This window comes from Marinomonas dokdonensis (genome assembly GCF_052747885.1).
In genome coordinates this window covers 171,450-229,120 of record NZ_JBRAND010000005.1, presented here as the reverse complement: position 1 = coordinate 229,120, position 57,671 = coordinate 171,450, and the positions used below count along the sequence as shown (strand labels likewise).

Annotated in this window: 49 protein-coding genes and 1 other RNA gene (2 of these 50 cut by a window edge); 26 read left to right on the top strand and 24 right to left on the bottom strand. The window is 45.5% G+C overall.

Annotated features, from left to right (window positions below; translation table 11 throughout):
* Both ACUM5Y_RS13905 and ACUM5Y_RS13900 read right to left on the bottom strand, forming a co-directional pair.
* Positions 1-145 carry the start of a response regulator gene (locus ACUM5Y_RS13905; protein WP_445977483.1) on the bottom strand. The gene continues 845 nt to the left of window position 1, outside the view, so only the first 145 of its 990 coding nucleotides appear in the window; the start codon lies at positions 143-145; its stop codon lies beyond the left edge, outside the window.
* Positions 142-3,513: a PAS domain S-box protein gene (locus ACUM5Y_RS13900; RefSeq protein WP_445977482.1), complete on the bottom strand. Its 3,372-nt coding sequence runs from the start codon at positions 3,511-3,513 to the stop codon at positions 142-144. Before ACUM5Y_RS13900 ends, ACUM5Y_RS13905 begins: the two co-directional genes overlap by 4 nt.
* Positions 3,514-3,791: 278 nt before the next feature.
* Between ACUM5Y_RS13900 and xylB the strand changes: the two genes are divergently transcribed.
* The gene (gene xylB, locus ACUM5Y_RS13895; RefSeq protein ID WP_445977481.1) at positions 3,792-5,282 is read left to right on the top strand and encodes a xylulokinase; all 1,491 of its coding nucleotides are present in this window, start codon (positions 3,792-3,794) and stop codon (positions 5,280-5,282) included.
* Positions 5,283-5,319: 37 nt separating this feature from the next.
* On the opposite strand, the gene ACUM5Y_RS13890 is transcribed toward xylB, so the two are convergent.
* The 6 genes from ACUM5Y_RS13890 to ACUM5Y_RS13865 all read right to left on the bottom strand — a co-directional run bounded on the left by ACUM5Y_RS13890 (position 5,320) and on the right by ACUM5Y_RS13865 (position 12,023).
* A complete protein-coding gene (locus ACUM5Y_RS13890; protein ID WP_445977480.1) occupies positions 5,320-6,219 on the bottom strand; it encodes a helix-turn-helix domain-containing protein in 900 nt (299 codons plus the stop codon).
* A gap of 136 nt (positions 6,220-6,355) precedes the next feature.
* Positions 6,356-7,786: a mannitol dehydrogenase family protein gene (locus tag ACUM5Y_RS13885; RefSeq protein ID WP_445977479.1), complete on the bottom strand. Its 1,431-nt coding sequence runs from the start codon at positions 7,784-7,786 to the stop codon at positions 6,356-6,358.
* 1 nt (position 7,787) lies between these two features.
* Positions 7,788-8,882, bottom strand: coding sequence for an ABC transporter ATP-binding protein (locus tag ACUM5Y_RS13880; RefSeq protein ID WP_445977478.1), 1,095 nt, complete (start codon positions 8,880-8,882; stop codon positions 7,788-7,790).
* A gap of 18 nt (positions 8,883-8,900) precedes the next feature.
* Positions 8,901-9,731 carry a carbohydrate ABC transporter permease gene (locus ACUM5Y_RS13875; RefSeq protein ID WP_445977477.1) on the bottom strand — a complete coding sequence of 277 codons (831 nt, stop codon included), beginning with the start codon at positions 9,729-9,731 and terminating at the stop codon, positions 8,901-8,903.
* A 10-nt stretch (positions 9,732-9,741) separates the two neighbouring features.
* Positions 9,742-10,602, bottom strand: coding sequence for a carbohydrate ABC transporter permease (locus ACUM5Y_RS13870; RefSeq protein ID WP_445977476.1), 861 nt, complete (start codon positions 10,600-10,602; stop codon positions 9,742-9,744).
* A gap of 101 nt (positions 10,603-10,703) precedes the next feature.
* On the bottom strand, positions 10,704-12,023 hold the full coding sequence (locus ACUM5Y_RS13865; RefSeq protein WP_445977475.1) for an ABC transporter substrate-binding protein: 1,320 nt from the start codon (positions 12,021-12,023) through the stop codon (positions 10,704-10,706).
* Positions 12,024-12,340: 317 nt separating this feature from the next.
* Between ACUM5Y_RS13865 and ACUM5Y_RS13860 the strand changes: the two genes are divergently transcribed.
* On the top strand, positions 12,341-12,616 hold the full coding sequence (locus ACUM5Y_RS13860; protein WP_445977474.1) for an FAD assembly factor SdhE: 276 nt from the start codon (positions 12,341-12,343) through the stop codon (positions 12,614-12,616).
* A gap of 414 nt (positions 12,617-13,030) precedes the next feature.
* On the opposite strand, the gene nadB is transcribed toward ACUM5Y_RS13860, so the two are convergent.
* Positions 13,031-14,620 (bottom strand): L-aspartate oxidase, encoded by a 1,590-nt coding sequence (gene nadB, locus ACUM5Y_RS13855; protein ID WP_445977473.1) that lies wholly within the window; start codon positions 14,618-14,620, stop codon positions 13,031-13,033.
* A gap of 226 nt (positions 14,621-14,846) precedes the next feature.
* On the opposite strand from nadB, the gene rpoE reads away from it, so the two are divergent.
* The 5 genes from rpoE to ACUM5Y_RS13830 all read left to right on the top strand — a co-directional run bounded on the left by rpoE (position 14,847) and on the right by ACUM5Y_RS13830 (position 18,943).
* Positions 14,847-15,440 carry an RNA polymerase sigma factor RpoE gene (rpoE, locus tag ACUM5Y_RS13850; protein WP_445977472.1) on the top strand — a complete coding sequence of 198 codons (594 nt, stop codon included), beginning with the start codon at positions 14,847-14,849 and terminating at the stop codon, positions 15,438-15,440.
* Positions 15,437-16,033 carry a sigma-E factor negative regulatory protein gene (locus tag ACUM5Y_RS13845; protein ID WP_445977471.1) on the top strand — a complete coding sequence of 199 codons (597 nt, stop codon included), beginning with the start codon at positions 15,437-15,439 and terminating at the stop codon, positions 16,031-16,033. Before rpoE ends, ACUM5Y_RS13845 begins: the two co-directional genes overlap by 4 nt.
* Before the next feature lie 9 nt (positions 16,034-16,042).
* Entirely contained in the window at positions 16,043-17,005 is a 963-nt protein-coding gene (locus ACUM5Y_RS13840; protein WP_445977470.1) for a MucB/RseB family sigma factor regulatory protein, read from the top strand.
* Positions 17,002-17,469, top strand: coding sequence for a SoxR reducing system RseC family protein (locus tag ACUM5Y_RS13835; protein WP_445977469.1), 468 nt, complete (start codon positions 17,002-17,004; stop codon positions 17,467-17,469). The genes ACUM5Y_RS13840 and ACUM5Y_RS13835 overlap by 4 nt, the downstream gene beginning before the upstream one ends.
* A gap of 61 nt (positions 17,470-17,530) precedes the next feature.
* Positions 17,531-18,943, top strand: coding sequence for a DegQ family serine endoprotease (locus ACUM5Y_RS13830; RefSeq protein ID WP_445977468.1), 1,413 nt, complete (start codon positions 17,531-17,533; stop codon positions 18,941-18,943).
* Positions 18,944-19,028: 85 nt separating this feature from the next.
* On the opposite strand, the gene argA is transcribed toward ACUM5Y_RS13830, so the two are convergent.
* Both argA and argE read right to left on the bottom strand, forming a co-directional pair.
* Positions 19,029-20,339, bottom strand: coding sequence for an amino-acid N-acetyltransferase (argA, locus tag ACUM5Y_RS13825; protein WP_445977467.1), 1,311 nt, complete (start codon positions 20,337-20,339; stop codon positions 19,029-19,031).
* Position 20,340: 1 nt separating this feature from the next.
* Positions 20,341-21,516 (bottom strand): acetylornithine deacetylase, encoded by a 1,176-nt coding sequence (argE, locus tag ACUM5Y_RS13820; RefSeq protein ID WP_445977466.1) that lies wholly within the window; start codon positions 21,514-21,516, stop codon positions 20,341-20,343.
* A gap of 210 nt (positions 21,517-21,726) precedes the next feature.
* On the opposite strand from argE, the gene ACUM5Y_RS13815 reads away from it, so the two are divergent.
* From ACUM5Y_RS13815 to ACUM5Y_RS13805, 3 genes are all read left to right on the top strand, one after another.
* Positions 21,727-22,692, top strand: coding sequence for a CYTH domain-containing protein (locus ACUM5Y_RS13815; protein ID WP_445977465.1), 966 nt, complete (start codon positions 21,727-21,729; stop codon positions 22,690-22,692).
* Between the two features lie 35 nt (positions 22,693-22,727).
* Positions 22,728-25,667, top strand: coding sequence for a bifunctional [glutamate--ammonia ligase]-adenylyl-L-tyrosine phosphorylase/[glutamate--ammonia-ligase] adenylyltransferase (glnE, locus tag ACUM5Y_RS13810; RefSeq protein ID WP_445977464.1), 2,940 nt, complete (start codon positions 22,728-22,730; stop codon positions 25,665-25,667).
* A gap of 63 nt (positions 25,668-25,730) precedes the next feature.
* On the top strand, positions 25,731-25,934 hold the full coding sequence (locus ACUM5Y_RS13805; protein WP_445977463.1) for a hypothetical protein: 204 nt from the start codon (positions 25,731-25,733) through the stop codon (positions 25,932-25,934).
* Between the two features lie 72 nt (positions 25,935-26,006).
* On the opposite strand, the gene sbmA is transcribed toward ACUM5Y_RS13805, so the two are convergent.
* The 3 genes from sbmA to ACUM5Y_RS13790 all read right to left on the bottom strand — a co-directional run bounded on the left by sbmA (position 26,007) and on the right by ACUM5Y_RS13790 (position 33,618).
* A complete protein-coding gene (sbmA, locus tag ACUM5Y_RS13800) occupies positions 26,007-27,293 on the bottom strand; it encodes a peptide antibiotic transporter SbmA (RefSeq protein ID WP_445977462.1) in 1,287 nt (428 codons plus the stop codon).
* A 241-nt stretch (positions 27,294-27,534) separates the two neighbouring features.
* Positions 27,535-28,749, bottom strand: a complete 1,215-nt coding sequence (locus ACUM5Y_RS13795; RefSeq protein ID WP_445977461.1) for an aspartate aminotransferase family protein — start codon at positions 28,747-28,749, stop codon at positions 27,535-27,537.
* A gap of 51 nt (positions 28,750-28,800) precedes the next feature.
* Positions 28,801-33,618, bottom strand: a complete 4,818-nt coding sequence (locus ACUM5Y_RS13790; protein ID WP_445977460.1) for an NAD-glutamate dehydrogenase — start codon at positions 33,616-33,618, stop codon at positions 28,801-28,803.
* Between the two features lie 294 nt (positions 33,619-33,912).
* Here ACUM5Y_RS13790 and ACUM5Y_RS13785 point away from each other — a divergent pair, with 294 nt between their 5' ends.
* The 5 genes from ACUM5Y_RS13785 to ACUM5Y_RS13765 all read left to right on the top strand — a co-directional run bounded on the left by ACUM5Y_RS13785 (position 33,913) and on the right by ACUM5Y_RS13765 (position 38,187).
* On the top strand, positions 33,913-34,932 hold the full coding sequence (locus ACUM5Y_RS13785) for a GlxA family transcriptional regulator (RefSeq protein WP_445977500.1): 1,020 nt from the start codon (positions 33,913-33,915) through the stop codon (positions 34,930-34,932).
* A gap of 177 nt (positions 34,933-35,109) precedes the next feature.
* On the top strand, positions 35,110-35,877 hold the full coding sequence (locus ACUM5Y_RS13780) for an ABC transporter ATP-binding protein (protein WP_445977459.1): 768 nt from the start codon (positions 35,110-35,112) through the stop codon (positions 35,875-35,877).
* Between the two features lie 73 nt (positions 35,878-35,950).
* Positions 35,951-36,706: a transporter substrate-binding domain-containing protein gene (locus ACUM5Y_RS13775; RefSeq protein WP_445977458.1), complete on the top strand. Its 756-nt coding sequence runs from the start codon at positions 35,951-35,953 to the stop codon at positions 36,704-36,706.
* A gap of 77 nt (positions 36,707-36,783) precedes the next feature.
* A complete protein-coding gene (locus tag ACUM5Y_RS13770) occupies positions 36,784-37,473 on the top strand; it encodes an ABC transporter permease (protein WP_445977457.1) in 690 nt (229 codons plus the stop codon).
* Between the two features lie 3 nt (positions 37,474-37,476).
* Positions 37,477-38,187 carry an ABC transporter permease gene (locus ACUM5Y_RS13765; RefSeq protein WP_445977456.1) on the top strand — a complete coding sequence of 237 codons (711 nt, stop codon included), beginning with the start codon at positions 37,477-37,479 and terminating at the stop codon, positions 38,185-38,187.
* Between the two features lie 87 nt (positions 38,188-38,274).
* Here ACUM5Y_RS13765 and ACUM5Y_RS13760 read toward each other — a convergent pair whose 3' ends face one another.
* The 4 genes from ACUM5Y_RS13760 to ACUM5Y_RS13745 all read right to left on the bottom strand — a co-directional run bounded on the left by ACUM5Y_RS13760 (position 38,275) and on the right by ACUM5Y_RS13745 (position 41,294).
* Positions 38,275-38,613 carry a P-II family nitrogen regulator gene (locus ACUM5Y_RS13760; RefSeq protein WP_445977455.1) on the bottom strand — a complete coding sequence of 113 codons (339 nt, stop codon included), beginning with the start codon at positions 38,611-38,613 and terminating at the stop codon, positions 38,275-38,277.
* 104 nt (positions 38,614-38,717) lie between these two features.
* Positions 38,718-39,827 (bottom strand): uroporphyrinogen decarboxylase, encoded by a 1,110-nt coding sequence (gene hemE / locus ACUM5Y_RS13755; protein WP_445977454.1) that lies wholly within the window; start codon positions 39,825-39,827, stop codon positions 38,718-38,720.
* A gap of 173 nt (positions 39,828-40,000) precedes the next feature.
* Positions 40,001-40,804: a DUF2927 domain-containing protein gene (locus tag ACUM5Y_RS13750; RefSeq protein WP_445977453.1), complete on the bottom strand. Its 804-nt coding sequence runs from the start codon at positions 40,802-40,804 to the stop codon at positions 40,001-40,003.
* Positions 40,779-41,294 (bottom strand): NUDIX hydrolase, encoded by a 516-nt coding sequence (locus ACUM5Y_RS13745; RefSeq protein ID WP_445977452.1) that lies wholly within the window; start codon positions 41,292-41,294, stop codon positions 40,779-40,781. The genes ACUM5Y_RS13750 and ACUM5Y_RS13745 overlap by 26 nt, the downstream gene beginning before the upstream one ends.
* Positions 41,295-41,491: 197 nt before the next feature.
* On the opposite strand from ACUM5Y_RS13745, the gene astE reads away from it, so the two are divergent.
* The 8 genes from astE (at position 41,492) to traF (ACUM5Y_RS13705) (ending at position 50,050) form a co-directional block, all read left to right on the top strand.
* On the top strand, positions 41,492-42,505 hold the full coding sequence (astE, locus tag ACUM5Y_RS13740) for a succinylglutamate desuccinylase (protein ID WP_445977451.1): 1,014 nt from the start codon (positions 41,492-41,494) through the stop codon (positions 42,503-42,505).
* A 94-nt stretch (positions 42,506-42,599) separates the two neighbouring features.
* A complete protein-coding gene (locus ACUM5Y_RS13735) occupies positions 42,600-43,730 on the top strand; it encodes a zinc ABC transporter substrate-binding protein (protein WP_445977450.1) in 1,131 nt (376 codons plus the stop codon).
* Between the two features lie 97 nt (positions 43,731-43,827).
* Positions 43,828-44,802, top strand: coding sequence for a KpsF/GutQ family sugar-phosphate isomerase (locus ACUM5Y_RS13730; protein WP_445977449.1), 975 nt, complete (start codon positions 43,828-43,830; stop codon positions 44,800-44,802).
* A gap of 58 nt (positions 44,803-44,860) precedes the next feature.
* The gene (gene kdsA, locus ACUM5Y_RS13725) at positions 44,861-45,718 is read left to right on the top strand and encodes a 3-deoxy-8-phosphooctulonate synthase (protein WP_445977448.1); all 858 of its coding nucleotides are present in this window, start codon (positions 44,861-44,863) and stop codon (positions 45,716-45,718) included.
* A 2-nt stretch (positions 45,719-45,720) separates the two neighbouring features.
* Positions 45,721-46,302, top strand: a complete 582-nt coding sequence (locus ACUM5Y_RS13720) for a KdsC family phosphatase (RefSeq protein ID WP_445977447.1) — start codon at positions 45,721-45,723, stop codon at positions 46,300-46,302.
* Complete coding sequence (gene kdsB, locus ACUM5Y_RS13715) at positions 46,302-47,093, top strand: 3-deoxy-manno-octulosonate cytidylyltransferase (RefSeq protein ID WP_445977446.1); 792 nt, start codon at positions 46,302-46,304, stop codon at positions 47,091-47,093. The genes ACUM5Y_RS13720 and kdsB overlap by 1 nt, the downstream gene beginning before the upstream one ends.
* Positions 47,094-47,330: 237 nt before the next feature.
* Positions 47,331-48,644 (top strand): conjugal transfer protein TraF, encoded by a 1,314-nt coding sequence (gene traF, locus ACUM5Y_RS13710; RefSeq protein ID WP_445977445.1) that lies wholly within the window; start codon positions 47,331-47,333, stop codon positions 48,642-48,644.
* Positions 48,645-48,745: 101 nt separating this feature from the next.
* The gene (gene traF / locus ACUM5Y_RS13705; protein WP_445977444.1) at positions 48,746-50,050 is read left to right on the top strand and encodes a conjugal transfer protein TraF; all 1,305 of its coding nucleotides are present in this window, start codon (positions 48,746-48,748) and stop codon (positions 50,048-50,050) included.
* Here traF (ACUM5Y_RS13705) and ACUM5Y_RS13700 read toward each other — a convergent pair.
* The 3 genes from ACUM5Y_RS13700 to ACUM5Y_RS13690 form a co-directional block, all read right to left on the bottom strand.
* On the bottom strand, positions 50,047-50,634 hold the full coding sequence (locus ACUM5Y_RS13700; RefSeq protein WP_445977443.1) for a 5-formyltetrahydrofolate cyclo-ligase: 588 nt from the start codon (positions 50,632-50,634) through the stop codon (positions 50,047-50,049). The two genes, traF (ACUM5Y_RS13705) and ACUM5Y_RS13700, sit on opposite strands and share 4 nt — an antisense overlap.
* Before the next feature lie 4 nt (positions 50,635-50,638).
* Positions 50,639-50,816, bottom strand: a non-coding RNA gene (ssrS, locus tag ACUM5Y_RS13695) — 6S RNA.
* 135 nt (positions 50,817-50,951) lie between these two features.
* Positions 50,952-51,245 carry a cell division protein ZapA gene (locus tag ACUM5Y_RS13690; RefSeq protein ID WP_445977442.1) on the bottom strand — a complete coding sequence of 98 codons (294 nt, stop codon included), beginning with the start codon at positions 51,243-51,245 and terminating at the stop codon, positions 50,952-50,954.
* Positions 51,246-51,389: 144 nt separating this feature from the next.
* Between ACUM5Y_RS13690 and prfB the strand changes: the two genes are divergently transcribed.
* The 3 genes from prfB to hisC all read left to right on the top strand — a co-directional run bounded on the left by prfB (position 51,390) and on the right by hisC (position 55,168).
* A protein-coding gene (prfB, locus tag ACUM5Y_RS13685; RefSeq protein ID WP_445977441.1) for a peptide chain release factor 2 occupies positions 51,390-52,485 on the top strand; the annotation gives its coding sequence in 2 pieces (ribosomal slippage) (positions 51,390-51,461 and positions 51,463-52,485; 1,095 coding nt in all).
* Between the two features lie 37 nt (positions 52,486-52,522).
* On the top strand, positions 52,523-54,025 hold the full coding sequence (gene lysS, locus ACUM5Y_RS13680) for a lysine--tRNA ligase (RefSeq protein WP_445977440.1): 1,503 nt from the start codon (positions 52,523-52,525) through the stop codon (positions 54,023-54,025).
* An 84-nt stretch (positions 54,026-54,109) separates the two neighbouring features.
* Positions 54,110-55,168 (top strand): histidinol-phosphate transaminase, encoded by a 1,059-nt coding sequence (gene hisC / locus ACUM5Y_RS13675; protein WP_445977439.1) that lies wholly within the window; start codon positions 54,110-54,112, stop codon positions 55,166-55,168.
* Between the two features lie 70 nt (positions 55,169-55,238).
* Here hisC and ACUM5Y_RS13670 read toward each other — a convergent pair whose 3' ends face one another.
* The 3 genes in view from ACUM5Y_RS13670 to ACUM5Y_RS13660 are tightly spaced (at most 53 nt apart) and all read right to left on the bottom strand, a layout consistent with a single transcriptional unit that may run on beyond the window.
* Positions 55,239-56,075: an aspartate dehydrogenase gene (locus ACUM5Y_RS13670; RefSeq protein ID WP_445977438.1), complete on the bottom strand. Its 837-nt coding sequence runs from the start codon at positions 56,073-56,075 to the stop codon at positions 55,239-55,241.
* 53 nt (positions 56,076-56,128) lie between these two features.
* Positions 56,129-57,403, bottom strand: a complete 1,275-nt coding sequence (locus tag ACUM5Y_RS13665) for a TRAP transporter large permease (protein ID WP_445977437.1) — start codon at positions 57,401-57,403, stop codon at positions 56,129-56,131.
* Positions 57,404-57,442: 39 nt separating this feature from the next.
* Positions 57,443-57,671, bottom strand: the 3' portion of a protein-coding gene (locus ACUM5Y_RS13660; protein ID WP_445977436.1) for a TRAP transporter small permease. 269 nt of this gene lie beyond the right edge of the window; 229 of the gene's 498 nt are visible here — the last part of the coding sequence; its start codon lies off the right edge, out of view; the stop codon is at positions 57,443-57,445.

Here is a 57,671-nt window from a genome sequence, read left to right as displayed (position 1 = left end):
TTTCGACAAGTTTGAGGGCATCTTGTCCCGATCGGGCGAAGGATAATTTATAGTGGTCTTGCAAGACATGGCGTAGCACTCTTAGGTTGGTAGGCTCGTCATCTACCAAAAGAATACGTGCTTGAACATTTCGATTTTCTATCATGCCTTATCCTTAAGTGCTTCGCTTAACTTCTCTAGTAAATTAATAGCCTCAGTGAAATCAAAATCTGTAATCGCATTTTGTACTTCCACAGCGAGGCCTTTTAGAGAAGAAGGTGCCTGTTGTACTAGGTATTCTGTTCTATCGTCGTCAATTTCGCCTGCTGTGGTGAGCTGAATGAGCTCAAGTGTAATGCCATGTAGTTCCTGGACAGAAATTGTGGGCGCTTCTATCTCATCAGTATTGTCTTGTTCAGGGTACTTTTCAGCCAACAGACTTAGCTCTTTTTTGAAGCCACTAAAGTCTTGGCTAAGTTTTTCTATCAGAGCTGAATTGTTCTCTGCATCGCCAGTTTGGGCTGAGGTCTCAATAGCTGCAAGGGTGTTGCTCAGCTCAATAAGTGCTAGGTTACTGGCGGCGCCTCTTGCCGCGTGAGCCAATCGACCAATGTCCGCAAAGTCTTGTGATTTGGTAAGCTTTTCAATGTTTGACGCTAGATTCTCCTGCTGCTTGGCAAAGTGTTTTAGCTCTCTCATATAAAGCTGTTCATCGCCCCATAAGCTAAGACCCTTATTAAAGCTAATTTGCTTTCTACCTAAGTCTTCATCTTCTTGTACTTCTGTCTCTGCACAGGCAAAACTCTGCTCAACATCAAGAACTCTCGCCATCTCCGCGGTAAGTTCATTCATATCAATAGGTTTACTAGCAAACCCTGTCATGCCGGCATTTTGCGCATCTAGCTGATCTTCGAGTAGCACGCTGGCCGTTAGGGCAATGATAGGTGTGGTCGGTAAATTATTTTCTTTTTCGTATAGACGGATGACCTGAGTTGCGGTCAAACCATCCATGTTAGGCATTTGGACATCCATCAAAATAATGTCGGGTTTGAAAGATTTGTATTGCTCTACAGCTTCTAAACCATCATTGGCCAAGTAAATTTCGTGATTTTGGCGTTTTAATAGCAAACTTAAAAGCGTGAGGTTCTGTTCAATGTCATCGGCTAGCAACACCCGTTTAGGTGGAATGACACTGATTGAAGTCGGTTTTTTCTGTGCTGGGGCATCTCTTTCTTCTAAAGGTAGATCAAAGTAAAAGCAGCTACCCACACCCACTTGACTGGTGGCGTGAATTTGCCCCCCCATCAATTGTACTAGTTGTTGAGAAATAGTCGTCCCCAAGCCTGTGCCACCAAAACGTCGGCTCATGGAGGCATCGGCTTGAGTGAAAGATTCAAAGATGCTGCTTAGACGGTCCTCAGGGATGCCAATACCTGTATCTTCAATGGCGAAGCGAATGCTTTGGTTTGGCTGTTTAGAAACAGTGAGGGTGACGTGGCCATGCTCAGTAAATTTCACCGCATTACCTATTAGGTTAAGCAACACTTGGCGGATTCTGTGCTCAGCGCCTAAGTAAGTACTCGCTATGGTGTTATCAATGGTAAAGTTAAGCTGGATGCCTTTGGTCTTTGCTTGCAGCCATAACGTCGAGATGATTGAGTCGATTAATGGCACCATCTGGAAGGGCTGGTAATCAATTTCAAGTTTGTTTTTGTCAAGCTTGGCGCTGTCTAGAATGTCGTTTAACAAATGTAGTAGGGAGCGCGCGGATTTACTGATAGTAGATAGGTGTTTCTTGTTCTCCATCGACATATCGGACTCTAGCAAGATGTCGGAGAAACCGATGATGGCGTTCATAGGGGTGCGAATTTCATGGCTCATGTTGGCCAAGAAAGCCGCTTTACTCTCTGCAGATTCTTCTGCTCGGTTTTTTGCTTGGCGCAAGTCTTCTTCCATTTTAATGCGCGAAGAAATATCCAAAATAACACCATCTACCCAGTTTGATGAGTTCTCCTTGTTGGGCACAACAGAGCCATTTTCTAATACCCAAATGTGATGACCATCTTTGTGAACTAAGCGGTACTCAACAGTATAACTACGGCACTCTCTCATGGCCTGCTGCATGACCTCATTCACCCGATCGTAATCCTCAGGGTGGACCAAATCAAACAAGCTCATGCTTTGGTTATAGAAGTCCGTTACCTGCCAACCGGACAGTTCGACAATGGCATCGCTGAGGAAAAGAACCTTAGAAGTGTCATCCATTAAACTGCGGAAAGACGCACCAGGGATGTTTTTGATCAAAGAGCTGTATTGCTCCTCACTCTTGCGGATTTTTTCTTCCATTTCACGGCGTTGAGATATGTCGGTTACAAAGCCAACAAATATGGGTGGCTCACCTTCTATATCAACTTGTCCGACCCCTAGGCGAATAGGGAATGTGTGGCCGTCTTTATGAAGGGCAAAAACTTCTTGGTCTGAGCCTATAACGGTTCTAGTACCGGTTTTCTGATACAAGTCCAAATAGCCATCGTGGGCGTCTTGATAGGGCTTTGGCATCAGCATAGAAATGTTTTTGTTAAGTACTTCTTGCTGCTGATAGCCAAAAATTGTTTCTGCAGCCTTATTGAAAGCCTGAATTAAACCGCGGTGGTTAATGGTGATAATGCCATCAACAGCGGTATCCAAGGTGGTGTTTAAGCGAAGCTCACTGGCTGTTTTTTCAGATAAAAGCTGTCGGTAGCGCAATTGAGAGGTAATGTTTGTGGCTAATATGGACAATAGTAGGGTTACAATTGCGACGACAATCGATAAATAGCCACTATCGGTGCTGTTACCATGATGAAGGCTATGGTCAATCATATCGTGCTCATCAATGATGTAACGAGCCCCTGTCATGCCTGTATAATGCATGCCCGAAATGGCGAACCCCATGATCAAGGAGCTTATGGCGTTGATCCAGTTCTCAGTGATGTTGCGCCAAAAACGGGAAATATAATACCGAACAGATAAGGCGATGATGGCTAATACTACGGCGACAACAATTGACAGAATAAATAGCGACGGATCGTATTTTAGTGAGACATCCATCTCCATCGCTTCCATGCCCATGTAGTGCATAGTGCCAATACCTGCACCCACTAATGTGCCACTCATAACCAGCTGAAGTGGTGTGAGGCGTGGTCGAATAAGCATGCTTAAGGTTAAATAAGACGCTAGCACGCTAGGAATGACAGAGAGAAACGTCAGTAGAGGGTCGTAGGCAACGGAGTGGCCCATATCATACGCCAGCATGCCGACGAAATGCATGCTCCATATACCCCCGGCCATTACTAGAGAGCCTGAAAGAATGGCTATAGTTTTGTATCTTTTTCGTATGATGTGTTTGGCAACGGAGGCAAAGTGTAGAGAGAAGAAAGCCGCAACAGCGGCTAATAGAATGGACAATGCGACCAACCAATAGTTGTAGTCACCCATGATGGCTGCCTGTTGAAGCGCCTCATCCGTTACAAAAAAATCTGCTATCCAATCCATCTACACGCGCCGTCTATAAAGAGTAAAACAATATAAATATAATTAATGTACAAGCTTACCAGTCTCATTGACTATGTTGTATTAAAACAACACAAAAGTCACCGACTGGCTCAGGATATCGGTTATTTTTTGGGATTTTCTAATACTAAAGTGAGCAAGTTAATGAATCTTATTGACTCATAAGCGAATAATTTCGACTATCAAGGTTTATCTGGCGTGTGCTTGTAGATTGAGTTTGTGTCAGCAGACAATAAATATAAAGAAAGGATATTTTGATTATGTATTTAGGGTTAGATCTTGGTACTTCTGGCTTAAAAGGCGTACTTGTGGACGAGAAAGGGCAGTTGTTAGCTCAACAAACGGTTGCGTTAACCGTTGAGTCTGTGCGGCCGCTCTGGTCTGAGCAAAACCCTAATAGCTGGTGGCAAGCGTGTAAAGATGTCATTAGGCTGCTGCAAGCGAAAATTGATTTAACACCTCTTAAAGCCATTGGTCTGTCGGGGCAAATGCACGGAGCAACCCTGCTGGATAAAGATTACCAAATTTTAAGACCCTGTATTTTGTGGAATGATGGTCGTAGCCATGAAGAGTGCTTACAGCTCATGGACGAGTGCCCTGATTTCCTTGAACGTTCTGGTAATTTGGCCATGCCAGGCTTTACCTCACCAAAAATCCTCTGGTTGAAAGAACATGAACCTGAAGTGTATGAGAAGCTCGCCTATGTGTTGCTCCCTAAAGATTATTTGGCCTATTGCTTGACCGGAGAGTTGAGTACGGACTGCTCTGATGCTGCGGGTACTTTATGGCTGAATCCAAGCACACGACAATGGGACGACACATTATTAGCCGCTACAGGCTTAAGCCAAGAGAATATGCCCAAGGTGTATGAAGGGTGTCAGTTTGTTGGTCAGCTAAGCACTGAGGTCGCCAAGCGTTTAGGGTTGAAAGAAGTACCTGTGGTAGCGGGAGCAGGGGACAATGCCGCGGGTGCTGTCGGCATGGGTATCACTGAGCCGGGTCAAGGTTTTATCTCTCTTGGAACCTCAGGGGTCTATTTTACGGTTAGCGAGCAACACAGAGCGAGTCCTGAGCATACGGTACATGCTTTTTGTCATGCCCTGCCAAATCGTTGGCATCAAATGGGCGTCACCTTAAGTGCGGGTAATTCATTGTCATGGTTGTCTAAGCTACTTAACACGCCTGTTGAAACACTTCTGATGAATCTTGAGGTTGCTGGGTTAGAAAAAACCAAATTGCTTTTTTTACCCTATATTAATGGCGAACGTACGCCTCATAATGACCCTCAAGCCAGTGGGCAGTTTATTGGTTTTAGCAATCAAACTTGCCATGAAGAAATGACCTTGTCGGTACTTGAAGGGGTCGCATTTTCTATGCTGGATTGTCAGAACGCATTGCTAGAAGCAGGTAGCTCAGTAGATGCCTTGTCTTTGATCGGTGGCGGTGCTCGCTCAGCCAAATGGCGACAGATTATCTCGAATGTATTGAACAAAACGCTGCATTATCGCGATGGTGGAGCCGTAGGGCCGGGGCTAGGGGCGGCGAGGTTAGCTTTATTAGCGGATAAACATCAGCAAGGCGGGGAATTAGAAGCTCTTATTAAGGAGTACTGTAATCTGCCTGAGGTACTTGCCACACACTCTGCTGAGGAAGGTTTGGCGGCTTACTACCAGGCCAAATATCAGCTTTATCAGCAAACTTACCAATCAACCAAAGCGCTGAATGCTCAACTGACCCAGTTACTAGGTTAAGGCGATGTAAAACCGTTAGCTTATGCTAACGGTTTTGTTAGGCATTACTTGTAGAGACTTCCATGTGCGCGTTACTTTGCGCACGGAAATCACGAGGGGTAACGCCTTTTAACTCATGAAAACGACGGTTAAAGTTTGCTACGTTGTTAAAGCCTACTTGGAAACAAATGCTCGCAATTTGCTGGTCTGTTTCCGTTAATAGACTGCAGGCGCGGCTAATGCGAACCCGGTTAACGAACTCAATGAAACGGTTGCCAGTAGCCTTTTTGAAAAAGCGTGAGAAGTGACTGTCGGACATATTCACCAAGCTTGCGGCGCTCGAAAGACTAATGTCTTGGCTATAGTTTTGTGTCACATGATCAACAACCGTATTGATTTTACGTTGCAGAGATTCATTGGATTTTAAATCAATCTGTACGGTTGAAAGTAATCGATAGTTAGGTGTTTGAGCCAATTCTTGCAACAGGGGTAAGGCTTTTATAATGCGCTCTAAGCCAGAGGAATCGCGCACACTGCGAAACACCTTTTTGAGTTTTTCCATGTCCATATCAAAGAATTCGATCCCAGATTTGGCTCTGGATAACATGGGTAATATTTCTGCCAACTCAGGTATGATCTTCATGCCATTGGAAAAGGATTCGTGGTCAAAGCGAATGACCATGTCACGTACTTTTACGGGGGCTTGATCGTTTTGGCAAACCCAATTATGAGGCAGGCGAGGGCCGGTTAAAATCAGTTGGCCTGCAGAATAATTACCAATGTAATCACCTACAAAAACCTTGCCGGAAGTGTCGACAATGAAATGCAGTTCGTAGTCGTCGTGAGCATGCCAGCGAATTAAATCACTTGGGTAGCCGTGCTCTAAATAGCGAATGGTTTCAACGCTGCCATCAGCGATTTCGTATTCAGGTGTAATACGTTTAGCTGTGTTGGACATAATAATCTCTCACTCAAAGTGTTACCGTTTTCACGATGATACTTTTTATTCTGTTTTCTTATTTTTATCAGGAATAATGAAAGAGAAAAAGTGGTGATGTTTGACATCACCACTTGTGTCTATTGATTACAAACGATTAGCTGTATTTAGCCATACTCGTTTGGATTTCTTCATTAAGTCTACTGACAAAATCGGGAAACTCTGTCGGAATGTTGCCCCATAAGAAAGAGTCGGTTGTAAATGCTTTAATACCAGCTTCATCAAATGTGAAAGCGGCAACAGCTTGGCTGCTAGGCTCATGGTATTGGGTGGCTAACTTACCTTGTTTCGTTAATTGAATAAAGGTAAACCAGCTGGCAATACCTCGAATTGTCTTATTTGGTGTTCCACCTTGACGATAGATAGCTTCAAGGGTTGGGTACACAAAAATAGGGAACTTGGCATAGCCGTCAGAGCAGATTCGTTCCACCGTGTCGCCAATGTTGCTGTTACTAAAGCGTTGACCTATTACTTTGGCATAAGGCACCAAATCAACAATAGATTCTCCTAATGCAGGGATGGCATCTTGGCCAACAAAGTCTGCGAAGTATTGTTGCAACTCATCGTCACGCATGGCTTCATCAAAGTAGGTTAGTCCTTTCAATGCTGCTTGATAAGTGACGCAAGTGTGGCCGGCATTCAAAATACGAATTTTCGCTTCTTCAAACGGATCTACTTTATTCACCAGCTGAACACCAACCTGCTCTAAGGCTGGTTTCTCGCCAGAAAAATTGTCTTCAACAACCCATTGAATAAAGTCTTCACCCATCACCGTCATTTCATCTGCAACGCCAAAACGCTGTTGCACATCTTGCATGTGTTGTGGGCTTGGCTTAGGTGTGATGCGATCTACCATTGAACAAGGGAAAGAAACATTCGCTTCTACCCATTGAGCCAATTCACTGTCTTGTTTAGCGGCTAGGAACTGCATTAAGCCTGTTTCTAATAGCTCACCATTATGGCGTAAGTTATCACAGCACAGTAGGGTGATTTTAGCTTTAGACGTTTGACTGCGAAGTTTTAAACCTGCGTACAAGAAAGCGTATAAAGTGTTTCGACCACCTTCAATGTCACCTTTAATAGCAGGGTGATCAAGCATTAAGGCACGGTTTTCGTCTAGGTAGTAGCCACCTTCGGTTACGGTAGACGTAACCAACTGGATGTTGGCTCCAGCCATTGCCTTATCAACTTCTTCAGGGGCTTGTGCGCCATCGATTTGACCGATGATAGAGCGGATGTGTTCATATTGAGTCACTCCGTCCGCTGCCATCGTTTTTAGCACATATTCACCCTGTTGCTTAACAAACTGGTCGAACGCTTGGCTGTCTTGAGGACGGATATTGACCCCAATTAAGCCCCAGTGTTGGTTTCCAGGTTGAGCGAGTAGGCGGTCAAAATAGACAGCCTGGTGAGCTCGGTGGAAGGCACCAACGCCAAGGTGAATCACCCCGGCGGTAATGTCTTCACGCTGATAGTCTTGTGCTAGCAGCTGCTCCGCGTTGACGCTAGCTTGAAGATAGTTTGCCATCTTATGCTTCCTCAGGAATCACAGAAACAACACGGTCATTCTCATTGAACAAAATGACTTCGGCTTCATCGATAAGAAGGTTGACGGCTTGGCCGTCTTGTAGCTCACTGCGTGCAGAAGCTTTCACAATGATGGTTTGACCACTGCCTAGTTGAATGTGCGCGTAAGCTTCAGAGCCTAGGTGTTCAATCAATTCAACCACACCTGAGATTTGTCCGCCTTCTGGCACAATTGACATGTGCTCTGGGCGAATACCAAGAATCACAGAACTTGGAAGTTGACCTGGTAGGCGGTTGGCAGGGAAATCCACTTGGCTGTTAAGTAGCTTCAAGTTCAAGGTTTCGCCGTCACGTACCACGCTATCTACCGGCATTAGGTTCATTTTTGGTGTACCAATGAACTCAGCAACAAAGCGGCTGTTTGGCTTGCGGTATAGCTCAAGCGGCGTGCCCACTTGCTCGATCTGACCTGCATTCAAGATAACTACGCGATCTGCCAAGGTCATTGCTTCCACTTGGTCGTGAGTTACGTAAATCATTGTTGTGCCGAGTTTTTTGTGTAAGCGAGCAAGTTCAAGACGCATTTGTACACGCAGTGCAGCATCCAAGTTAGACAATGGCTCATCAAACAAGAAAACTTTTGGCTGACGAACGATAGCGCGACCAATGGCAACACGCTGACGCTGACCACCAGAAAGCTCTTTTGGCTTACGCTCTAGTAATGGATCAAGTTGCAAAGACGCGGAGACAGAACGTACTTTTTCTTTAATTTCTTCGTCTGGCACTTTTGCTAGACGCAAAGCGAAAGATAAGTTGTCGGCAACCGTCATGTGCGGATACAAAGCGTATGATTGGAATACCATTGCTAGGTCACGTTTAGAGGACGCAAGCTCAGTGATATCACGGCCGTCTAGCTCAATAGTACCGCCAGTTGAGCTTTCCAATCCTGCGATGGTGCGCAGTAGAGTGGATTTACCACAGCCTGATGGACCAACGAATACAACAAACTCGCCTTCGGTAATAGATAGGTTAATACCGCGCAAAGCATGGTAGCTGTCGTAGTGTTTTTGCAAATCTGTAATGGCTAAGTAACTCATAAGATATCTTCCTAATAATTATTTTACGGCACCGAAGGTGAGGCCTTGGACAAGTTGTTTTTGACAGAACCAACCGAACACAACGATCGGAGCACAAGCCAGAGTCGAAGCAGCGGATAGCTTCGCCCAGAATAAACCTTCAGGGCTAGAGTAAGAGGCAATCATAGCGGTAAGTGGTGCCGCTTCTGAGGCCGTTAAGTTAAGAGACCAAAAGGCTTCGTTCCAACATAATACGATGGACAAAAGACCAGTAGAGGCGATACCACCAACAGACAGAGGTAGCACAACTTTGGCAATTTCATCCCAAGGTGTTGCGCCGTCCATACGTGCCGCTTCTAGAATTTCTTTTGGTAAATCTTTGAAGTAGGAGAACAGCATCCAAATAATGATAGGTAGGTTCATTAGCGTGAAGATAATGACCAAACCGGTACGAGAATCCAGTAATCCGAAATCACGGCTAAGGATGTAAATAGGTACCAATACACCTACCGCAGGTAGCATTTTGGTAGAAAGCATCCATAGCAAGATGTCTTTGGTTTTCTTACCAGGGAAGAAAGCCATTGAGTAAGCTGCTGGTACGGCAATGATAAGAGCGATCAAGGTAGAACCAAAAGATGTGATCACTGAGTTCATTGCATGGTGCAAGTAGTTACTACGTTCTTGCACGACTGCGAAGTTATCCAACGTTGGTTCAAAGAATAGCGTTGGTGGAATAGCGATGGCCTGTAATTCCGTTTTAAAGGAAGTAATAAACATCCAGAAAATCGGGAAGAAAAGAACCAAAGCGATCAGCCATGAAAATAGGCCAGTAATAAATGTTTTAAGTTTACGTTGCTGATTAAGAGTCATCTTATTTACCTCACACCGTTAGGTTTTTGCCGACGGCACGAATTAGGAAGAAGGCAACGATATTGGCAAGCAATACAGCGAATAAACCGCCTGCAGATGCTACACCTACGTCGTACTGTAGTAGTGCTTGGTTATAGATCAGGTACGCAAGGTTTGTACTGTCATAACCTGGGCCACCGCCTGTGGATACAAAGATTTCTGCAAATACGGCTAGCAAGAAAATCGTTTCAATCATGATTACCACGGCAATTGGGCGAGCAAGATGTGGAATAGTCAGGTAGCGGAAAATGTGCCAACCTGTCGCGCCATCCATTTGTGCTGCTTCTTTTTGCTCTGTGTCTTGAGATTGCAAAGCGGTCACAAAAACCAACACTGCAAAGGGTAGCCACTGCCAGCTCACCATCATAATGACAGAGCCTAGGGGGAAATCCGACAGCCAGTCTATTGGTTCGAAACCAAGACTCTGGGATATCCAGGCAAAGATGCCGTAAACAGGGTTCATCATCATGTTTTTCCAAATCAAGGCGTTAACCGTTGGCATGATAAAAAACGGAGAAATTAATAGTACGCGAACAATATTTTGACCAAAAAATGGTTTGTCGATCAGGGCGGATAAAGCCACACCTAGAACAACCGTAACGATCAATACAGACAATAACAATATGAGCGTGTTAGATACGGCCGGTATAAAACCAGGGTCTGTGATGAAGAACTCAAAGTTCATCCAGCCCACAAAGTTATTTTGACCTGGGTACAATAAATTGTAGCGAATAGTGGAAAAGTAAATGGTCATGGATAGAGGAACTATCATCCAAACCAAAAGTAATATGACGGAGGGCGCCATTAATAAGCGAGTAATTGAGCGCTTCATAGTATTGTCTCTTATTATAATCGGAGAGATTGGCCTTTCTACGAGGCTTGCATCAAAGCATAAGAGATAGGGAAACCCCTATCTCTTATGGTGACTAACGGCTAGTAGTAGCCTGCTTGACGCATTTGACGATTGGCAGAGCTGTTAGCAGATTTAAGCGCTTGGTCAACTGACAAGCTGCCTGCTAGAGCACCAGATACCATTTGTCCTGTCGTAGTACCAATTGCTTGGAACTCAGGGATAGCAGCGAACTGTACACCAACGTAAGGAGATGGTTTCAGTGTGCTGTCATTTGGATTAGCAGAGTTAATTGCTTTTAGTTCCGCTTTCGCGAAAACAGCTGCATCTAGGAACTTCTGGTTAGCGTATGTGCTGGCACGAGTACCTGTAGGTACAGCGGCCCAACCATTTTTCTCGCCCACTAACTGGATGTATTCTTTAGATGTTGCCCAGCGAACAAATTTCTGTGCTGCTTCAGCATTTTTCGTTGCAGATGGGATACCTAGAGCCCAAGCCCATAGCCAGTTAGCACCTTTTTCTGTTACAGAAATTGGAGACTGAGCGAAGCCAACTTGGTCAGCAACTTTACTTTGCTTAGGATCTGTTACGAAAGAGGCTGCGATAGTCGCATCAATCCACATGCCACACTTACCAGCGTTAAACAAAGCTAAGCTTTCGTTGAAGCTGTTAGAGCTTGAACCTGGAGGGCCGTACTTAGTAAGAAGGTCAACGTAGAAGTTAACTGCGTTTTTCCACTCAGCAGACTCAAGTTGTGGTTTCCAGTCTTCATCAAACCAGCGAGCACCAAAAGAGTTAGCCATGGTAGTCATAAGGGCCATGTTATCGCCCCAGCCAGCTTTACCACGTAGACAGATACCGTAAACGCCATTTTCTGGATCGTTTACTGCAGCAGCAACATCGCGGATGTGCTCCCAGCTGTCACGGTCGTTGATTTCCATACCAGCCGCTTTCACTAGGTCTTTACGGTACATAACCATAGAGCTTTCACCGTAGAAAGGAGAAGCGTACATGGTGCCATCGTAAGATAGACCGTTGCGGATAGATGGAAGAATATCTTCTTTGTCGTAGTTACCTGATGTGTCTACAGGTTGTAACCAACCACGCTCACCCCAAATCGGTGCTTCGTACATACCAATGGTCATTACATCGTATAGACCACTTTTGTTGGCAATGTCTTGTGTAACGTTTTGACGAAGAACACCTTCTTCAAGTGTTACCCACTTGACTTTGATATCTGGGTTGGCTTTTTCGAACTCAGGTGTGAATTTTTGCATTTCGATCATATGGCCGTTATTTACTGTGGCAATAGTGATCTCAGTTTGAGCGAAGGCACTAGCAGCAGTCATAGCTGCAGAGAAAGATACCGCAAGAGTAACGGCGTTCTTGGTAAGGCTTTTCATAGGTTTCTCCCTATCTGGGGTAATTGTTTTTATATTGGTACCTAGTCTTGATATCTATGATCAAGTAACTACTAATATAAGCTAGACTATAATTGACTCGCTAATACATATATTTCTAATAATTGTACTATTTTGTTTTGTTTGTAATCAAATGTGACAAAAATAGTCCAAATAATACCGCTTGTGGGCCTTAATGCTTCCTTGAATTTGGCTGATTTAGCTCGCTTTTTGGATAAAGTGATAGATTTTTGTCTAGGGATTTTCGCTTATGCTTCAAACAGCTATAATGATTTATCTACAGTTGGAGAGAACCGAACATGAGTGAAACAATCGAGTCAATGAGCTTCAATCGCCTAAAATGGCATTGCCGTCGTGGCATGTTGGAATTGGATTTGCTCTTAGAGCCTTTTTTGGATGAAGTGTTTTTGACGCTGGACGAAGAAGATAAAAAACGCTTCTACAAATTGATCATGTGTGAAGACCAAGAAATTTTCCCCTGGTTTATGCAAAAAGAAGTGCCGCAAGATCCAGATTTAGCCCGCATTGTTAATATTATTGTGACTCGTGTTCAGCCTGAGAACTACCGAGCTTAAGGCTTCTTTATTGGGGAGTGCCTGCACCAGTGCCGTTATCCTCTGCGGTGTCTGGCTACTAAATCATATTAGCATGCCCACCGCCTGGCGTTATGCCTATTTCTTGCTAGCGAGTTTGGCCTGGATAATCTTGGTTGTGAGGCATTTTTTGCAATCAAACCAAGCTGTTGGCATTGATGAATTGGGTGCCTATCTGCACAAAAACGGGCATAGGTACCCTTTAACCTTTGTTCGTTTCAACTCACTGCAGTTGATTGCACGCTACCCTAGGCCCCACCGAGTATTAGACGTGATCTGGCCTGCCTATTGTCTAATTTACAAAGATAGCCTTCCCACGCATGCCTATTCTATCTTGCGCTCCTTTGCCGCTCAGCAAAAGCTGTTTGGAGACCAGGAGCGTCATAAATAGAGTGGTTATTGCTTTGGCGTAAGTATGGTTGGTTGGCTATTTGGAAGCTTCTCTGGATAGTCCAAAGTAAAGTGTAGGCCGCGGCTCTCTTTTCTAGACATGGCAGATTTAATAATTAAATGTGCCACTACCGCTAGGTTTCGAAGCTCAAGCAAGTCACTGGAGATTTTATAGTTGGCGTAAAACTCTTGGATCTCAGAGTGCAACAAATCGACCCGGTGCTTGGCTCGTAATAGACGTTTGTCCGTACGAACAATCCCAACATAATCCCACATGAAGCGTCTTAACTCTTGCCAGTTATGGGCAATTACCACGTCTTCATCTGAGTCGGTTACTTTCGACTCATCCCAATCTGGAATGGAAATATCCAGCTCTGCCGCTTTGCTGTTAAGGATTTTTTCTGCCGCAGAGCGTGCATACACAACACACTCAAGTAAAGAATTACTGGCTAAACGATTCGCACCGTGTAAACCGGTATAGGCGGTTTCCCCAATGGCATATAAATGCGCCACATCTGTTGCACTGTGTTGGTCCACCACAACCCCACCACAAGTGTAGTGAGCCGCAGGTACCACAGGGATCGGCTTTTTAGTGATGTCATGACCATATTCCAAACAAAGCTTATAGATGTTTGGGAAGTGTTCTTTTATGAAATGCTCGTCTTTGTGGGAGATGTCCAGCATGACATGATTAATCCCTAGGCGTTTCATTTCATGGTCAATGGCTCTAGCAACTATGTCTCGAGGTGCCAGCTCGCCACGAGGGTCGAACTTATGCATGAAAGACGAACCATCGGGTAGCAACAGCTTGCCACCTTCTCCTCGAACCGCTTCAGAGATAAGGAAGGTTTTGGCTTTTGCATCGTACAAACAAGTCGGGTGGAATTGATTAAATTCCATGTTGGCAACACGACAGCCAGCACGCCAGGCCATGGCTATACCATCCCCAGAGGCAGTATCAGGGTTGCTGGTGTACAAATAAACTTTACTGCTTCCGCCGCAGGCAAGGGTGATGTGATTGCCGCTAAAGACTTCAATGGAATCGTTTTCTAAGTTGAGCGCGTAAACACCTATGGCTCGGCTTTCTCCAGGGATACCAAGCTTGGTAGTAGTGACCACATCTATGGCCACACGATCTGGGAAAAACTGAATGTTTGGGTGATTCAACGCATTTTTGATCAGCGTTTTAGAAATGGCGCGCCCTGTGGCATCGGCACTGTGAATGATGCGTCGATGGCTATGACCGCCTTCTTTGGTTAAATGATACTCATCCCCTGAGCCGTAACGAGTAAAAGGTACGCCTTGATCAATGAGCCAGTCGATGCTGGCTTTCGAGTGTTCAACCGTAAAACGAATAGCCTCAGGATCGCCGAGTTCAACGCCAGCATCTATGGTATCCCGAATATGAGAATCCACCGTATCCTTATCGGATAACACAGCGGCAACCCCACCTTGAGCGTACAGTGTTGAGCCTTCACGAATATCTGCTTTCGTTAAAATAGCAACACGATGGGTGTCGGCGAGCTCCAGCGCTAGTGTTAGTCCGGCAGCGCCTGCGCCAATGATGACAATGTCCTGTTTGAAATGCTGGCTCATGATATCGATCTAGTAGGAGAGTAAGCCATTAATGTTACTATTGTTGTTGTGCAATAGAGAATACTTTCTTTAGCTGCTGGCTAAAAATCTATGAAATAGGTGTCATTTCATAGGGCTATTTTGGTGAATTTTATCAAATTCTGTTGGAACTAGTTGCACTCTTGTTTGTCTACTTCCTAAGTAGAGCAGAGGACACAGATAAAAACAGTTCCGGAACGAGGTGTCTATGCAGCAAAAAGCGTCTTCAGATCAGGCGTTAGTTGAAAAAGTGCAGCAGGGTGATAAGCGTGCATTTGATTTATTAGTGAGTAAATACCAGTACAAGGTAATCGCACTGATTGGTCGCTATGTTCAAGACCGACATGAAGCGTTAGACGTAGCGCAAGAAAGTTTTATTAAAGCCTATCGGGCCATCGGTAACTTCCGCGGCGAGAGTGCATTTTATACCTGGTTGTATCGTATTGCGGTCAATACCGCCAAAAACCATTTAGTCACACGCTCTCGTCGACCACCGGGTTCGGATATAGAGCTTGATAACGAAGAGGTCTTTTGTGCCCATGATGCCTTAGCTGATGTGGCGACCCCTGAGGCCAATTTAAATCGTAATCGCCTAGAAACCGCGATACATGCCAGCATTAAAGCCTTGCCAGAAGAATTGCGTGAGGCCTTAACTCTGCGTGAATTTGAAGGGCTGAGCTATGAAGATATCGCGCAAATAATGATGTGTCCGGTTGGTACTGTACGCTCAAGGATCTTCCGTGCAAGAGAGGCGGTGGAAAAACACATACGTCCACTTATGGATACAGGAGATAAGCCATGAGCATATCCGAAGATAAACACATTAGTCGCTTATCGGCGATGTTTGACGGTGAAGCAAGCGTCGAAGACCTTGATGCTTTATTGCAAGAGAACCCCGATGAGCTCAATCAAAAACTGCAAAGTCATCAGTTGATTAGACAAACCTTACACAGAGACTCTGTGTGGCAAGGTGAGCCTTTAAATTTAGCGGCACAGATTCGTGACCGTCTAGACAATGAAGAGGATTTCGCGGCAAATGTATTGCCTATGTCGGCAAAGTCAGCGACGTCTCAGCCAAAAGCTATGGTATGGCGTGGTTGGTTTAGTGGTGTAGCGGTTGCCGCTAGTGTCGCCTTTGTGGTGATTTTAGGGGGAAATCATTTAATTAACCCTGAAGCAGAAGACAACAATATTGTTCAGGCTGAAACGCCCCAAGAACAATTTCTGGCCAGTGATGTTGTGGCCATTGCAGAGTTGGCAGACAAACCCTTGCCAGCTGATAGCTTGCGCTTAAAAAACTATTTGCGTGAGCATGCTGAGCAAGCCGCGAGAACAGCAGGGCAAGGGATGATACCTATGGCTCGTGTTGTTAGTTACCCGATTGAAGAGAAATAAGGTAGACCTATGAGGTTACTCGTCGTTTTATTCATTGTTATCACTTCTTGCATCAGTAGTGCTCAGCTTTTTGCACAAGCGAGCGCCGCTGACGCCATTGCAAGACTGAAACATATGACGGAAGCCTTTGCTGCTTTAAATTATGAAGGGGTGTTCATTTACGCTAACCCAAAGCAAATTAATAGTATTCAGGTGCGCCATCAACTCATTGATGGGGTTGAATACGAAAGCTTGCTGGATTTGGATGGTGATAGTGTGCAAGTGCTGCGTGTGGGGGATAGAGTTATTTGTGTTTATCCCGATAAAAACAGTGCCAGCTCTAGAGGCCCTTTACTCACCTCTTTGCAACATTTTGAAAACTTGCCGGCCGATCAGCTAGCTTTAGGGTATGACTTTGTGGTTTCCCCAGAGCATGCTCGTATTGCTGGTCGGGAAGCGGTTGAAATCACCTTAGAGCCAAAAGATGAGTACCGTTATGAGCATGTGTTTTGGCTAGATGTGGAGAATAATTTCCTTTTAAAACATGTGACATTGTCCACATCGGGTGAACCGCTAGAAAGAATGCAATTCACTTCGGTAAAGTTCGATACAGACTTGAAAGCCGAAGATTTTGCCCCCAAAAAAGGTACTTACTCAGAGCTAGTCCATGAAGAGCCTGCTCGACCTATTAAAAATCAGTGGAAATTTGATTGGTTACCGGATGGCTTTAAACCTGTTTGGCCTCAAGCCCGAGCGCTAAATCATGGCACTAGCATGTTGCTGCTTTCCGACGGCATGACAACCTTGTCGGTGTTTGTTGAGCCCAGTATGAAAACTAAAGCCATGACGGTATTGAGCATGGGAGCAACCCTTGCTGGCGAGCGCAGCATCAAAGTTGGCGATCAACTCTATCTACTGACTATGGTAGGTGAAGTGCCAGAAGTGACGATTACAAAATTAATGTCAGTGTTTATGCCTAGGGTACAAGAATGATTGAAGAGTCCGGAACGGTATTGGCAACGGAAGCAGGTTATGCGGAAGTTGAAACCATACGCACGAGCAGCTGTACTGCTTGTCGGGCACGTCATGCTTGTGGCCATCACGCCATAGCTCAGGTGTCATCAACGAACCGCATGCGTATGAAAGCGATTGATCCGCTGCAAGTCAGTGTTGGTCAAAAAGTCATCGTAGGAATCCCAGAAGACACCTTATTACAAGCGTCTATGTGGATGTATATGGTGCCTTTGCTAGGTTTGGTGATTGGCGCTGTTTTACCCTCCTTATGGGGCGGTAGTGCAGGCATTGCAGTGGTTTTATCTATTCTAGGTTTCATTGCAGGACTTGCCTTTGCCAAGCATAAAGCCAAGCTGCAAGCGACGAACCCTGACTTTTACCCGAAAGTATTACGAATTGAACAAACTCATGGGGAACAAGTGCCCTTGTTGTTTACCCCATGAGTATAAAAAAGACTTCACCTGGCACTGTAATGAACTTGGTACGTTTTAAGGAGACCATTCAATGAACAGACTGCTAAAAAAAATGAACCTAGGAATTGTCGGCGTTGTCATGACATTTGCTATGTTCGCCCATGCCGCTGAGTTACCTGATTTCACTGATTTGGTAGAGGAAGCTTCCCCTGCCGTGGTGAACATTAGTACCGAGACGGTGGTTAAAAATGCTTCCGCAAGCAGTAATGGACAAAGTCAGTTACCGCCGAACAGTGAGGAGCTTAATGAATTCTTTAGACATTTCTTTGGTCAGCAGCCTTTTGGCCAGCAACAAGCGCCACAAGAAAAACAGCGTAATTCATTAGGTTCCGGCTTTATTATTTCGCAAGACGGTTATGTACTGACCAATAATCACGTCATTGATGGTGCGGATGTTATACATGTGCGCCTTAATGACCGCCGTGAATATTTAGCGGAATTGGTGGGTACGGACCCTCGTACCGATTTGGCGCTGTTGAAAATCGAAGCAGAAAATCTACCCACTGTGACCATGGGTGAGTCCGATAAGTTAAAACCGGGTCAATGGGTGTTGGCAATCGGCTCTCCGTTTGGTTTTGACTACACAGTAACTGCAGGCATCGTGAGTGCGACAGGTCGTAACTTGCCATCAGACAGTTATGTGCCTTTCATCCAAACGGATGTGGCTATTAACCCAGGTAACTCTGGTGGCCCTTTGTTTAACCTAGATGGCGAGGTAGTGGGCATTAACTCACAAATTTATACACGCTCCGGTGGTTTTATGGGGGTGTCTTTTGCTATCCCATCTAAAGTGGCTATGTCCGTTGTTGAGCAGTTAAAAGTCGACGGTAAAGTGTCTCGCGCTTGGCTGGGTGTTTTGATCCAAGACGTCAATAATGAACTTGCGGAGTCCTTTGGTTTGGACCGTCCACAAGGCGCGTTAGTCAGTCGAGTAATGGATGATTCTCCAGCTGAAAAAGCGGGTTTAAGATCTGGTGATATCATTTTGTCTTTTAACGGCGAAGATATCGAACATTCTGGCGAGCTGCCTTATGTGGTGGGTCAAATGAAAGCTGGTGATGAAGTTACCGCTGTAATTTACCGTGACGGCAAAGAGCAGAATATCGATGTCATCTTAGAAGCACGCTCTGAAGATGGTAGCTCACCTACTGAAGCGCAAAAAGAGCTTACACGTCTTGGTATGAAGGTGGGGGAAGTGCCAAGTGATGTGGCCGCTCGTTTAGACATCGAAGGCGGTGTTGTGGTTGAGCAAGTGCTTGGTGGTGCGGCATCACGTAACGGTTTACAACAAGGGGATGTGATCACCATGTTGAATGGCCAGCGCATTGAAGGCGTTACGGAATTCAAAGCCATTGCGAAAAGTATTCCGAATAATCGCTCCGTACCTATGCGAGTGATACGTGGCGGCTACCCAATGTTTATCCCATTCAAAATAGAAGGGTAACCTCTACACGTTTTAAAAATGGGCCTCGTTCTTAGAACGAGGCCCATTTTTGTTTTTAGTGCAGAGAATACGCTCGCTTGAGGGCTTATAAACTCTTAGCGAAAATTTTAGAGTTACGCTGGTAGTTATACAGGGCTTTCTTTTGGGCAGGTAACTGTTCTAGGCTGGTTTCACTAAAACCATGTTCAATAAACCAGTGAGCAGTACGAGTGGTCAGCAAAAAAACCTGAGTCAGCTTAAGCTCTTTGGCTGCTTGTTCTATTCCCTTGAGCAAACGCTCGCCACGATTTTCACCGCGGTAGTTGGGGGATACCGCCAGGCAGGCAAGCTCTCCCGCGTTTTCGGACTCGAACGGATAAAGGGCGGCGCAGGCAACAATAGCGCCATCTCTTTCAATCACGATAAAGCGGTCAATCTCATTCTCGAGAAGTTCCCGAGAGCGTCTCACCAGGGCGCCTTTTTCTTCTAAAGGGGCAAGCAAAGCCATCATGCCGCCTACATCATCAATGTTGGCTGGTCTAAGCTGCTCGTAGCTGTCTTCATCTATCATGGTGCCGGAACCTTCACGAGTGAAAAGCTCACGGATTAAGCCACCATTAATGTTGTAGGAAATTAGGTGCGCGCGAGGAACATTCTGACGTACCGCCATAACGCATGCGCTCAAAGAGGCATGGGTGTTGGAAGAAAGAGTTTGGCTTTGCAGAATCTCTTCCGCATCTTTAGTCAACAATTCGGAGTAAAGCTCACCGTCACGGGTGAAAATCCCTTCTTCTTCGGAAAAAATGACTAGTTTATCGGCTTTCAGTTGCACGGCGGCTTGCACCGCGACGTCTTCGCTTTTTAGGTTAAACACTTCTCCGGTTGGCGAAAAACCAAGGTGAGGCAGTAGCACCATGTTGTCATCTTCAAGCAGGCGAAAAATCGCTTCCGTATCGATGCGACGAACTTCTCCGGAATGGCCGTAATCAATGCCTTCCACCACCCCAAGAGGACGTGCGATCACATAATTTCCACTGCAAACTTTTAAGCGGGCACCCGCCATAGGTGTATTGGAAAGCCCCATGGAAAGCTGGGCTTCAAGTTGCACCCGAACGGCTGCAGAAGCTTGTATAACATTTAATAGCTGCTCTTGTGGCGTTACGCGGTACTCGCCACCTAGTTGATTAAGCTGTTCGCCTTTGGATAAGACTCTGTCAATTTGCGGACGAGCCCCTTGTACCAACACAAGGCGAATTCCCAGTGAGTCTAAGAGGGCTAAGTCATGAATGATGCTGGAAAAATGCTCGCACTCAGCCGCTTCGCCAGGGATAAGAATGACGAAAGTTTTACCCCGATGGGCATTGATATAAGGGGAAGAATGGCGAAACCAGTCTACATAATTTAGTTCGTCAGACACGCTATTCCTCGTTGTTCTGATGTTGTTCCGACAGGCAAAAGCGTTCAACTAAGCCGCGGATAACCTGTTGCATGGGTTGAATCTGGTCAATTGCCATAAACTCGTTAGGCTGGTGAGCTTGATCTATCGAGCCGGGCCCTAGGATAAGTGTTTCCATCCCTAGCTGGTTTAAGAATGGCCCTTCCGTCGCAAATGCCACTGTGCTGGCATGGCGTTGAGTTAAGGATTCACAAGCCTTAATAATAGCGGATTCTGTCGGTGTGTAAAAAGAGGGAACGTCTGGGAAAAGGCTATTAAGTTGGATTTTTGTGCCAGTTTTCCTCTCAATGCCTGGTAGTCGCTGAGAAATCTCTGCCATCAGGCTCTGATTGCTCATGCCGGGTAAGGCTCTAAGGTCAAACTCAAGCTCACAGCTGCCACAAATTCGATTGGGGTTGTCGCCTCCATGAATACAACCAAAATTCATTGTTGGGTAGTCTATAACAAAGTTTGCATCACGATATTGATGCTTTAACTCTGCACGAAATGTCATCAACTCAGACATTACCGCATGCATGGCGTCAAGAGCATTGTTGCCTAGGGCCGGGTTGGAAGAGTGGCCTGCTTGTCCTGTCACTTGAATACGCTCCATCATGATCCCTTTGTGGGCATGAATAGGGGTTAAGGAGGTGGGCTCACCGATTAAAGCGTAACGCGCTTTTAGCTTATTTTGTGTCACCAAGGCGCGGGCGCCAGACATGGAGCTTTCTTCATCTGCCGTGGCCAGAACGATCAGTGGCTGAGAGGTTTTAGTGATGGCCATTTGGCGAACTGTATCGATAACAATGGCAAAAAAACCTTTCATATCACAGCTGCCTAGGCCATATAGGCGTTGGTCTTTTTCTTCGAGTTTAAAAGGGTCAGACTGCCAGCGGCCTTCATCATAGGGCACTGTGTCGGTATGGCCAGAGAGTACCAGTCCGCCATCCCCATGACCCAAGGTGGCGATCAAGTTGAACTTGTTCGGTTGGTCGGGAAGGGGCATGACTTCACACTGGAAACCGAGTGAAGCTAACCAGCTTTCGAGTAATTCAATAACGCCTTTGTTTGACTGATCCCAGTGTGCCTGACTACAACTAATAGAGGGGCTGGCAATAAGCTGAGACATCATGCTGATGAGCGATGGCGTTTGACTCATACGATTCTCCTTGAACCGAGTAGAATGCGAATATTACGACTCCTAGCAGGGTATCTGATAGACTTGAGATAGGGAAGGCATACAGGTGTTTTCTCAACAGACAACTAGAGAAAAGACTCAGTAACAGCGAGTTCAATTCACGAATTCGTGAGTCTACATTAAGTAGCTTTGTGCATTATTGAGAGCAAGGCTCAAAGAGGTTAATAGAGAATGGCAACGGAATTAGAGCTTAAGTTAATGGTGCATAGCGAACATCTTAAGCTGGCGAGTGAGTTTTTAGATCAATACTGCAATACAACATCCACCTCGGCTCGCCAAAGTACATTAGCCTTGATGAATGGCTATTATGACACCAAGGAATCTCTACTCAGAGAGTCCGGTATCGCTTTGCGTATTCGAGCGGTGAATCAAGAATACATTCAAACCGTCAAAACCCGTGGTAGTAGCCGTATCGGAATGCACGCCCGCGGCGAGTGGGAATGGCAGCTCGCTAATGACCAACTAGACCTGAGCTTACTGCAAGAAGTACCTTTGCCGGCTGTATTGCAAGATATGGCTTGGGGGCGTCAGCTGGTGGAAGTCTTTCGTACGGATTTTCAGCGCCAAGTTTGGTTAGTAGAGGCGGCTAACTGTGTTATGGAAGTGGTCTGCGACCAAGGTAGCGTAACGTCTAATTACGGTGAAGATGCCATCAGTGAATTAGAGTTAGAGCTAAAAAGTGGTGACGAAGCTGGGCTGTACAAGTTTGCACGAACCATTGCGGAGCATGTGCCAGTACAAGTAAGTGTGGTTTCAAAAGCCCAGAAAGGCAGCCGTTTACAGCATGGGCATATTGATTTTCCCGATAAGCCTAAAGGCAATTTAGAGCCTGTGGCATTAGCCGCCTACTGGTATGAAGTCTGGTTAGTGTATTGGGAAGCCATGTTCTTTATGAAAGACGAGGTGCTGATTCAGCCCGTTAGGGATTCGATGGCTCAATTAGGACGCTGCCTACCTAAAGACCTACAAGAGCCGTTAGTGCGACTTGATCGTTTGTTTGAACAGCAAGCCATGCATTTTGAAACTGAAGTGGTTAGCCAAACCAGCCATGAAACATTACTGGCCTTTGCCGGCATGAAAGAAACTGGCCTTGCTATGCTTGAAATTGGTTTATGGCTCAATAAACAAAGTGTTTAATATTATCTATCTATAAAAATAAGGAAGTCGGCTAGATGACCCCAGCAATGAATCCCGCTTTTCAAGAGCTTTGCGATCTAACCCAGAACCGTGACCTACTATTACAAAGCCTACAAGATGCTAGGCAAAGACAGGGTCTAATAGAGCTGGATCATGAGCAGATTAAGGATTTGGAGCCCATCTGGCTGTTAAGCAACTATGTGCACCAACAGTGTTTGCGTCACCCTGCCTGGCTGGACGAACTGGCAAAGACTTCGGTCTTGCCAAGTTCGCCCTCGATTGCCTCATTACTAGAGGGAGAAGCGCATTTTTCTGAGCTGAAAAACGATGTTGTAGACATAGATTTTCATAGCATCAGTGAAGCGGATTTCATGAAGTGCTTGCGAGTGTATCGTCAGTGGTGGATGGTACGCCTGATCGCCTTAGATATAGAACAAAAAATCAGCTTATGTGATCTCACTCGATACTTAAGCGAGCTAGCTGACGTGTGTGTGAATGCGAGCTTGCAGTGGAGTCAGCATTATTACCGTGCCCTATATGGCAGTGCGTTGGATCATCAAGGTCAAGAACAAGCCATGATAGTTATTGGCATGGGTAAGTTGGGGGGCTATGAGCTTAATCTATCCTCCGATATTGATTTGATCTTTGCTTTTCATGAACATGGCGACACCCAAGGCGGCAAGAAAAGCCTATCTCATCAAGAATACTTCACTAAGCTTGGGCAAAAGCTTATCCAGCATTTAGATCAAATCACAGCGGACGGTTTTGTGTTCCGAGTGGACATGCGCTTGCGTCCCTTCGGCCAATCTGGGGCCTTAGTGCTGAATTTAGACTCTCTTGAAAACTATTACCAAGACCAAGGTCGAGACTGGGAAAGGTACGCCATGATCAAAGCCCGTGTGATGGCGGGTGGCGAACTGGGGGTACAAGATTTCGAGGCATTACGTAAACCTTTTGTGTATCGAAAATACCTAGATTTTGGAGCCCTAGGGGCGCTTCGTGATCTGAAGAAAATGATCGCGAAAGAAGTTCGCCGTAAAGGCATTGAACACAATATAAAGTTGGGCGAGGGTGGTATTCGAGAGGTTGAGTTCATAGTTCAGGCCCTGCAAATATTGCATGGTGGTCGTGACCAAGGCCTACAAGAGGCATCTTTATTGACTGTGCTGCCTTATCTGGCACAACAAAATTACCTTTCTGTTGAAGATATGCAAGCCCTGATCGATGCCTATGAATTATTGCGCCGTACCGAGCATGCTCTACAGGGGATGAACGACGAACAAACCCAGTTGCTGCCAACGGATCCAGATAAGCGTCTTGCTCTGGCCATCATGGTAGGTTTTTCTTCTTGGCAAGCGCTAGAAGACCAATTGTGGCAAGTCAGAAAGCAGGTTCATGCTCAATTTGTCGATTTGATTGATGATGGGGAAGAGTCCAGCAGTGAGAAAGAAAGCCAAGAAAGCTGGCGATTATTGTTAAAAACACCAGAAGATAAAGAAAGCATACTGGATGCCATTGCCGAGGTTACTTGGCAAGATAGCGATAAAGTCGTGAACCGATTGTCGCAATTGCTTAATTCTAAAACCATAGTGTTTATGCAAGCGGTAGGTCAGGAGCGTTTAGCTTTATTTATGTCGGCTCTCATGGCAAAACTGACCGATGAGGAGCGCCCAGATCTTGTCTTGGAAAGGATACTGCCTATTTTAGAGGCGGTGCTGCGCCGCACGGCTTATCTGGTTTTACTGTGTGAAAACCCTACAGCGATCACTCACCTTATCCGTTTATGTCGTGAAAGTGTGTGGTTCTCCGAGGCGATTTCAGCCACTCCGGCACTTTTAGATGAATTGCTGGACGCCAATACTCTGTTTTCTCCTCCGGATAAAGCCATGCTAGAGGACGAGTTAAGGCAAATTGTGTTGCGACTACCTGAAGACGATGAAGAAGCCCATATGGATGCCTTAAGGCGCTTTAAGCGATCCATCACTTTGCGTATCGCCGCTTGTGATATCACTGGTATTTTGCCTGTAATGAAGGTAAGTGATCATTTGACTTGGTTGGCAGAAGTTCTGCTCGAACAAGTGCTTTCTCAGTCTTGGCATCATTTGGTTCAAAAACATGGCTATCCCGTGAGTGATAACGAGGTTAAGCAGAACCCACAGCTTGCTATCATTGGCTATGGTAAATCGGGTGGTTGGGAGCTGGGTTATGACTCGGATTTAGATTTGGTGTTTATCTATGATGCCCAGTCAAATGGCATGACCAATGGCGCGCGAAGTGTGGATAACTTGACCTTTTATACCCGCCTTGGCCAGCGCCTTATACACATGATGACCAGTTTTACCGGTGCTGGGCGCTTGTATGAAGTAGACATGCGCTTAAGACCTTCTGGAAATTCTGGCTTGCTGGTGGCCAGCCTTGAGTCCTTTAAAGAATACCAAGCCAAAGAGGCTTGGGTTTGGGAGCATCAAGCCCTAAGCAGAGCGCGGGGGCTTGCGGGCGATCAAGGGCTTTTGGAACGCTTTGAAAAATGCCGAAAAGACACGCTTTCCATCCAGAGGAATGTCTCTGAGTTGAAAGAAGAGGTCATCAAGATGCGTGAAAAAATGCGAGCTCATCTAGACACTGGCGGTAGAGATAAAGGCTTTGATTTGAAGCAGGGAGCCGGCGGCATTATAGATATAGAATTTATGGTGCAGTTTATTGTGCTTGCTTGGTCTCATCAATATCCCGAACTTATGCGTTTTTCCGATAACGTGCGTCAACTAGAAAGCGCTTCTAAGGTTGGTCTGCTGGACACTCAAAAAGCTCTGAAGATGATTGAAATCTATACACTTTATCGAGCTAGAGCACACCGTTTAACATTACAGCAGCAAGGGCGAGTGGTGCAAGATGAGGCGCTTGCGGAGAATCAGGCGCTAGTCAGTGAATATTGGCAGGCCTTCGTCCTTTCTAGTGATGCGGATAATTGTTCGTAAAATGATCAATTAACGGTTATACTGTTCTCATTAACAGCAAATTTTGTGAGTAAGGGGGCTTTTATGGCAAGTATTGGCAGTGAGGCAATGGCCTATGCAAGTGAGGCTTATAGCGCAAGTTTGGCGAAGTCTGCACAGCAGCAAGAAGGCCAGCAATCTTTATCCTTGATTGAGAGCGCAGCGGTTCAGCCGATTACTCCTCCAGCAAGCAGTGGAGCCCATATCACAACAGATGTTCTAGGACAGCACATCAATATTCGCGTGTAGTTCAATAATCTTTTCATAATAAAACGCTCCTGATCTTCATGAGGTCAGGAGCGTTTTTATGTCTAGAGACTTCTAAAGCGAGTCATGCGATTCCAGATAGTCTGCATCAATGTCAGGCAACGGCTGATCATTAATCGCCGACTCAAAGGCTTTTAAACGTTTGTAAATGGACATAAGCTCAACAATTGTTGTCCATGAATTAATTAGAAATTGGAAAGACCCTTCAACCTGATTAAAGGCATTTAGGATTCGCTGCATTATGCCAAGGGTAAAGGCGCCGGCGACAATGGATGGTGCCAAGGCGATGAGAGGAACGAATTGGCCGACGTTCAAATAGCTGTAACGAACAACGTTGAAATACAGATAGTTGGCATACAGTCTGAAGTAGTTTTTACGCACATTGAAGAAGAGTTCGGATAATTTCGCCGGCTCCGCTCGGTCGGCATAGTCTTCCCCGTACACAAGTTCTTTACGGTAAGCCGCCTCAACGCGCTGGTTTTTAAACTCGAGCCCGGGTAAGCGAATACCAGCCACGGCCAATAAGAAAGTACCAAAAATCGACCAGATGATGGCGACAAACACTAAGGCTTGGGGCACTTCACCAATAATAGGTAGTACTTTCACATGATCCGATAAGGCCCAAAGAATCGGTAGGAAGGCGATTAAAGTCATAATGGAATCAAGAAAACGCACCCCTAAGCTTTCCATAATGCTGGCAAAGCGCATGGTGTCTTCTTGGATACGCTGGGATGCCCCTTCAATCTGACGTACTTGTTGCCATTTCGATGTGTAGTATTCGGTCATGGAAGTACGCCATCTAAACACATAATGGCTAACAAAGAAGTTATTAAAGACGGACACCGTCACTGCGACCATGATGATGATCGCCACGGTAGATAACTGCCCATAGAACTCCCCTAAGGTAATGCTCTGAGGGTTACCAAGGGCCTTTTGAATAAGGTCGTAAAAACCGCCATACCATTCGTTTAGCATGACACTGACTTGTACTTGGAACCAAGTAATAAAGACAATGAGTGCCGAGCCAATGATTGACCATTTCCCCCATTTTTGTCCGCCAATTACCAGCCATGCACCGACAAATAATAGGTAGCACAGGGCCATATATTGGTAGAGCCAGATGTCTAAGGCACTTTGATAGGAGGCTTGATAGGCCATTTGTGAGGCGGCGTCAGCGCCTTCTGCTAAGGCTTGTGGAAACTCAACGCCAAACAATGAGCCAAGACTAAGAATGTGCCCTAAGTCTTGAATGGCTAAATACCAACCTAGTACACAGGCAAGCGCCCAACCGGCAAAACTTAGAAAAAATATTTTAGGATTTGGAAAAAAGGATCGAAACACAGTTTGGCTTCTCTTTAAGTTAAATACCGTTAAGCCATTGATTTGAGGCTAATTCAATGGCGCATGATAGTTAGCTTAAACTACCACAAGGTGAAGAACAATCACGGTATTGATCAGGAATCTGTAAAAAACTAGGACAAGTGTTAGTTAGGAGAGGGGAATGCTGTTAAGTAATGGTCTGGCTATAAAAAAACGGGCCGAAGCCCGCTTTTCATTTGTTGTAGCTTTTGTAACGTGCGGGTTATTGAGCCGCCATCACGGCTGCTACCGCTTTTTCCAATCGAGCTAGGCCTTCTTGGATATCTTTTTCTGGGATAATAAGTGACGGCGCTAAACGTAACACGTTTGGTCCCGCAACCAGAACGAACAAACCTTCTGCCGCTGAAGCTTTAATGAACTCAGCCGCTTTACCCGCTAAGCTATCAACTACTTCGCCACCAATGAGCAAGCCTTGGCCACGAATGTCTTTAAAGACATGGTGTTTCTCATTAATAGCCGTTAAGCCTTTAACGAATAGGTCATGACGCTTTTGGATACCAGATAACACTTCAGGTGTGTCGACAATATCAATGACAGCTTCCGCAATGGCACAAGCCATAGGGTTACCACCGTAAGTACTGCCGTGTGTACCAAATGCTAGGCTTTTTGCTGCATCTTCTGTTGCTAGCATGGCCGCAACAGGGAAGCCATTGCCCAACGCTTTAGCTGTGGTCAGTACGTCAGGAGTGACGCCTAGTTGTTCGTAAGCGTAAAGAGTACCAGTACGGCCAACGCCAGATTGAACTTCATCAAACACTAACAGTGCTTTATGTTGGTCACACAATTCACGAACTTGCTTAGCAAATTCTGCATCGGCAGGGATAATACCGCCTTCGCCTTGGATAGGTTCCATAACAACGGCGCAAGTTTTGTCACTAATAAGTGCTTTTAGTTGCTCGATGTTGTTGTAATCACAATGCTTAATGCCACCAGGTGTTGGCTCAAAGCCTTCTTTGTACTTAGCTTGACCGCCAACAGAAACGGTAAACAGCGTGCGTCCGTGGAAAGACTTATTGAAGGCAATGATCTCGTGTTTTTCTGGGCCAAAATGGTCGTAAGCGTAACGGCGTACAAGTTTGAAAGCCGCTTCATTTGCTTCGCCACCACTGTTGGCAAAAAATACGCGATCAGCAAAGGTTTTTTCAGTCAGCTTTTTTGCAAGGCGCAAAGCTGGTTCATTGGTCATGACGTTAGATAGGTGCCAAAGTTGGCCAGCCTGTTCACGCATGACATTAACAAGAGTCGGATGAGAGTGACCTAGAGCGGTTACCGCAATACCACCTGCAAAATCGATATACTCTTTATTGTCTTTGTCCCACACGCGAGAGCCTTCACCACGAACAGGAATAATCGCAGAAGGTGCGTAGTTAGGGACCATTACCTCATCAAAGGTTGCTCTTGTTACTTCTTGTGCCACGTTAGATACCTCTTTTAATTAGGCGGTCGGAATTTCCGACCGCCTAGTGGGTTATATCAAATTTCTTAATTCACGAATAGCAACGGTTACCATAGCAAGGGTTAGTTCCGAGCCAGCTTTAATTTCGCTAAAGGTGGTACGGTAATGCTTGATATTGTCACTGTTCAGCTCACGCCAATGTTCTAGGCGTTGGTTCAGATCTGTTACTTGAGCGCTGGACTGAATAACTTCTTGGGTCAGCGTACGCAAACCGTTATCCACTTCGTCTCCCAAACCTGCTTTGGCACGGCGTTGCCACATATCATCGGCTGGCAACTCATTAACGCTATGGCGTAACCAGTGCAGCTCTAGATCCATTTCCAAAGCAAAGTAGGTTTGTGCAACATCGAGCACTTCTTTCTCTGTATTACTCGCTACGCGGATAATGTCTAAACCGTAGAAGAGGTAATGCAGAGCAGAAAGTCTTTCCGCAAGCTCCGCTGGAATACCTTGCTCAACAAGACCTGAAATGATTTCAGTCAAGTGGGCTTGGCTAGGCTCCGTTAAGATGGCCTGCATATTCGCTCTGATGATCTCCACCCCAGGTTTGTAGGTGTCTTTCAAACGCTGAATAGACAAACTCTCGCGAGTGTTGCGCAGTAACCATAAGGTTGCGCGTTCCATTAGGTTTTGGATACGAATGAGCAAGCGGTTCAGAACTTGGTTTGGTACTTTAAAGTCCAGGGCGTTGACGTCATCCCACAAAGATGGAATGTCGAAAATATCTTCTGCTGCCATGTAAGCGCGCACTAGGTTCAACGCCGACGCACTGGTCTCGTCTTGCATGTAAGTACTAAAAGTTGGCCCCATGCGGTTACCAAGATTATTGGTAACGTGACCAGCAATAATTTCCTGACTTAGTGCGTGAGACGCCATTTGGTCAGAGAAGCGCTTCGTTAACTGAGTTGGGAAATACTGGTGGATCTGAGTGATCAGATCTTCGTCTTCACCAATACCATCTTCTACCAGTTGCTCAGACAACTTGATTTTCGAGTAAGCCAAAAGCACTGAAATTTCAGGGCGAGTCAGACCAAGCCCTTTGTTCAAACGCTTTTTAATCTGTGCATCACTTGGCAAGAACTCGATTTCTCGGTTCAAACGACCTTCACGTACTAAGGACAAGATAAGGCGCCAGTGATCCGCTAGACGTTCTGGTGCTTGCGCATTAGCCAAGGACAACACATGACTTTGGCCACGGTTGTGACGCAAGACTAGGTTGCCCACTTCGTCCGTCATTTCAGCCAGTAATGAATTACGCTGCTTCTCAGTCATGTCACCGTTTTCAACCACACGGTTTAACAAGATCTTGATGTTTACCTCGTGGTCGGAGCTGTCCACACCGGCTGAGTTATCAATTGCATCGGTGCTGATTAAACCGCCGTTTTGGGCAAATTCAATACGACCCTGTTGAGTCAAACCTAGGTTGCCGCCTTCACCAACGATTTTGCAACGCAGCTCTTTACCGTTCACTCGAAGACTGTTGTTTGCGTTATCGCCAACATCAGCATGAGACTCGCTTTCTGCTTTAACGTAAGTACCAATGCCACCATTCCACAATAGGTCAACAGGGGCTTTCAAGATGGCGTTAAGTAAATCCGTTGGTGCCATGGATTTTACGTTGCCTTCAATGCCCAATGCTTTGCGAATGTCGGCATTGATTGGAATCGATTTAGCCGAGCGATTAAAGATGCCACCACCTTTCGAGATCAGCTCTTTGTTGTAATCTTCCCAAGAAGAGCGAGGAAGATTGAACAAACGCTCACGCTCAAGGAAAGAGGTCGCTGAGTCTGGCGTTGGGTCAATGAAGATGTGCATGTGGTTGAATGCCGCCACCAAACGAATGTGTTTGGACAGCAACATGCCGTTACCAAATACGTCACCGGCCATGTCGCCCACGCCCACTGCGGTAAAGTCAGTGGTTTGGCAATCTACGCCGATTTCTTTAAATTGACGCTTAACGGACTCCCATGCACCACGGGCCGTGATGCCCATCTTCTTATGGTCGTAGCCGTTTGAGCCACCAGACGCAAAAGCATCCCCTAACCAGAAACCGTATTTTTCAGAGATGCTGTTGGCTAAATCTGAGAAAGTTGCTGTGCCTTTGTCTGCCGCGACAACTAGGTATGGGTCGTCTTCATCGTAGCGTTGTACGGATGTCGGAGCGACTACTTCGTTTTGTACCAAGTTGTCTGTAATGTCTAGCAAACCACTAATGAAGGTGGTGTAACAATGTACAACTTCCGCTTGAATGTCTTCACGAGAAGCGTTTTTCTTCAGTTGCTTAGCAACAAAACCACCTTTTGCACCAGAAGGTACGATAACGGCGTTTTTCACCATTTGTGCCTTCACGAGGCCAAGTACTTCCGTACGGAAATCTTCCATACGATCAGACCAGCGCAGACCACCACGAGCGACTTTACCGCCACGCATGTGGACACCTTCCACCCAAGGTGCGTAGACAAATATCTCGAACTTAGGACGAGGCAGCGGCACCGCAGGGATCAAGGTCGGGTCTAGTTTAAAGGACACATAATCCTTAATTTCACCCTTCGCATCGGCTTGATAGAAGTTAGTACGCAACATTGCCTGAATAACAGACAGGTAATGTTTCAGAATGCGGTCTTCATCTAGGTTGGCGACTTGATCAAGTTCTTGCGTGATCTTATCCAGTAACTTATCAACTTTTTCACCACGCTTAGCGGTTGCACTCGGATCAAAACGTTGTTCGAACAATTGCACCAGTAAACGGGTGATGTTGGCGTTTTTCTCCAACGTTTGTTGCATGTATTGCACAGAGAAAGGCACTTGTAGCTGCATTAGGTACTTGGTTAATGCGCGCAGCATAGTGACTTGGCGCCAAGTAAGAGAGGCGTCTAGTACCAGAGCGTTGAAGCGGTCGTTTTCGACACGGCGGCGGAACACTTGATTGAAGGCGTCTTGGAAAGCTTCACGCTGAGCACTTTTCTCAAGGTTTACGTCAGAATCCACGATAATGGCAAATTCAACGACCCAAGTATTTGCTTTACCATCACCGTTCTGATCCAGCTCATAAGGGCGTGCTTCAAGAACACGTAACCCCATGCATTCTAGAATTGGCAATACATCAGATAAAACAAGCGTGGTGCCAGAACCGTATACTTTAAAGAAGTAGTTGTTCTTAGACTGACCTACTTGACGGTATAAGTGAGTGCTAATCTCACCTTCACCTGCCAATTGGCTAAGACGATCAATATCCAGTACGGCAGTATTGGGTGAGAAATCTTCACGGTACGCAGCAGGCAAGTAATGAGCATAGGTAGTAAACAACTCATTGCCGGATTCTTCACCATGGCTGGTATGTAGGGCGCTTAGTAGTTTGTCTTCCCAAGAACTCATGGCCTCTTGCATATTGCGTTGAATATCATCAACGTCAATGCTTGGGCTTTGTTTAGGGTCAGCGATCTGAATGGTAAAGTTTACCCGAGCAAGCACTAGCTGAGAGAACTGCACGTTAAATTCAGAACTGGTGCCATTACAGGCTTTCATCAAGATGTCTTGCATCTTAATACGCAATTCAGTGTTGTAACGATCACGAGGCACATACACAAGAGCATTGAGGAAGCGTCCGTAAATGTCCTTGCGTAAGAAGACCCTAAGCTGGCGTCTTTCTTGGATGGCCAAGATGCTTGCGATCGTGTCGTATAAGTCATCCACTGGCGCTTGCAACATTTCGTCACGCGGGTAGCTGTTTAGAATATGCTTTAAGTTTTTGCCTTTGTGGCTGTTTGGATCAACGTTTGCACGCTCAACAATATGATCGAGCTTTTTGCGCAACAGTGGAATATCTTGCAGACGCGCCACATAGGCTGCGGAAGAGTACAGACCAAAGAAGCGCCATTCGCCAATCACTTTGCCTTTCTTATCAAAGCGTTTAACGCCTAGGTAATCCAGGTGAACAGGGCGATGTACGGTAGAAATTGCCGTAGATTTGGTCAAGATCAAAATGTTGCTAGGGTCTATCGCCAATTCCGCAAGACGGTCTTGTAGGACGATGTCACGTTTTACTTTTTTATCATTTAGATCGCGGAAAGTTCCAAGACCTGAACCATCGACTAATTTAAGGTGAGTCTCGTTACCTTCAACCGTTAGGTCATAAGCTCTAAAGCCAATGAAGGTGAAGTTGTTGCCTGCCACCCAACGTAAGAAGTCCAAGTTTTCTTGGTGCTCTTCACTGTTTTTAAGGTGAGCAAGTTTTTCGGATTCACTTACGATATCGTCCAGCTTGTTTTTCATGGCTGGCCAGTCTGCGACGGTTGTGACAATATCGCCCAAGCTCTTTAATAGCTCATTTTTGATTGATTCCATCTGATTCACATCAGATAGGTGATCAATTTCGAAACGCATTAAAGACTCTTGAGTGTCTGATTTCTTATCAAGACAAGTCAGGTCGCCTTTTTTGTCCCGAATGACATTAAGTAATGGGTGAGCGGTAAAGTGTATTGTGTGCCCTAGGCGTACCAGCGCCATGTTGAAAGAGGACACCAAGAAAGGCATGTCATCGGTAAGGATTTCGATAACAGTATGAGTCGATTGCCAGCTGTGTTCTTCAAAATTCGGATTATAGACACGAATCTTGGGCGCATTATTTGGACGTTGCTGCATGAAGTCCCATAGGCACACAACCGTGCCGTATAGGTTTTCAATCGATTCATTTATTAAATCTTCCGCTAAGGAGTCTTGGAAGTATAAATGAGCGAGCTGAATAATATTTTGAGCTTCTTGCGCATTAAAGTTTTCTTGTATTTCAATTCCAATGCGTTCGATTAATTCGTTTTTCTTGTGATTAGTCATTAGAACTCATCCTCATGAGTGGTGTGCCGAATAATGCTAGTTGTCAAAACCAGTTAGCGAAAGTTTTCATTCAGGACAGTGATTTGAATTATTATGAAAAAAACACGACTTTGATAGGGTGTTATTTTTCAAAATGCGACATTTCTTTCCTGTATCTGGATCTAAAGGGCAAAAAAGCCTTGAAACAAACTAGAAAACCCTTTGTTATCCATTCTAAACGAAATAAACTTCTTTTTTACTCCTATGTCACAGGATAATAATTTGTACGAGCGCGAATTTGCATCAAGAGAAATCATGCTGGCGAGTAAAAAGCCTCTTAAATACGGTTTTCTACTCTTGCCTAACTATTCTATGTTGGGATTCTCTTCGGCGATTGAAACCTTGTATATGGCAAACTGGGTATCGGGAAAAGAGCTTTATCAGTTTTGCACTATAGGTCATGAATCGAAAGAGATAGCCTCTAATACCAGTGTTTCCACGGTTACAGACTATATGACAAGTAATGTGCCGAGTGATTTGGACGCCATTTTTGTATGTGGGGTGTCCCCCATAACGAAAAACGAAAGTCCAACTTTAGAATCTTGGCTAGTTGGTCAGGCTAAAAAAGGGCTTGGGCTAGGCGGTATTTGTACAGGCAGCCATTTACTTGCCAAATCTGGTCTATTAAATGGCTACCGTGCCACCATTCATTGGTGGAGTTTGGCCCATCTTAGGGATGAATTTCCGGAGACCATTGTTTCGAATCATCTGTTTGAAGTGGACCGCGACAGGTTTACTTGCAGTGGTGGGACGGCCGCCATGGATATGATGCTTTTTTTGATCGGCAAGCAGCATGGTATGACACTGGCCAGTAGTATTTCTGAGCAATTTGTTTGTGAACGTATACGCTCACATGAGGACCCGCAGCGCATTCCATTGCAAACGCGAATAGGCAATGGCCAACCAAAGCTAATTGATGCGGTTCAATTGATGGAAGCGAATATCAGAGAGCCTTTGTCCACGGATGATTTAGCCTATCATGTAGGCGTGTCTCGCCGGCATCTAGAGAGGCTTTTTAAGCAAAATTTGAATATTGTGCCATCTCGATATTATTTGGAAATGCGTTTGCAACATGCCAAGCAGTTGTTGATTCAGACAGATAAGTCTATTACTGAAGTGGGTATTGAATGTGGTTTTGGTTCTGCACCGCACTTCAGTACCACCTATAAAGGTTTTTTTGGTATTACGCCAAGAAAAGAGCGTAAGCATGTTACAGGGGAAGAACCTGTGACGATTCAATCGGATAGGAAGAAGCGGCAGCTTTGGCGAAGATGATCTAAAATAGATTTTTTGCTAAAATGGCGTGTTTTTTGCTAAATATTTTTAATCGCGAAATGAAGGTTGTGTTTGAGCACTCTGGGCATAAACGCACAAAAATAAAAAACAGATTGTGGTAAATCACTGTTAAATGAACTGACCACATTAGAAGCACACTGAAGAAGGTATGAAAAAATGTCGAAAACCCCAGCGTTAGAGCTCATTGATATTCATAAAACGTTTGGTGATGTAGAGGTGCTTAAAGGCATTTCTCTAAAGGCCTACGATGGGGATGTAATTTCCATTCTTGGCTCCAGTGGATCAGGTAAAAGTACGTTTTTACGCTGCATAAACTTGCTGGAGAATCCTACCAAAGGAAATATCATTTTTAATGGTGATCAGCTTGATCTGGTAACAGGGGAAAGAGACTTGGTGCCTAACAACATGCGCCAACTCACCAAAATGCGTCAACAAATCGGTTTTGTTTTCCAAGGTTTTAACCTTTGGCCTCACATGACCATATTGCAAAATGTGGTTGAAGGCCCCCTTCACGTTCTTAAACGCCCTAAAAATGAAGTGTATGAATACGCTGAGCACCTGTTAAATAAAGTGGGCATCGCCGACAAAAAACACATGTACCCTAACCAGTTGTCCGGCGGACAGCAGCAGCGAGTAGCGATTGCCAGAGCGCTGGCAATGGATCCTCAGGTGCTATTGTTTGATGAACCGACGTCAGCCCTAGACCCTGAGCTGGTGGGTGAAGTATTGGGTGTTATGCGTAACTTAGCTGACGAGGGCAGAACTATGTTAATCGTCACACACGAAATGAATTTTGCTCGTGAAGTGTCGAGCGATGTGGTGTTTTTGCATCAAGGTGTTGTAGAAGAAAAAGGAACACCGGATAAGGTGTTTGGTTCGCCAGATTCTGAGCGTTGTAAAGCGTTCATTTCAAGCGTTTTTTAGCAAAACTTGCCGTGGCGATTCGCTTAACGGTCTGATATAAAAGATAAACAATTAAATAATAAGGAACCATTCCATGAAATTAAAAACAATTGCATTAAGCTCAACATTGTTACTAGGTGCTGCTATTTCTTCGTTTTCAGCTCACGCTGCAGACAAGGTTAAATTTGTTACAGAAGGTGCTTGGGCACCATTTAACTTTATTGATAACGCAGGTAACCCACAGGGCTTCGATGTAGACATCGCTCGTGCACTGTGTGCTCGTATGGAAGCGGATTGTGAAATTCATACCCAAGATTGGGATGGTTTGATTCCTGCGTTACAACGTAAAAAATACGATGCCATCATCGCATCTATGTCTGTTACAGAAGATCGCCTAAAAGTCGTTGATTTCACTGACAAGTATTACTCTGGTGGCTTGCGCTTCATGGGTCGTGCTGGCGAAGCTTTTGATCTTGCAAACCTTGATGGCAAAGTGATTGGCGCACAGCGTGCGACACTAGGTGCTCAATACCTTGAAGATAACTTTGAAGGTAAAGCGGATCTTAAATTCTACGATAACCAAGACAATGTTTATCTAGATTTGGTTGCTGGTCGTCTAGACATCGTATTGTCTGATGAGCTTCCGACTTACAACTGGTTGAAAACTTCAGAAGATGGCGACAAGTTTGAGTTTAAAGGTGATGCTTTCTTGAAAACTGACAACATCGCTGTTGCCGTACGTAAAGGCGACGAGTTGAAAGATAAGATCAACAAAGCTTTGGCTGAAATCCTAGCGGACGGTACGTACCAGAAGATCAACGCTAAGTACTTCCCATTCTCTATCTATTAATTGTTAGAGTATTCCCTATCTTCTCTGGCTCTTTCATGAGCCAGAGAATTTCCTCCAGCGAATTCTGAGAGAATACTATGATTGATCTTCATGGCTTTGGTGATCAACTGTTGCTTGGCGCAGTAGTGACCCTAGAGTTGGCACTTTCTTCATTAGTGCTAGGTCTATTCTTAGGGCTATTGGGTGCTTCTGCGAAGCTGTCATCCGTAAAAGTACTGCAATGGATTGCGAACGGTTATACAACCATTATCCGTGGCGTGCCTGAGTTGCTTACCGTACTCATTATTTACTTCGGTGCCACCAGTGTTTTGATGGCCATTGCGGGCCTATTTGGCTATGACGAATATATTGAAGTAGGTGCTTTTGCCGCAGGTGTTACCGCCTTAGGCTTAACCTTTGGTGCCTATGCAACAGAAGTTTTTCGAGGGGCGCTTCAGTCTATTCCTAAAGGTCAGCATGAAGCTGCGACTGTTTTAGGAATGAGCTCAATGCGTAAGTTCCGCCGCATTATTTTGCCTCAGGTATGGCGAATTGCTTTACCAGGGTTAGGGAACTTATTTCTCGTGCTTTTGAAAGATACCGCTTTGGTTTCTGTCGTTGGCTTAGAAGATATTATGCGTAAAGCGAATGTCGCAGTAAGCAGTACCAAGGAACCATTTCTATTTTATCTAGTGGCTGCTTTTATGTATTTGGGGCTAACAATCATTTCTATGGTGTTGGTTTCTTATATGGAAAAACGTGCTAATCGTGGATTAACAAGAGGTTAACAGATGGACTTTTCTGTCGTTGTTGAATATTTCCCACGCTTACTAAGCGGTGCTTGGGTTAGTCTACAGTTAGTAGTGCTTTCTGTTGTTCTTGGTGCGATTTTCGCGTTGCCAATTGCTTTGGCGCGAATTTCTCCCGTCGGTTGGATTAGAGCAATTCCCTTTGCTTATATTTTCTTTTTCCGAGGAACGCCATTATTAGTGCAAATATTCTTGGTCTATTATGGTGCGTCGCAATTTGAAGCTGTCCGTGAAAGTGCGTTATGGCCGATACTGCGTGAGCCATTCTGGTGTGCCATTATCGCTTTTACCCTGAATACCTCAGCTTATACTGCTGAAATATTTCGCGGTGCGATCCAAGCCATTCCACCAGGTGAGGTTGAAGCCTGTAAAGTAGTAGGGATGACGAAGGCAAAAATGTATCGTCGCATCCTGCTGCCGAGAGCTTTTGGTATCGTATTACCAGCTTACGGCAATGAGATTATCTTGATGCTTAAAGGCAGTGCGTTAGCAAGTACCATCACGATTCTTGATTTAACAGGGATGGCGCGAACCATTATTGCTAGAACCTATACGCCAATGGAAATTTTCCTTGCGGCTGGGGCGATCTACCTAGTGATCAGTATGGTGATTATTGCGATTTTCCGTCAGATCGAGTTACGTCAAAACCGCTATCTTGGTACCCTATCCATTAAGGTGGCCGATAAAGGTTGATAGAAACTATCAACATAAAAAAAGAGGCCTAGGCCTCTTTTTTTATGTTTGCTAAAACCGTATTGGTTGTTTTAGAAACATGTTGTCTTATAGAGCGTCGGCACCGGTTTCACCCGTACGAATGCGAATCGCTTGCTCTAACTCAGTGACGAAGATTTTACCGTCACCGATTTTGCCTGTATTTGCGCTGTTCTTGATCGCTTCAATGGCGCGCTCAACTTGATCGGCTTCAACCGCCAGCTCCATTTTTACTTTCGGCAGGAAATCAACAACGTATTCTGCACCACGATATAATTCAGTGTGGCCGCGCTGACGACCAAAACCTTTTACCTCTGTAACGGTAATGCCGTTAATACCCATTTCAGAAAGAGCTTCACGCACTTCATCTAATTTGAAGGGCTTAACAATGGCCGTGATTAATTTCATTTTATTTTTCTCCATACCAAATATGTCATATTTCTTTAAAAGTAACACTCTAGGACAAAAGTCGCTACCAGCAAGCGCTATTCATCACTTAAATTAGAGCGGATTTACTCGTTATCAAGTCCATTGAGTGCGTCTAGGTCATCATATTGTGTCATGTGGTATTTTTCACCTAATTTGTGAACCGCATCAATAAGGTATTTTGGACGTTCAGGGTCGACAAACTGATGAATGCCGTGGCCTAAGTTAAATACATGGCCGCTACCATGACCGAATCCCGCCAAAACATTTTCCACTTCTCTTTCAATGACATCTTGACCTGCATACAGGACACAAGGGTCAATATTCCCTTGTAGGGCAACTTTATCGCCTACTCGTGCACGTGCTTCCGCCATGTCTGTTGTCCAGTCTAACCCAAGGGCATCAGGGCCTGTGGCCGCCATGTTTTCTAACCATTGGCCGCCATTTTTGGTGAACAGGATAACGGGGATTTTTTGTCCTTCATGTTCCCGGATAAGGCCGTCGAGAATCTGCTTCATGTAGAGTAGTGAGAACTGTTGGTACATTGGGCCACTCAGTACACCACCCCAAGTATCAAAAATCTGCACGGCTTGGGCGCCTGCTTTAATTTGGCCGTTGAGGTAATCAATAACAGAGCGAGCCAGTTTGTCTAGCAGTTGGTGTAGTACCTCAGGGCTTTGAAACATCATCGCCTTGATATGTCTGAAATCTTTACTGGAGCCACCTTCTACCATATAGGTGGCAAGGGTCCAAGGGCTGCCAGAAAAGCCAATTAGGGGGACGCGACCATTTAAAGCGTGACGAATGGTGGATACAGCACCCATGACATAATCTAGATCACTTTCATTGGTAACAGGTAAAGCTTCTACATCATCTTTGGTGCGAATCGTGTGCTTGAATTTTGGCCCTTCGCCGGTTTCGAAATACAGACCAAGTCCCATAGCATCAGGGATGGTGAGGATATCGGAAAACAAAATAGCGGCATCTAGGTCATAGCGCTCTAGAGGTTGCAGGGTCACTTCGCAGGCAAAGTCGTTGTTTTTGCATAGGCTTAGAAAATCGCCGGCTGTGGCACGGCTAGCGCGATACTCAGGAAGGTAACGACCGGCTTGGCGCATCATCCAAACTGGCGTGGTGTCGACAGGCTGCTTAAGTAAGGCCCGAATGAAACGATCATTTTTTAGGGTTGGATACATTAAGGGTATCTCCGGTGAGTATCTAATAAATGGGATGCATTTTACCTAATTTAAATTGTAAAAGCAGAAGCATTATCAAGAGTTTAGAGTGATGATGGTGAAAACAACAATTATATTGATCTATCGCATTGGTTAAGATCTGCCTATGGCGTTGAGTGCAGGAGAAGGGGGAGTTACTCCCCTAAATACCGTTTTAGGCTGTATTGCTGGACGCGTTGTGCAGCGTTTTCTATTTCACCTTGGTCATGCAGACTGGCGATAATATTGGGTAATGCAGCGTTGGCCGCCTTCACTGTCATGCCAGGTTTTAGTTGGGGCGAGTAGAGGGTTTTTAGCAAAATATAATCTAATGGGCTCAAGTAGGAGTCCGTGCTAACGTCATTAAAGATGGAAGGAAAAACGTCATTAGAATCGTTAGGAAGGCCCATAAGTTGGGTGATCTCTTCCACAATGCAATCTAGAAAACGCAGTTTTAATCTGGCGTAGTCCACTGGGATAATAATTGTGCCACGAGTGATTTCAGAAAAGCGATTGATGCGGAAGTTGCCTAAACAAATGGCTTCATTGAGGGCTGCACGGATTTTATCTGGGTTGCCTATGTATTGGCGGACCTTTTCTTCAAGATTGTCGTACTGGGTGAAAACTACCACTATGCTGGCTTTATTGGCTTTTGGCGTGAAGTCGATAGGGACGCCAGTAATATGGGATAGGTGCTGCGCATGGACACTGAGCAATTCTTTTTGAAAGGCCGCGTCGCCACTGTCGCTTTCAAAATAGATTTTGATCGGTTTGGTCCAGCGGACGAGTTTCGGATTTTTGGTCTCTTTGTATTCCCGCTCAAGGGCTATCTTAATGAAGCTTTCTTGAATGTAGGTGTCGTCTTCCCAACGCTCTTTGGCTTGCGAGGTGAGGTTGGTAAGAAGTACCGCAAGCGCGCAAAGTAGCTTCAAATTAAGGCTTAGTTGTCGAATTAACATAATGTTTTAACGCGTCCAAAGAGTCAGGTGTAAAAGCTAAATCGTCAGGGTTTAAAAGAATGCTGTCCATACTCATAACATGGATGGAAGCGACTTCTTTTGGTTGTAAGTTAAGAGTATGTTGTTCTTCAATATATTGGCAGGAATAAAGGCTGCCCCAAATATTAAAACCTTTGCCGCGGGTGCAAAATACCCCATGGCTTTCAAGGGGAGCGTCAAAGCCCAATTCTTCTTTAAGCTCTCGGTGGGCCGATTCTAGGTAGGATTCACCTTTCTCAACCACGCCACCCGTAGTTATACCATAATAACCTGGGCAAAATGCCTTGTTGTCGGTGCGTTTTTGTACAAGTAGATGGCCTTCTTGATTGAACACCAAGATGTAGGTGACTCGATGGAAGTCCCGGTCAAAGTCCATTAATCGGCGCGGAATATCACCAATGACTTGATTGTTCTCATCGACCAGTATTATGACTTCTTCACTCTGTGACATGCAAAACGCTCGCTTAAGTGGAGGCATCATTTTAGAGAGTATTAGAGGTTAAGTCCAAAGGCAGCCAAGGGAATATTTGTAATTTGTAGAAAAAGCGACCTAATTTTCAGTTTTGCTCTAGGCGGGCGAGAAAACTTTCTCCTAGATATTGTATGTTGTTAACATACTTATAATTTGTTTCTGTATAAAGTGAGCGTATGACCCTTTCAGCCTATGATTTTTTGTCCACAACATTAGCTAACCCTGAACAACAAGAGCCTATGTCCTTTGATTTTCCTTCCGGAAAGGCGTTTGTTGAAGATGCGGGGATTCTACGTTTGGAGCCCCAAGGTGACAGTAAAATCAGCCTCATCCTATCTGTTGGTGTGCATGGTAATGAAACAGGGCCGATTGAGTTAGTCAATCAGTTAGTAACGGATATTCTGGCAGGTCACCATACACTGACGGTACGCCTGTTGGTGTTGTTTGGTAACCCTCTATCTGCCATTGCTCAGCAACGCTTTTGCAAGGTCAATATGAATCGACTTTTTAGCGGTGCTTGGCAGGAATATGACGGTTACGAAGCAGAGCGTGCGAAGCGACTTGAACAAGCCGTAACGGACTTTTTTCAGCCAGGGAAGTCTTTAGGTCATGAGCTATTGCATTATGACTTACATACCGCCATCCGAGGCTCGAAACACGAGAAGTTTGCTGTTTATCCGTATATGGAAGAAGCAGCTTATAGCCGTCAGCAACTAGCGTTTTTAGCCGCCTCTGGAATCGACGCTGTGCTCTTGTCTCATCAGCCAACAACCACCTTCTCTTATTACAGTGCTCAGCATTATGGCGCCCATGCCTTTACCGTTGAGCTTGGTAAAGTGTATGGCTTTGGGCAAAACGACTTAAGCCGTTTTTCTGCCATGGCACAAAGTTTGGCTGAGCTTATTACCCAGAGCCAATTGCCCCAAGGAAACCTTAACAGGCTATTGATTTTTAGTGTGCAAGAGGCGCTTATTAAAGATACAGAAGATTATCAATTGCATATTTCTTCTGAGCTGGAAAATTTCACGCCCTTTGAAAAAGGCTATGTTCTCGCGGAATCTTCTAAAAGCCGATACTTGGTTGAGCGTACAGGGGATGCGCTGATTTTCCCTAACGCTGGCGTACCGATTGGGCAAAGAGCCGGCTTGGTTGTCCGCCCTCAAAACTTAGCAGAAATTCCCTTAGGCTAAATCTATTATTTAGCCGTTAGGCTGTCTTGAAAAAAATCTCTCTCCAATGTATTGTTATGTTATAACGTATTTAATTTTTTGGAGTGTTGATCAAATGAAAAAACTATTTTTAGGGGTGGGTGTTTGTACTATCGCACCTTTTGCACTAGCAAAGCCTGTAGTTGTGACAAGTGTGACCCCTGTATCTATGATCGTTGCTGCCATTACGGGCGATAAAGCAGACATTGAACAAATAGTTTCTAACACAGCTTCTCCACACGATTATGCCCTTCGCCCATCCGATTTAAGAAAAATTTCACAAGCTGATGCCGTTGTTTGGGTTGGTGAATCTCTAGAAAACTTCCTAGAAAAACCATTAATTAATGCTAACAAAGCAGAAGACTCTATTGAATGGTTGGCACTAGAAGGCACTGTTCAGCGTCGCTACGGTGAAGAAAATGAGCACCACGACGAACATGGCCATGACGACCATGACCATGACGAGCATCACGATGACCATGACCATGATGAGCACCACGACGATCATGATCATGATGAGCACCACGACGACCATGACCATGACGAGCATCACGATGACCATGACCATGATGAGCACCACGACGATCATGATCATGATGAGCACCACGACGAACATGGCCATGACGAGCATCACGACGATCATGACCATGACGAGCACCACGACGAACACGGCCATGAAGGCCACGATCACACAGGTGTTGACCCACATGTTTGGTTGTCTCCAGTCAATGCAAAAGTGCTTGCTCAGGCCGTTGCTCAGCGTCTGGTTAAGATAGATAGCGCCAATGCAGAATATTACGAAACAAACTTGAGTTCATTCTTGCAAAAGCTTGATCAACAAGACTCTCAACTTGCAGCCAAGTTAAGCAAAGTGAAACAAGTGCCATACATTGTTTTCCATGATGCTTACCGCTACTTCGAAGAGCATTACGGTTTAAACCATGCTGGTGAAGTGACGGTTAGCCCTGAGCGTAAACCTGGCGCGAAGAAAATCGCTGAACTACGTCATGAAATCGAAGAAAACAATGTGCAATGTGTCTTTAGTGAGCCACAGTTTAGCCCTGCTATTGTTAAAACCTTGCTAAGTGGAAGTGATGTGAAAACAGCGCAACTGGATCCTTTAGGTTCAAGTGTCGACATCGCACCTCAGGCTTACCTTGAGTTTCTAGAAGGTTTGGGTGACCAATTCCTGAGCTGCCTAGGCTAGTCTATTTCGTTTGTTTCGCCACTAATAAAGTAGGCGACTCCCTGCGACCTCTGTATAATAACTTCACTTTTTATACAGAGGTCATGTAGAGAGCAATATGGACGATATCGCAATATCAGACATCCGATCTGACGTTCTCATCAAAAGTGCCCATCACACTTTATCTACACAAGCTCAAGCCCTCCTAGATCTGGCTGACCGAGTGACAGAAAGCTTTGCCCAAGCGGTTCGCATGATACTTGCGAGCAAAGGTCGAACCATTATCTGTGGCATGGGGAAATCAGGATTAATAGGCAAAAAAATTGCGGCTACGTTAGCCTCTACCGGTACACCGAGTTTCTTTTTGCATCCAGGCGAGGCCTTCCATGGCGACCTAGGCATGATTCAAGCCGAAGATACACTGGTTCTGATCAGTTATTCTGGGGAAACCGAAGAGTTGATACGTCTGTTACCTTCATTAAAAAGCTTTGGTAATCCATCTATTGCCCTCGTCGGTAATCTTGATTCTACCTTAGCCCAGCACAGCGATTGTGTGCTGGACATCTCGGTAGACAGAGAAACCTGTCCTAATAATCTTGCCCCAACCACATCGACCACCATGACCGCCGCGATGGGGGATGCTCTCGCTGTCGCTCTCATGGAATCTCGTCATTTTCAGCCCCAAGACTTCGCGCGTTTTCACCCGGGGGGTAGCTTAGGAAGAAAGCTACTTACTCGCGTGAAAGATCTTATGCATAAAGAAAACCTGCCGGTGTGTGGCCCTGACACCCACTTGAAAGAAGCCATTTCTGTGATGACCCATGGTCGCATGGGGGTGGTGCTCATCCAAGAAGACTCTCAATTAGTCGGCATCTTTACCGATGGGGATTTGCGTCGTGCCATGCTACGAGAAACCGCGAATATGATCGACAAGCCGATGCGCGAACTGATGACGGCAAACCCGAAAACCATTAATGAAAACACCATGATAGTGCAGGCGGAAGAGCGTATGCTCAAAGACAAAATTACCTTGCTGGTGGCGGTTGACGATGGCGGTAAACTGTCGGGTATTTTAGAAATTTACGATCGTTAGATATTTAGGCTTGACCCTATTATAAGGGTCAGCACTGTAAACAAATTTGGAGAAAAACATGTCAGTTGAGTCAAAGATTATCAACATAGGTAAGAATATTCAGGTCGCTAATCACCTACCTTTTGTGCTTTTTAGTGGGGTGAACGTTTTAGAATCACGAGATCTTGCGATGAAAGTCGCGGAAGAGCATGTCAAAATTACCGAAGAGTTGGGTATTCCTTATGTATTCAAAGGCTCTTTTGACAAAGCGAACCGCTCTTCTATCAACTCATTCCGTGGCCCAGGCATGGAAGAAGGCTTGAAAATTCTGCAAGAAATTAAGCAAACTTTCGGCGTGCCTGTTATTACGGATGTGCATGAAGAATATCAATGTGCCCCAGTGGCTGAAGTGGCCGATGTGATTCAGTTGCCGGCATTTTTGTCTCGCCAAACGGACCTTGTGGTGGCCATGGCCAAAACTGGCGCGGTGATCAACATTAAGAAAGCTCAGTTCTTAGCCCCTCACGAAATGAAGCATATTCTTACCAAGTGTCAAGAAGCCGGTAACGATCAGCTCATGCTGTGCGAGCGCGGTACCATGATGGGTTATAACAACCTTGTTGTGGACATGCTGGGCTTTGGTGAAATGAAAAAATTCGGCTTCCCTGTGATGTTTGATGTTACTCACTCTTTACAGCGCCCCGGTGGCCGTGAAGACTCTGCGGATGGTCGTCGTGCTCAGGTAACCGAACTGGCCCGTGCCGGTATGTCCCTTGGTCTATCGAGCTTGTTCTTGGAAACTCACCCAGACCCTAACAATGCGAAATGTGACGGCCCATGTGCATTGCCGCTTAGCAAGTTAGCGCCATTCCTAAAGCAAATGAAGCAGCTTGATGAACTAGTGAAAACCTTTGAAGAATTGGATACGAGTGCCTAATCATGGATAACAGCTTCCTTGAGCAATACCCCGCGATACTGGATGATGACACTTTATTACACCAACTCCAAAGCATTCAGTTGGTGGTGTTTGATGTGGATGGGGTGCTCACGGATGGCGGTTTACTTTACGGTGAGCAAGGGGAGTCCATAAAACGCTTTAATGTTAAAGATGGCGTGGCAATGAAGCTGCTACCCAAATGGGGGGTGCAGGTCGCTGTGATAACGGCGAAAGATTCGGCGCCTTTGCGCCAGCGCATGACGGACTTAAAGGTGGAACACTTTTATCCCGGTTGTCACAATAAAGCCCAAGCCTTCGAGCAAATTTGTCAGGACCTTCAGCTTAGCCCGCAGCAAGCTGTGTATGTTGGCGATGATGTGATTGATTTGCAGGTGATGCCAAACGTTGCAGTGCCAATGTGCCCAAAGGATGCCCACACGCTAGTGAAACGTTATGCAAAAATCAGTTTAGCGTCTTTAGGTGGTCAGGGGGTTGCAAGGGAAGTAGCAGATTTAGTGTTATCGACACGCATGCCTTTAGAGCAAGCCTATGAATTAGCCCAACGACCGGAGTTTGAAAAATAATGCCTGTTTCCGAATTAACCTCATTACCTGAATTTCATATTGTTATACCGGCTCGTTATGCTTCCCAACGTTTTCCGCAAAAGCTGATGGCGGATCTTGGTGGTAAGCCTGTGTTGCAATGGGTTTATGAGTTGTCCTTAAAGGCAGGTGCGAAGTCCGTTACCATTGCTACGGATCATGAGGTCATCGAACAGGCCGCGAAAGGTTTTGCTGCGCCAGTACTCATGACACGAGATGACCATGAAAATGGCACGGAACGCTTGGCAGAAGTGGCGGCAAAAATGGCATGGCAGGGAGATGAAATTGTTGTCAACGTGCAAGGGGATGAGCCTTTTCTACCTGTAGAGCTGATTCATTCTGCCGTAGCGGCGTTGCAAAAAGACGCCGAAGCTGAAATGGCGACCGTTGCTTGCCCTATTAAAAGTGCAGAGGACTTCTTTAACCCTAATGTGGTTAAGTTAGTTTGTGACGAGCAACAGCGTGCCTTGTATTTTAGTCGTGCCCCAATGCCTTGGGACAGAGACGGCTTTGCAAAGAAAGGTAATGAGACCGAGAGTCTAGGGCAAGACTTTCCAGCTTTTCGACACATAGGTCTCTATGTGTATCGTGCTAGCCTACTGGCAAATTATGCCAATTTACCCATGTCGCCTTTAGAGCGTTGGGAGAAATTAGAACAGCTTAGATTTTTGCATCAAGGAATCAAGGTGCAAGTTGCCTTAGCGGATCAGCTGCCACCTCATGGGGTGGATACGCCACAAGACCTAGAGGCTTTGCGAAAGTACCTAGGTTAGCTGCTTAGCGGTTAGCCGCTTAGTGTTTTCACCCGTTTTTGAAAGCCTCTTTCTTAGAAAGGGGCTTTTTTATTGCTTATATCCTGCCCTGAAGATGGTTGCCGTTTAAGATCGCAATTGGCTTATGGTTTTTTTTTGTGTTTTTTGTATGGAAAGTGTAAAAAAAGTGGTTAGAATGAGTGATTGAGTATCTTCAATGAATCCTAAACTTTAAATGGATCCCAAAGGAATAAGATCATGAAAAAGTTATTAGTTTTATCCACGTCTCTCATTAGTTCTGCGGTGATGGCCGCAGCCCCTGTTAATCAGCCAATCGGCTCAAGCTTTACTCTTGGTGGATCTCTTAACCAAAGAGCCCTTGCTACCGCCTCTTCTAACCCTGCCGCGCCATTTTTGATGGTTAATGATCAGGTTGGCGACAGTTTTCGGTTTGGCATTATTGGCCCCATTGGCGTAGGGGTAGAGTTTGGTGATATCAGTGACTTGACTGATCAAATAGACCGAGCGGAAGAAATTCTTGATGCTACTTATACTACGGAGGCAGCCGCAAGAGCGGGAATTACAGAGGTTGATGGTATTTTAAATGATATTGCAGATACCGCCTACGTTAAAGTGTCAGCGTCTACACAAATTCCTTTGATGCCAATGATTTATAAAACAACTAACAATGGCGCTTTCATGCTGGATGCTAGTGTTTCTGTGGTTGGTCGAGGAAGTTTGTTAACAAGTGGTGTCTCGATTGATACCTCTGGGGCTACTCCTGAGTTAACGTCAAATACATCCATGTACGCAAAAGTTGCCACCGATTTGAATATTGGCTTAGGCTACAGCCAAAAAGTTTGGCAGCCAGAAAGCAAATCTGGGGTGCTAGTTGGTGGTGTTAAAGCGAACTTCCATCAGCTATCTCTAGGTCAAGCATTGTCAGTGTTAAGTGATGACAGTGAGGATGCCAGTGATGTATTTTCCGATACCATTACCGATGATGCAGAAAGCGCAACCGGTGTTGGCTTGGATCTAGGCCTGATTTGGTATTCAGACATCTACCATGCGGGTATCACAGTGGCGAATATCAATGAGCCAGAGTTTGATTACAATGCCGTTGGTACCAACTGTAGTTCCAAAACAGGATCGGCTCTTACGAGCTGTAACGCGGCAGCGGACTTCATTTCTGCTGGTAAGCTAAGTGCCACCAGCACCTACACTATGGAAACGCAAACCACCCTAGATTTTTCTGTTTCCACACCAGCTAAGCAAGTGAGCTTGGGTTTATCTTATGATGTGAATCCTGTTGAAGATGCCGTAGGCGATGAGTACCAATGGGCAGTTGCTTCGGTTTCTTACTATGGTGATTCGCACTTCCTGCCTGGCCTGCGCGCTGGTTTCCGTCAAAATATGGCCGGTACTGAGCTAAGCTATGCAACGGCGGGTCTGACGCTACTAAAACGTCTGAATTTAGATGTCGCCATTGCTCTTGATACTGTGACAGATGAAGACGGCGATGAAATCCCACGCAGTGGATACATTTCATTAGGCTATGACACGGCTTTCTAAGAAAATCGTAAAGAAATAGCAAAAAGGCCGATAACATAATTATGTTATCGGCCTTTTTCGCTTTGATGGGCTGCTGGATTAAAAAATGAATAGGTAGTGCAATGAAGCAAGCGATTACGATATTCCTAGGTGGTTTAGTGAGTCTTAATGCCGTGGCTGCCATGCCTGTTTACCAGCCTGTTGGCTCAGCGTTCACATTAGGCTCCATGGCGAATAAGCGGTCTTTATCAACCTCTCTTGCCAACCCCGCATCTCCTTATTTAATGACTCGTTTGCAAAGCTTCCGCGCAGGCTATCTAGGCCCTGCAGGCTTGGGCTATGAGATGGGGGAAATAAGTAATCTCACAGATAAAGTGGATGAGTTAGAAGATATTTTAAGCAAAAGTGATTATCGCAGCCAGGCCGAAGTGGATGATGCCATAGCAACTGCTAATAGTGTCATTGCTGATGTAGCAGATACGGCTTACATCAAGCTTTCAGGTTCCTCTCAGATTCCTTTTATGCCACTCATTTATAAAACCCGTAGTAATGGGGCTTTTATGCTAGACGCCAGTGTTTCCTTTGTGGGACGGGCGAATATTCTAGCGGATGATATCAGCTACACCTTGTCGGGCACTGACTTCTCCTTAGACTCCGATACCTCATTGTATGTTCAATCGGCAACGGATCTGCGCTTAGGGTTAGGTTATAGTCAGGTACTTGGCCGTTTTGTGGCTGGTGCACTGGTTTTAGGGGTAAAGGCAAACTTTCATCAGATTTCGTTAGGCCGCGATGTGTCTGTGTTGATTGATGACAGTGAAGATTCTGGCGGTGCTTTTTTTGATGGTTTGTTTGATAGCCAAAAATCCACATCCGGTGTTGGCTTAGATTTAGGGGCTATCTGGGTATCGGATTATTACCAGTTAGGGGCGACGTTAGCCAATATTAATGAACCTGAATTTGATTACCAAAGCCTTGGCAATTGCAGTGGCTTAACTGGCTCTAGTTTACTTTCATGTGAAGCGGAAGTGGGTTTTGCCAGCGAGGGCAAACTTAAGCTAGAGGATAGCTATACAATGGAAACCCAATTAACGCTAGAAGGGGCTGTGGTTTCCAAAGATAGGCGTTTGTCACTGGCTGGATCGTTTGATGTTAATGGCGTCGAAGACCCTGTAGGAGACGCCTATCAATGGCAAACAGTTTCTGTGTCTTTCTTTAGTGACAATGTGGTTGTGCCAGGTGTGCGCTTGGGTTATCGAAAAAATGCCGCAGGCTCAAAACTTAGTTATCTCACCGCAGGTTTGACCCTGTTTCAGCGGCTTGATGTGGACTTGGCCTATGGGCTGGATAATTTGAGCGGTGATGACGGAAGCAGTTCTATCCCACGTAGCTTTTATTTTTCTATGGGCTATGCTTCAGCGTTTTAACGATCTGTTAAGATGATTTGAGCCGGAGTTAGAATGCCGTTTAAAGGTATGTCCCAACGCTCAATTGGCAGTCTATCAACCTCTTGACAGTCGTGAGCTAATCCAATTAATAGGGGCGTTTGGCTGGGGTTCTTACCTTCAAATGTCCTGTCGTAAAAACCACCCCCCATGCCTAAACGACCGCCTTGTCGGTCAAAGCCAACCAGAGGCATAAAAACAATGTCCAGCTCTTGCCCTGCTAATACGTGGCCGTTCACTGGCTCGGGAATACCAAAGCGGTTGTCTTGCCACTGGCTGTCTTGATTATAAAGATTAAAGCGCAGTGCTTGCTTGTCTAAAATGGGGAGGTAGGTGCTAATGCCTTGGGACCAGAGTTGATGGCACAAAAGCTGCGGCGATATTTCACCATCATTACTAATGTAAAGGGCGATACGCTTAGGTGTTAGGTCGAGTTGTTTGATGAAAGTGGCGTATTGCTCAATAAGCGCCTGAGAGGCTTCTTGCTGGGTGCTATGCGAAAGGTTATTTCTGGCTTGTCGTAAGGTTTGGCGCTGTTGTTTTCTAAGCTCTTGAGGTGAAAGCATAAAAGGGTTTCCCAGGTTGCCGTTTCGACTATTGGCCTTGAACCCAGTGGTTCAAGGTGGAAAGAACTGTGACTCTTTAGGCTTTCCGACGCACGGACATGCACACCAAACCAACAGGCTCTTTCCGGGTTATTACTCATAGGCTCAAGGGCGTTAAGCCGCCTCGAACAACCCAGGAAACAAGCGCAGTATAGAGGAACTAAAAATAGAAATCGACTTTTGTCCCCTGCGTATTTTATAGCGCTATGAAGAAAATTCGCTTTCTAGACTTGCATTGCCATCAAGTTGGTTAGGGAGTAAACAGTGTTGAATGCCGTTTAACCAGTTTTTGTTTGATGAGTTAATGCCGCATCAAGCTGTGAGGTCAACTCTCGCAGTTGTTGCTCATTAGAATTCGCGTATTTACGACCAGAAAGCATATCATGAGTAATATTCAATGCCGCCAATACGGCAATCTTTTCAAGGCCAACAATTTTGCCGCTGGCTTTGATTTCACGCATTTGATTATTCAAATATTCAGCCGCTTCTTTCAGTTCGACTTCATGGCCTTTTGGGCAATTAATTTTATAAGTTTGGCCGAGTATTTCGACGGCAACGGTTGGCTTGTCCATATTGACTCCATTTGATAGCAAGACCCACAAAAAATGGTCTGTTTTTCCATCATTGTGTAGAGAATAGCATTTTATGCGGCGAGTAAATTCGTTACAATTCGCCATTAACTTTATTCACACTGTTTATAACAAATTGACGCCAATATGGAAATCAACCCGATACTTTCTAAGATAAAAGACCTGTCTGAACGCGCTTTAACCCTTCGGGGGTATCTTTGACTATGAGTCAAAGAAAGAGCGTTTAGAAGAAGTAAACCGAGAACTGGAAGATCCAGATGTTTGGAACGATCCAGACTATGCACAAAAGCTAGGTAAAGAACGTTCTTCCCTTGAAGCTGTGGTGGAAACCCTTGATAGCCTTGAATCGGGTGTTGAGGATTCAAAAGAGCTACTTGAAATAGCCGTTGAAGACGATGATGCCGACTCTGTTGAAGCAGTTCAGCTTGAGTTAGCAGAACTGGATGCTTTATTAGGTAAATTAGAGTTCCGCCGCATGTTTTCCCAAGAAATGGATGAAAGCAGCGCCTTCTTGGATATTCAGTCCGGTTCTGGTGGTACTGAAGCACAAGATTGGGCCAATATTCTGCTACGCATGTATTTGCGTTGGGGGGAAGACAAAGGCTTTAAAGTGGAATTAATGGAAGTCTCGGCGGGGGATGTGGCAGGCATAAAATCGGCCACCGTTCGTTTTGAAGGCGAATATGCTTTTGGTTGGTTACGTACGGAAACTGGCGTGCATCGTTTAGTGCGAAAATCACCTTTTGATTCAGGCAACCGTCGCCATACTTCTTTTGCGTCAGTGTTTGTATCACCAGAAATTGATGACAACGTAGAGATTGAAATCAATCCTGCGGACATTCGTACTGATACTTACCGCTCCTCTGGTGCGGGTGGTCAGCACGTTAACACCACAGATTCTGCGGTACGTATTACCCACGAACCAACAGGTATCGTGGTGCAGTGTCAAAACCAGCGTTCGCAACATGCTAACCGTGATTTCGCGATGAAGCAGTTACGAGCCAAGCTGTATGAATTTGAAATGTTAAAACGTACCGAAGCTGCGCAAGCGGTGGAAGACAGTAAATCAGATATCGGTTGGGGAAGTCAGATTCGTTCCTACGTATTGGACGCATCTCGCATTAAGGATTTGCGCACAGGTGTCGAATCCTCCAATACCGGCGCTGTATTAGATGGCAATCTTGATCAATTTATTGTCGCGAGTTTAAAACAAGGCCTATAAGCGCCAGAACCCATTTTTAAGAGTAGATAGCAAAACCATGGCTAACGAAAAGAACACAGAGTCCACAACCCAAGCTGACGACAACCGCCTAGTGGCCGAACGTCGTAGTAAACTGGCTGCCATTCGTGAAGAACGTAATGCTTACCCAAATGACTTCCGCCCAACCGCTTATGCAGCGGATTTACAAGCGGAATTTGGTGAGCTTGAAAAAGCGGAACTAGAAGAGAAAGACCATAAGGTTAGCATTGCGGGTCGTATCGTTCGTAACCGTGGTGCTTTCATGTTGCTACAAGACATGACGGGTCAAATTCAGGCTTATGTGAACCGTAAAGCTTTGCCAGCAGAATTGTTAGCCGACCAAAAAACCTGGGATCTTGGTGATATCGTTGGTGTGACAGGTCCTGTACACAAGTCTGGTAAAGGCGATCTGTACATTGACATGCAGTCTGCTCAGCTATTGACCAAGTCTTTGCGCCCACTACCAGATAAACACCATGGCTTGGCTGACATGGAAATGCGTTACCGTCAGCGTTACGTGGACCTTATTGTTAACGAAGAGTCCCGTGATACTTTCCAAGTACGTTCGAAAATCATTTCGACCATTCGTCGCTTCCTAGAAGATCGTCGCTTCATGGAAGTGGAAACGCCTATGTTGCAGGTAATTCCGGGTGGTGCATCAGCTCGTCCATTTATTACCCATCACAATGCCATGGATATGAGCATGTACCTGCGTATCGCACCTGAGCTTTACTTGAAGCGTTTGGTTGTTGGTGGCTTCGAGCGCGTTTTCGAGATTAACCGTAATTTCCGTAACGAAGGTACATCGACTCGTCATAACCCAGAATTCACCATGATCGAATTCTACCAAGCTTATGCAGACTACAAAGATCTGATGGATCTAACAGAAGATATGCTGCGCACGGTAGCCGAGAAAGTTTTGGGCACAACCACTGTGACCTACCAAGGTTCTGAGTATGACTTCGGCGCACCTTTTGTTCGCATGACCATGCTTGAGTCTATCTTGCACTACAACCCAGAGCTCACAGCAGAAGATCTCGCCACGGTTGAAAGCGCGACACAAGTTGCCAAGAAGCTGCACATAGATGTTAAGCCAATTTGGGGCTTGGGTAAGCTATGGACAGAAATCTTTGAAGAAACGGCTGAAAGTAAGCTGGATCAACCAACCTTCATTACTGAATACCCAGCAGAAGTGTCACCCTTGGCCCGTCGTAATGATGACAATGAATTCATTACCGATCGTTTCGAGTTCTTCGTAGGTGGCCGTGAAATCGCCAATGGCTTCTCGGAGTTGAATGACCCAGAAGATCAAGCAGAACGCTTTAAGCGCCAAGTGGCAGAAAAAGACGCCGGTGATGACGAAGCCATGCACTATGATGCGGACTACATCAATGCGCTAGAGTACGGCTTACCACCGACCGCAGGTGAAGGTATTGGTATTGACCGTTTGGTAATGCTGTTTACGGATGCACCGTCTATTCGTGATGTATTGTTGTTCCCACATATGCGCCCACAAGACTAATTGGGCCATAGGAAAAATACCGAATAAGGCCTCATCATGAGGCCTTATTTTTTGCTTTTATCTGCTTGAATCCTGGAGATTGGAATGAGCCGTTTTTGGACTGATAAGATTGCTTCACTGGACCCTTATGTACCAGGTGAGCAGCCACAAGATAAGCAATATATAAAACTAAACACCAACGAAAGCCCTTATTCTCCATCGGAGAAGTCCTTGCAAGCCATGATGGATCAAGTAAGTGAGCGCTTACGCTTGTACCCAGATCCAAACTGCCAATCTCTCAAAAATGCATTGGCGACCAGCTATGGTTTAGCGCCTGAACAAGTGTTCGTGGGCAATGGTTCGGACGAAGTGCTAGCTCTTGCCTTCATGGGGTATTTTGCGGCGGGTAAGCCTTTGGCTTTTGCTGATATTACCTACAGTTTCTATAAAGTGTATGCGGGCTTGTATGGCATTAAACCCAAGCTGATCCCATTAACGGATAGCTTTGATATTGACGTGGCGGATTACCAAGACCTTGATGTATCGGGTGTGGTGATTACCAATCCGAACGCGCCAACGGGGAAAGCCTTGCCTTTAGCAGACATAGAGCGAGTCTTGCAGGCGAACCCAGATGTCGTGGTGCTGGTGGACGAAGCTTATGTAGATTTCGGTGCGCAAAGTGCGACCCAATTAGTGAATCAATACCCTAATTTGCTGGTGGTGCAAACCTTATCGAAATCCCGAGCTTTAGCGGGTATCCGTGTCGGCTATGCGTTTGGCCATAAAGATCTGATTGAGGGGCTGGAGCGTCTTAAAAACTCCTTTAATTCTTACCCGATTGATCGTATTGCTCTAGCGGGTGCGACGGCGGCGGTAGAAGATACCGAGTATCTGGCTGAGATCTGTGAGAAAACCATCGCCACCCGTGAAACCACTGTGACGGCATTGCAGTCACTTGGCTTTGAGGTAATTCCATCGGCAACCAACTTTGTGTTTGTCAGTCATGCGGACAAAGCTGCCAAAGATATTTATCTAGCGCTAAAATATCAGGGTATTTTGGTGCGTTACTTTGGTGAGAAACCAAGAATTGGCAACCACTTGCGTATCACTATTGGTACGGATGAAGAAATGTCGGCGTTAATTGCCGCGTTAAAAACCTTGTAGGTCTGTCTGACGTTTAATCGTTTCTTAGGAATTAACGAACAAGGCCAAATGGCCTTGTTCGTATTTTCGTCTAGATGCCGTAATGAATCGAAGAACTGAGGTTCTTGATAGACTTCACGATCGACAAAGGCACCCCTGTACTGGTACTTGGGTTTTCCGGAGACGGTATGCCTTGGCAATTTAATTGCAACTTGCCCACGGCGCTATCAAACTCAATATGAGTGTTCATGATGTCGCTAATTGGGTCTGCCACCAGCCTGACCTGAGTATTGTCTAAGCCCACAGTCGCCAGTGCCAGCATGGCGCTAATGTTACTGCTTTTCGGGAAAATATTGGCTGCTTCTCGGGCAGTTCCTTCAAAAAAACATGTGGGTTCTGTGATGGCGTTAAGGTCCACAAGCTTCTCTGCATGGGTATTTTTCCATGAAATCACTGGCTTCTCTTGGGTAATGCAGGCTTTGCTAACCTCAGATAAAGAAGACGCTGACATCCAATCTAGGGCGGGTAAAGCCCCTGCGGAAAGTAACATTTGAGCACCAGAGCGCTCGGCTGTGGTGGTAAATTCTTTGAGAATTTCATCGCTGGTGAATAGACCAATACTTGAAACCAACAAATCAATGCCTTTAGATAAAATGGCAGTGCCATATTGGCTAAGAGATGCTTGCCCAGCCGCTTCGATGACTATGTCGGGCTGAGCGTCAAAAAGCGCTGAAATATCATCTGTAATTAAGGACTTAAACGCTTCCGATTGATGAGCGTTGATCTCTAAATATTTTTCCTTATTGCGACAGAGTAGCGACACTAGCTTTGCATTGCCGCCTTCACCTTTGGCAATGCAGTTCGCCACATGACCACCAATAGCCCCTAGGCCGATGATGGCCACTTTTAGAGTAGATTGTGATTTCATTGTAATCCTTTAATTGTGTGAAACATTTCTTATCAAGCGGTTTCGTTGGGTGGCTAGAACAGGTAGCTATGAATGGCCATGCTAAGCCAAGGCACATAGGTAATGATCATCAGCCCCACCAGCAAGATGAGTAGGAAGGGAATGCAACCTTTGAAAATTTCGAAGAGCCCCATTTTGGAAATACTCACGGCGACAAAGAGGTTCAGGCCAACAGGAGGCGTGATCATACCAACTGAATAGTTGACCAGATTGATGATGCCGAAATGCACAGGGTCTATGCCTACTTGAGCCGCGATAGGTGTCATTAACGGCGCTAAAACGATAATGGCAGAGGCGCTATCAAGGAAGAATCCGGCGATCAGCATAATGACATTCAACAAAGCTGTGATGGCAAAGGAGGAATCACTTAACGACAAAACAGCATTGGCTAGGGTAGAAGGCGTGCCTGTCATGGTTAATAACCAAGAGAAAGCAGACGCGCCGGCGGTGATCAGTAATAGAGAGCCTGAAATTAAACCTGTGCTTTGAAGTATCTCCCACAAGTCTTTTGCACTGACCTGACGGTAAATCACCATGCCGACAAACAGGCCATATAAACAAGCGACCGCGGCCGACTCCGTGGCGGTAAAAATGCCGCTGTAAATTCCCCCTAACAGAATGACAGGTAGCCCAAGACCCCAAGTAGAGCCTTTAAACGCGGTAGAAATTTCTTTCAAGGTAGGGAATGGGGTTCTGGCGTAGTCATTCTTTTTCGAGTAAAGCATGCAGTAAAGGATTAACAGTCCGCCGAGCAACAGGGCGGGTAATATACCGGCTGCAAACAGCTGGCCAATACTGGTGGAAGTTACTGAGCCATAAATGATCAAGGCGATGCTTGGTGGCACAATCGGCCCAAGGGTTCCTGCTGTGGTCAGCAGGCCGATAGAAAAGCGTTTGCTGTAGCCTGCTTCAACCAGTGCTGGGAACATAATGCTACCAATGGCTACCACAGTGGCAGGGCTTGAGCCAGAAATAGAGCCAAAGAATAAACAAGACAGTACCGCCGCAGAAGCCAGTCCGCCCGGTGCCCAGCCAATCATGACTTGGGCTAATTTAATCAACCTTGTTGATAAACCGCCAACGCGCATCAGTTCGGCGGCTAAAATGAAAAAGGGGATGGCCATTAATGAGAAGTTATTAATGCCAGAAAACATTCTCATGGGAACTATGGTTGGGTTCATTGACCCCGTCAGCTCCATGGCGCCTATTACTGAAAAAGCCAGTGATCCATAGATAGGCAAACCAAGTAATAGCAGGATTAGGAATAATGGCAGTAAAAGAGTGATCATGAAAACCTCGGCTTCGGGTGTGCGCGATAAATATTGAAATTAGTGTTGCGAGTGATTAGGCACAGGCTGTTTTTTAAATACCGAGTAAATTACCCCTGTGTACCTGAACATCTGCAGTAGTGCTGTAATCGGAATAAACGCGTAAATTGAAGCAATAGGAACACGCAGCGCTGGGGATAGCTGACCACGAGCCAAAGTATTTAAAAATAAATTGCCACCAAAGTAGAACAGAGAAACGGCGAATATAATCCCTAACACAGCCGCCACC

Bases quoted from the DNA above. Each gene is read 5' to 3' on its own strand.
- hisC (WP_445977439.1), top strand. From the start codon at position 54,110: ATGAGCCGTTTTTGGACTGATAAGATTGCTTCACTGGACCCTTATGTA.
- ACUM5Y_RS13700 (WP_445977443.1), bottom strand. From the start codon at position 50,634: ATGCTTTCACCTCAAGAGCTTAGAAAACAACAGCGCCAAACCTTACGA.
- traF (WP_445977445.1), top strand. From the start codon at position 47,331: ATGAAAAAGTTATTAGTTTTATCCACGTCTCTCATTAGTTCTGCGGTG.
- nadB (WP_445977473.1), bottom strand. From the start codon at position 14,620: ATGAGCCAGCATTTCAAACAGGACATTGTCATCATTGGCGCAGGCGCT.
- ACUM5Y_RS13830 (WP_445977468.1), top strand. From the start codon at position 17,531: ATGAACAGACTGCTAAAAAAAATGAACCTAGGAATTGTCGGCGTTGTC.
- traF (WP_445977444.1), top strand. From the start codon at position 48,746: ATGAAGCAAGCGATTACGATATTCCTAGGTGGTTTAGTGAGTCTTAAT.
- ACUM5Y_RS13875 (WP_445977477.1), bottom strand. From the start codon at position 9,731: ATGACTCTTAATCAGCAACGTAAACTTAAAACATTTATTACTGGCCTA.
- glnE (WP_445977464.1), top strand. From the start codon at position 22,728: ATGACCCCAGCAATGAATCCCGCTTTTCAAGAGCTTTGCGATCTAACC.
- ACUM5Y_RS13815 (WP_445977465.1), top strand. From the start codon at position 21,727: ATGGCAACGGAATTAGAGCTTAAGTTAATGGTGCATAGCGAACATCTT.
- lysS (WP_445977440.1), top strand. From the start codon at position 52,523: ATGGCTAACGAAAAGAACACAGAGTCCACAACCCAAGCTGACGACAAC.
- kdsA (WP_445977448.1), top strand. From the start codon at position 44,861: ATGTCAGTTGAGTCAAAGATTATCAACATAGGTAAGAATATTCAGGTC.
- ACUM5Y_RS13735 (WP_445977450.1), top strand. From the start codon at position 42,600: ATGAAAAAACTATTTTTAGGGGTGGGTGTTTGTACTATCGCACCTTTT.
- ACUM5Y_RS13840 (WP_445977470.1), top strand. From the start codon at position 16,043: ATGAGGTTACTCGTCGTTTTATTCATTGTTATCACTTCTTGCATCAGT.
- ACUM5Y_RS13670 (WP_445977438.1), bottom strand. From the start codon at position 56,075: ATGAAATCACAATCTACTCTAAAAGTGGCCATCATCGGCCTAGGGGCT.
- ACUM5Y_RS13760 (WP_445977455.1), bottom strand. From the start codon at position 38,613: ATGAAATTAATCACGGCCATTGTTAAGCCCTTCAAATTAGATGAAGTG.
- ACUM5Y_RS13885 (WP_445977479.1), bottom strand. From the start codon at position 7,786: ATGGCAAACTATCTTCAAGCTAGCGTCAACGCGGAGCAGCTGCTAGCA.
- ACUM5Y_RS13870 (WP_445977476.1), bottom strand. From the start codon at position 10,602: ATGAAGCGCTCAATTACTCGCTTATTAATGGCGCCCTCCGTCATATTA.
- astE (WP_445977451.1), top strand. From the start codon at position 41,492: ATGACCCTTTCAGCCTATGATTTTTTGTCCACAACATTAGCTAACCCT.
- ACUM5Y_RS13780 (WP_445977459.1), top strand. From the start codon at position 35,110: ATGTCGAAAACCCCAGCGTTAGAGCTCATTGATATTCATAAAACGTTT.
- ACUM5Y_RS13750 (WP_445977453.1), bottom strand. From the start codon at position 40,804: ATGTTAATTCGACAACTAAGCCTTAATTTGAAGCTACTTTGCGCGCTT.
- ACUM5Y_RS13860 (WP_445977474.1), top strand. From the start codon at position 12,341: ATGAGTGAAACAATCGAGTCAATGAGCTTCAATCGCCTAAAATGGCAT.
- ACUM5Y_RS13865 (WP_445977475.1), bottom strand. From the start codon at position 12,023: ATGAAAAGCCTTACCAAGAACGCCGTTACTCTTGCGGTATCTTTCTCT.
- ACUM5Y_RS13880 (WP_445977478.1), bottom strand. From the start codon at position 8,882: ATGAGTTACTTAGCCATTACAGATTTGCAAAAACACTACGACAGCTAC.
- xylB (WP_445977481.1), top strand. From the start codon at position 3,792: ATGTATTTAGGGTTAGATCTTGGTACTTCTGGCTTAAAAGGCGTACTT.
- ACUM5Y_RS13690 (WP_445977442.1), bottom strand. From the start codon at position 51,245: ATGGACAAGCCAACCGTTGCCGTCGAAATACTCGGCCAAACTTATAAA.
- ACUM5Y_RS13835 (WP_445977469.1), top strand. From the start codon at position 17,002: ATGATTGAAGAGTCCGGAACGGTATTGGCAACGGAAGCAGGTTATGCG.
- hemE (WP_445977454.1), bottom strand. From the start codon at position 39,827: ATGTATCCAACCCTAAAAAATGATCGTTTCATTCGGGCCTTACTTAAG.
- ACUM5Y_RS13730 (WP_445977449.1), top strand. From the start codon at position 43,828: ATGGACGATATCGCAATATCAGACATCCGATCTGACGTTCTCATCAAA.
- kdsB (WP_445977446.1), top strand. From the start codon at position 46,302: ATGCCTGTTTCCGAATTAACCTCATTACCTGAATTTCATATTGTTATA.
- ACUM5Y_RS13805 (WP_445977463.1), top strand. From the start codon at position 25,731: ATGGCAAGTATTGGCAGTGAGGCAATGGCCTATGCAAGTGAGGCTTAT.
- ACUM5Y_RS13745 (WP_445977452.1), bottom strand. From the start codon at position 41,294: ATGTCACAGAGTGAAGAAGTCATAATACTGGTCGATGAGAACAATCAA.
- ACUM5Y_RS13770 (WP_445977457.1), top strand. From the start codon at position 36,784: ATGATTGATCTTCATGGCTTTGGTGATCAACTGTTGCTTGGCGCAGTA.
- ACUM5Y_RS13665 (WP_445977437.1), bottom strand. From the start codon at position 57,403: ATGATCACTCTTTTACTGCCATTATTCCTAATCCTGCTATTACTTGGT.
- ACUM5Y_RS13790 (WP_445977460.1), bottom strand. From the start codon at position 33,618: ATGACTAATCACAAGAAAAACGAATTAATCGAACGCATTGGAATTGAA.
- ACUM5Y_RS13765 (WP_445977456.1), top strand. From the start codon at position 37,477: ATGGACTTTTCTGTCGTTGTTGAATATTTCCCACGCTTACTAAGCGGT.
- ACUM5Y_RS13775 (WP_445977458.1), top strand. From the start codon at position 35,951: ATGAAATTAAAAACAATTGCATTAAGCTCAACATTGTTACTAGGTGCT.
- rpoE (WP_445977472.1), top strand. From the start codon at position 14,847: ATGCAGCAAAAAGCGTCTTCAGATCAGGCGTTAGTTGAAAAAGTGCAG.
- ACUM5Y_RS13845 (WP_445977471.1), top strand. From the start codon at position 15,437: ATGAGCATATCCGAAGATAAACACATTAGTCGCTTATCGGCGATGTTT.
- ACUM5Y_RS13890 (WP_445977480.1), bottom strand. From the start codon at position 6,219: ATGTCCAACACAGCTAAACGTATTACACCTGAATACGAAATCGCTGAT.
- ACUM5Y_RS13720 (WP_445977447.1), top strand. From the start codon at position 45,721: ATGGATAACAGCTTCCTTGAGCAATACCCCGCGATACTGGATGATGAC.
- ACUM5Y_RS13900 (WP_445977482.1), bottom strand. From the start codon at position 3,513: ATGGATTGGATAGCAGATTTTTTTGTAACGGATGAGGCGCTTCAACAG.
- argE (WP_445977466.1), bottom strand. From the start codon at position 21,516: ATGAGTCAAACGCCATCGCTCATCAGCATGATGTCTCAGCTTATTGCC.
- ACUM5Y_RS13785 (WP_445977500.1), top strand. From the start codon at position 33,913: ATGCTGGCGAGTAAAAAGCCTCTTAAATACGGTTTTCTACTCTTGCCT.